Origin of the sequence: Amycolatopsis sp. 195334CR, assembly GCF_017309385.1 — a bacterium.
Lineage (GTDB): Bacteria > Actinomycetota > Actinomycetes > Mycobacteriales > Pseudonocardiaceae > Amycolatopsis.
This window is the reverse complement of sequence record NZ_JAFJMJ010000004.1, coordinates 1-56,051: the sequence shown is the minus strand read 5'-3', so window position 1 is coordinate 56,051 and position 56,051 is coordinate 1. Positions and strand designations below refer to the sequence as shown.

Annotated in this window: 54 protein-coding genes (1 of these 54 running past the window's edge); 33 read left to right on the top strand and 21 right to left on the bottom strand. The window is 71.8% G+C overall.

Annotated elements, in window-relative coordinates:
* Positions 1-812: the 3' portion of an NAD-dependent formate dehydrogenase gene (locus tag JYK18_RS44005; RefSeq protein WP_206810158.1), read on the top strand. 346 nt of this gene lie to the left of the window's left edge; the window shows 812 of its 1,158 coding nt (coding positions 347-1,158); the start codon falls outside the window, past its left edge; it ends in the stop codon at positions 810-812.
* Positions 813-925: 113 nt separating this feature from the next.
* Here the strand turns inward: JYK18_RS44005 and mmuM are convergent, their stop codons facing one another.
* The 3 genes from mmuM to JYK18_RS43990 form a co-directional block, all read right to left on the bottom strand.
* On the bottom strand, positions 926-1,810 hold the full coding sequence (gene mmuM / locus JYK18_RS44000) for a homocysteine S-methyltransferase (protein ID WP_206810776.1): 885 nt from the start codon (positions 1,808-1,810) through the stop codon (positions 926-928).
* A 26-nt stretch (positions 1,811-1,836) separates the two neighbouring features.
* Positions 1,837-2,040, bottom strand: a complete 204-nt coding sequence (locus tag JYK18_RS43995; protein ID WP_206810157.1) for a hypothetical protein — start codon at positions 2,038-2,040, stop codon at positions 1,837-1,839.
* 155 nt (positions 2,041-2,195) lie between these two features.
* Positions 2,196-3,128, bottom strand: a complete 933-nt coding sequence (locus tag JYK18_RS43990) for a LysR family transcriptional regulator (protein ID WP_206810156.1) — start codon at positions 3,126-3,128, stop codon at positions 2,196-2,198.
* 81 nt (positions 3,129-3,209) lie between these two features.
* Here JYK18_RS43990 and JYK18_RS43985 point away from each other — a divergent pair, with 81 nt between their 5' ends.
* The 3 genes from JYK18_RS43985 to JYK18_RS43975 are packed head-to-tail and all read left to right on the top strand — an operon-like array spanning position 3,210 to position 6,596.
* Positions 3,210-3,932: a succinate dehydrogenase cytochrome b subunit gene (locus tag JYK18_RS43985; protein ID WP_307796354.1), complete on the top strand. Its 723-nt coding sequence runs from the start codon at positions 3,210-3,212 to the stop codon at positions 3,930-3,932.
* 1 nt (position 3,933) lies between these two features.
* Positions 3,934-5,859, top strand: a complete 1,926-nt coding sequence (locus JYK18_RS43980; RefSeq protein ID WP_206810155.1) for a fumarate reductase/succinate dehydrogenase flavoprotein subunit — start codon at positions 3,934-3,936, stop codon at positions 5,857-5,859.
* Positions 5,856-6,596, top strand: coding sequence for a succinate dehydrogenase/fumarate reductase iron-sulfur subunit (locus JYK18_RS43975; RefSeq protein ID WP_206810153.1), 741 nt, complete (start codon positions 5,856-5,858; stop codon positions 6,594-6,596). Before JYK18_RS43980 ends, JYK18_RS43975 begins: the two co-directional genes overlap by 4 nt.
* Here the strand turns inward: JYK18_RS43975 and JYK18_RS43970 are convergent.
* On the bottom strand, positions 6,593-7,504 hold the full coding sequence (locus JYK18_RS43970) for a LysR family transcriptional regulator (protein WP_206810152.1): 912 nt from the start codon (positions 7,502-7,504) through the stop codon (positions 6,593-6,595). The two genes, JYK18_RS43975 and JYK18_RS43970, sit on opposite strands and share 4 nt — an antisense overlap.
* A 112-nt stretch (positions 7,505-7,616) precedes the next feature.
* Between JYK18_RS43970 and JYK18_RS43965 the strand changes: the two genes are divergently transcribed.
* The gene (locus tag JYK18_RS43965; protein ID WP_206810151.1) at positions 7,617-9,350 is read left to right on the top strand and encodes a pyruvate dehydrogenase; all 1,734 of its coding nucleotides are present in this window, start codon (positions 7,617-7,619) and stop codon (positions 9,348-9,350) included.
* Between the two features lie 50 nt (positions 9,351-9,400).
* On the opposite strand, the gene JYK18_RS43960 is transcribed toward JYK18_RS43965, so the two are convergent.
* Positions 9,401-9,670, bottom strand: coding sequence for a glutaredoxin domain-containing protein (locus JYK18_RS43960; RefSeq protein WP_206810150.1), 270 nt, complete (start codon positions 9,668-9,670; stop codon positions 9,401-9,403).
* A gap of 97 nt (positions 9,671-9,767) precedes the next feature.
* On the opposite strand from JYK18_RS43960, the gene JYK18_RS43955 reads away from it, so the two are divergent.
* A complete protein-coding gene (locus JYK18_RS43955) occupies positions 9,768-10,109 on the top strand; it encodes a hypothetical protein (protein WP_206810149.1) in 342 nt (113 codons plus the stop codon).
* On the opposite strand, the gene JYK18_RS43950 is transcribed toward JYK18_RS43955, so the two are convergent.
* Both JYK18_RS43950 and JYK18_RS43945 read right to left on the bottom strand, forming a co-directional pair.
* Positions 10,078-11,220, bottom strand: a complete 1,143-nt coding sequence (locus tag JYK18_RS43950) for a carboxylesterase family protein (RefSeq protein WP_307796353.1) — start codon at positions 11,218-11,220, stop codon at positions 10,078-10,080. The genes JYK18_RS43955 and JYK18_RS43950 overlap by 32 nt on opposite strands.
* On the bottom strand, positions 11,211-12,095 hold the full coding sequence (locus tag JYK18_RS43945) for an MBL fold metallo-hydrolase (protein WP_206810147.1): 885 nt from the start codon (positions 12,093-12,095) through the stop codon (positions 11,211-11,213). Before JYK18_RS43945 ends, JYK18_RS43950 begins: the two co-directional genes overlap by 10 nt.
* Positions 12,096-12,167: 72 nt before the next feature.
* Here JYK18_RS43945 and JYK18_RS47870 point away from each other — a divergent pair, with 72 nt between their 5' ends.
* Together JYK18_RS47870 and JYK18_RS43935 are read left to right on the top strand one after the other, a co-directional pair.
* Entirely contained in the window at positions 12,168-14,708 is a 2,541-nt protein-coding gene (locus tag JYK18_RS47870; protein WP_206810145.1) for an AAA family ATPase, read from the top strand.
* Positions 14,708-15,616 (top strand): phosphotransferase, encoded by a 909-nt coding sequence (locus JYK18_RS43935; protein ID WP_242584591.1) that lies wholly within the window; start codon positions 14,708-14,710, stop codon positions 15,614-15,616. Before JYK18_RS47870 ends, JYK18_RS43935 begins: the two co-directional genes overlap by 1 nt.
* Here JYK18_RS43935 and JYK18_RS43930 read toward each other — a convergent pair.
* Complete coding sequence (locus JYK18_RS43930; RefSeq protein ID WP_206810144.1) at positions 15,566-16,168, bottom strand: GNAT family N-acetyltransferase; 603 nt, start codon at positions 16,166-16,168, stop codon at positions 15,566-15,568. The genes JYK18_RS43935 and JYK18_RS43930 overlap by 51 nt on opposite strands.
* Positions 16,169-16,219: 51 nt before the next feature.
* Here JYK18_RS43930 and JYK18_RS43925 point away from each other — a divergent pair, with 51 nt between their 5' ends.
* The gene (locus JYK18_RS43925; RefSeq protein ID WP_206810143.1) at positions 16,220-16,975 is read left to right on the top strand and encodes a TetR/AcrR family transcriptional regulator C-terminal domain-containing protein; all 756 of its coding nucleotides are present in this window, start codon (positions 16,220-16,222) and stop codon (positions 16,973-16,975) included.
* Here JYK18_RS43925 and JYK18_RS43920 read toward each other — a convergent pair.
* Positions 16,941-18,500 (bottom strand): PucR family transcriptional regulator, encoded by a 1,560-nt coding sequence (locus tag JYK18_RS43920; protein ID WP_206810142.1) that lies wholly within the window; start codon positions 18,498-18,500, stop codon positions 16,941-16,943. The genes JYK18_RS43925 and JYK18_RS43920 overlap by 35 nt on opposite strands.
* Positions 18,501-18,675: 175 nt before the next feature.
* On the opposite strand from JYK18_RS43920, the gene pucL reads away from it, so the two are divergent.
* The 11 genes from pucL (at position 18,676) to JYK18_RS43865 (ending at position 30,170) form a co-directional block, all read left to right on the top strand.
* Entirely contained in the window at positions 18,676-19,527 is an 852-nt protein-coding gene (gene pucL, locus JYK18_RS43915; protein ID WP_206810141.1) for a factor-independent urate hydroxylase, read from the top strand.
* 13 nt (positions 19,528-19,540) lie between these two features.
* A complete protein-coding gene (locus tag JYK18_RS43910) occupies positions 19,541-20,425 on the top strand; it encodes a xanthine dehydrogenase family protein subunit M (protein WP_206810140.1) in 885 nt (294 codons plus the stop codon).
* Positions 20,416-20,892 carry a (2Fe-2S)-binding protein gene (locus tag JYK18_RS43905; protein WP_206810139.1) on the top strand — a complete coding sequence of 159 codons (477 nt, stop codon included), beginning with the start codon at positions 20,416-20,418 and terminating at the stop codon, positions 20,890-20,892. The genes JYK18_RS43910 and JYK18_RS43905 overlap by 10 nt, the downstream gene beginning before the upstream one ends.
* Entirely contained in the window at positions 20,889-23,201 is a 2,313-nt protein-coding gene (pucD, locus tag JYK18_RS43900) for a xanthine dehydrogenase subunit D (protein WP_206810138.1), read from the top strand. The genes JYK18_RS43905 and pucD overlap by 4 nt, the downstream gene beginning before the upstream one ends.
* 14 nt (positions 23,202-23,215) lie before the next feature.
* Positions 23,216-23,698: a nucleoside deaminase gene (locus JYK18_RS43895; RefSeq protein ID WP_206810136.1), complete on the top strand. Its 483-nt coding sequence runs from the start codon at positions 23,216-23,218 to the stop codon at positions 23,696-23,698.
* A 71-nt stretch (positions 23,699-23,769) separates the two neighbouring features.
* Positions 23,770-25,215 carry an NCS2 family permease gene (locus tag JYK18_RS43890; protein ID WP_206810134.1) on the top strand — a complete coding sequence of 482 codons (1,446 nt, stop codon included), beginning with the start codon at positions 23,770-23,772 and terminating at the stop codon, positions 25,213-25,215.
* A gap of 11 nt (positions 25,216-25,226) precedes the next feature.
* A complete protein-coding gene (locus tag JYK18_RS43885) occupies positions 25,227-25,616 on the top strand; it encodes a gamma-glutamylcyclotransferase (RefSeq protein ID WP_206810132.1) in 390 nt (129 codons plus the stop codon).
* Positions 25,613-26,449 (top strand): hydroxypyruvate isomerase family protein, encoded by an 837-nt coding sequence (locus JYK18_RS43880; RefSeq protein ID WP_206810129.1) that lies wholly within the window; start codon positions 25,613-25,615, stop codon positions 26,447-26,449. Before JYK18_RS43885 ends, JYK18_RS43880 begins: the two co-directional genes overlap by 4 nt.
* On the top strand, positions 26,442-27,326 hold the full coding sequence (locus JYK18_RS43875) for a 2-hydroxy-3-oxopropionate reductase (protein WP_206810126.1): 885 nt from the start codon (positions 26,442-26,444) through the stop codon (positions 27,324-27,326). The genes JYK18_RS43880 and JYK18_RS43875 overlap by 8 nt, the downstream gene beginning before the upstream one ends.
* 1 nt (position 27,327) lies before the next feature.
* Positions 27,328-29,025 carry a glyoxylate carboligase gene (gene gcl, locus JYK18_RS43870; RefSeq protein WP_206810124.1) on the top strand — a complete coding sequence of 566 codons (1,698 nt, stop codon included), beginning with the start codon at positions 27,328-27,330 and terminating at the stop codon, positions 29,023-29,025.
* Entirely contained in the window at positions 29,022-30,170 is a 1,149-nt protein-coding gene (locus tag JYK18_RS43865) for a glycerate kinase (RefSeq protein WP_206810123.1), read from the top strand. Before gcl ends, JYK18_RS43865 begins: the two co-directional genes overlap by 4 nt.
* Here the strand turns inward: JYK18_RS43865 and JYK18_RS43860 are convergent.
* Complete coding sequence (locus JYK18_RS43860; protein ID WP_206810122.1) at positions 30,161-31,555, bottom strand: neutral zinc metallopeptidase; 1,395 nt, start codon at positions 31,553-31,555, stop codon at positions 30,161-30,163. The genes JYK18_RS43865 and JYK18_RS43860 overlap by 10 nt on opposite strands.
* A 148-nt stretch (positions 31,556-31,703) precedes the next feature.
* Between JYK18_RS43860 and JYK18_RS43855 the strand changes: the two genes are divergently transcribed.
* Entirely contained in the window at positions 31,704-32,054 is a 351-nt protein-coding gene (locus JYK18_RS43855; RefSeq protein ID WP_206810121.1) for a DoxX family protein, read from the top strand.
* Between the two features lie 50 nt (positions 32,055-32,104).
* Entirely contained in the window at positions 32,105-32,563 is a 459-nt protein-coding gene (locus tag JYK18_RS43850; RefSeq protein WP_206810120.1) for a DUF4442 domain-containing protein, read from the top strand.
* A gap of 16 nt (positions 32,564-32,579) precedes the next feature.
* Here the strand turns inward: JYK18_RS43850 and JYK18_RS43845 are convergent, their stop codons facing one another.
* Positions 32,580-33,794, bottom strand: a complete 1,215-nt coding sequence (locus JYK18_RS43845) for a cytochrome P450 (RefSeq protein WP_206810119.1) — start codon at positions 33,792-33,794, stop codon at positions 32,580-32,582.
* Between the two features lie 32 nt (positions 33,795-33,826).
* Positions 33,827-34,498 (bottom strand): TetR/AcrR family transcriptional regulator, encoded by a 672-nt coding sequence (locus tag JYK18_RS43840; protein WP_206810118.1) that lies wholly within the window; start codon positions 34,496-34,498, stop codon positions 33,827-33,829.
* Positions 34,499-34,606: 108 nt separating this feature from the next.
* Between JYK18_RS43840 and JYK18_RS43835 the strand changes: the two genes are divergently transcribed.
* Both JYK18_RS43835 and JYK18_RS43830 read left to right on the top strand, forming a co-directional pair.
* A complete protein-coding gene (locus JYK18_RS43835) occupies positions 34,607-35,992 on the top strand; it encodes an FAD-linked oxidase C-terminal domain-containing protein (RefSeq protein WP_206810117.1) in 1,386 nt (461 codons plus the stop codon).
* Between the two features lie 100 nt (positions 35,993-36,092).
* The gene (locus JYK18_RS43830) at positions 36,093-37,061 is read left to right on the top strand and encodes an LLM class flavin-dependent oxidoreductase (protein ID WP_206810115.1); all 969 of its coding nucleotides are present in this window, start codon (positions 36,093-36,095) and stop codon (positions 37,059-37,061) included.
* A 267-nt stretch (positions 37,062-37,328) separates the two neighbouring features.
* Here the strand turns inward: JYK18_RS43830 and JYK18_RS43825 are convergent, their stop codons facing one another.
* On the bottom strand, positions 37,329-38,222 hold the full coding sequence (locus tag JYK18_RS43825) for a TIGR03619 family F420-dependent LLM class oxidoreductase (RefSeq protein ID WP_206810113.1): 894 nt from the start codon (positions 38,220-38,222) through the stop codon (positions 37,329-37,331).
* A 194-nt stretch (positions 38,223-38,416) separates the two neighbouring features.
* Here JYK18_RS43825 and JYK18_RS43820 point away from each other — a divergent pair, with 194 nt between their 5' ends.
* The 5 genes from JYK18_RS43820 (at position 38,417) to JYK18_RS43800 (ending at position 42,162) form a co-directional block, all read left to right on the top strand.
* Positions 38,417-39,361, top strand: coding sequence for an alpha/beta hydrolase (locus JYK18_RS43820; RefSeq protein WP_206810111.1), 945 nt, complete (start codon positions 38,417-38,419; stop codon positions 39,359-39,361).
* Between the two features lie 7 nt (positions 39,362-39,368).
* Entirely contained in the window at positions 39,369-40,322 is a 954-nt protein-coding gene (locus tag JYK18_RS43815; protein ID WP_206810109.1) for a helix-turn-helix domain-containing protein, read from the top strand.
* Positions 40,323-40,326: 4 nt separating this feature from the next.
* Positions 40,327-40,860 carry a GNAT family N-acetyltransferase gene (locus JYK18_RS43810; RefSeq protein ID WP_206810108.1) on the top strand — a complete coding sequence of 178 codons (534 nt, stop codon included), beginning with the start codon at positions 40,327-40,329 and terminating at the stop codon, positions 40,858-40,860.
* A gap of 250 nt (positions 40,861-41,110) precedes the next feature.
* Positions 41,111-41,626: a lytic polysaccharide monooxygenase auxiliary activity family 9 protein gene (locus JYK18_RS43805; RefSeq protein WP_206810107.1), complete on the top strand. Its 516-nt coding sequence runs from the start codon at positions 41,111-41,113 to the stop codon at positions 41,624-41,626.
* A gap of 50 nt (positions 41,627-41,676) precedes the next feature.
* On the top strand, positions 41,677-42,162 hold the full coding sequence (locus tag JYK18_RS43800) for a nucleotidyltransferase domain-containing protein (protein ID WP_206810106.1): 486 nt from the start codon (positions 41,677-41,679) through the stop codon (positions 42,160-42,162).
* Here JYK18_RS43800 and JYK18_RS43795 read toward each other — a convergent pair.
* Both JYK18_RS43795 and JYK18_RS43790 read right to left on the bottom strand, forming a co-directional pair.
* Complete coding sequence (locus tag JYK18_RS43795) at positions 42,159-43,103, bottom strand: glutathione S-transferase family protein (protein WP_206810105.1); 945 nt, start codon at positions 43,101-43,103, stop codon at positions 42,159-42,161. The two genes, JYK18_RS43800 and JYK18_RS43795, sit on opposite strands and share 4 nt — an antisense overlap.
* A gap of 375 nt (positions 43,104-43,478) precedes the next feature.
* The gene (locus JYK18_RS43790; RefSeq protein WP_206810104.1) at positions 43,479-45,170 is read right to left on the bottom strand and encodes a hypothetical protein; all 1,692 of its coding nucleotides are present in this window, start codon (positions 45,168-45,170) and stop codon (positions 43,479-43,481) included.
* A gap of 31 nt (positions 45,171-45,201) precedes the next feature.
* Between JYK18_RS43790 and JYK18_RS48370 the strand changes: the two genes are divergently transcribed.
* Both JYK18_RS48370 and JYK18_RS43780 read left to right on the top strand, forming a co-directional pair.
* Positions 45,202-46,107, top strand: coding sequence for a hypothetical protein (locus JYK18_RS48370; RefSeq protein WP_374195131.1), 906 nt, complete (start codon positions 45,202-45,204; stop codon positions 46,105-46,107).
* Between the two features lie 357 nt (positions 46,108-46,464).
* Positions 46,465-47,922 carry a benzaldehyde dehydrogenase gene (locus JYK18_RS43780; RefSeq protein ID WP_206810102.1) on the top strand — a complete coding sequence of 486 codons (1,458 nt, stop codon included), beginning with the start codon at positions 46,465-46,467 and terminating at the stop codon, positions 47,920-47,922.
* Here JYK18_RS43780 and JYK18_RS43775 read toward each other — a convergent pair.
* The 6 genes from JYK18_RS43775 to JYK18_RS43750 form a co-directional block, all read right to left on the bottom strand.
* On the bottom strand, positions 47,885-48,667 hold the full coding sequence (locus JYK18_RS43775; protein WP_206810101.1) for an IclR family transcriptional regulator: 783 nt from the start codon (positions 48,665-48,667) through the stop codon (positions 47,885-47,887). The genes JYK18_RS43780 and JYK18_RS43775 overlap by 38 nt on opposite strands.
* Positions 48,668-48,716: 49 nt before the next feature.
* Positions 48,717-50,432, bottom strand: coding sequence for a thiamine pyrophosphate-requiring protein (locus JYK18_RS43770; RefSeq protein ID WP_206810100.1), 1,716 nt, complete (start codon positions 50,430-50,432; stop codon positions 48,717-48,719).
* Positions 50,429-51,952 carry a cation acetate symporter gene (locus tag JYK18_RS43765; RefSeq protein ID WP_206810099.1) on the bottom strand — a complete coding sequence of 508 codons (1,524 nt, stop codon included), beginning with the start codon at positions 51,950-51,952 and terminating at the stop codon, positions 50,429-50,431. The genes JYK18_RS43770 and JYK18_RS43765 overlap by 4 nt, the downstream gene beginning before the upstream one ends.
* Positions 51,949-52,164, bottom strand: a complete 216-nt coding sequence (locus JYK18_RS43760) for a hypothetical protein (RefSeq protein ID WP_206810098.1) — start codon at positions 52,162-52,164, stop codon at positions 51,949-51,951. The genes JYK18_RS43765 and JYK18_RS43760 overlap by 4 nt, the downstream gene beginning before the upstream one ends.
* A 110-nt stretch (positions 52,165-52,274) precedes the next feature.
* Positions 52,275-52,640 carry a hypothetical protein gene (locus tag JYK18_RS43755; protein WP_206810097.1) on the bottom strand — a complete coding sequence of 122 codons (366 nt, stop codon included), beginning with the start codon at positions 52,638-52,640 and terminating at the stop codon, positions 52,275-52,277.
* Positions 52,637-53,692 carry a hypothetical protein gene (locus JYK18_RS43750; protein WP_206810096.1) on the bottom strand — a complete coding sequence of 352 codons (1,056 nt, stop codon included), beginning with the start codon at positions 53,690-53,692 and terminating at the stop codon, positions 52,637-52,639. Before JYK18_RS43750 ends, JYK18_RS43755 begins: the two co-directional genes overlap by 4 nt.
* Positions 53,693-53,829: 137 nt before the next feature.
* Here JYK18_RS43750 and JYK18_RS43745 point away from each other — a divergent pair, with 137 nt between their 5' ends.
* Complete coding sequence (locus JYK18_RS43745; protein ID WP_206810095.1) at positions 53,830-55,356, top strand: glycosyltransferase family 39 protein; 1,527 nt, start codon at positions 53,830-53,832, stop codon at positions 55,354-55,356.
* 84 nt (positions 55,357-55,440) lie between these two features.
* The gene (locus tag JYK18_RS43740) at positions 55,441-55,797 is read left to right on the top strand and encodes a DUF4429 domain-containing protein (RefSeq protein WP_206810094.1); all 357 of its coding nucleotides are present in this window, start codon (positions 55,441-55,443) and stop codon (positions 55,795-55,797) included.
* Positions 55,798-56,051: the final 254 nt, after the last annotated feature.

Genomic DNA, 56,051 nt, shown 5'->3' with positions numbered 1-56,051 from the left:
AGCTCGCGATCACCGCGGGCATCGGGTCCGACCACGTCGACCTGGACGCGGCCATCGAGCACGGGGTCACCGTCGCGGAAGTGACCTACTGCAACAGCATCAGCGTCGCCGAGCACGCGGTGATGATGATCCTGTCGCTGGTGCGCGACTACCTGCCCGCGCATCGGATCGCGCGGGAGGGTGGCTGGAACATCGCCGAGGCGGTGTCGCGGTCGTACGACGTCGAGGGCATGCACGTGGGCACGGTGGCCGCCGGGCGGATCGGCACCGCGATCCTGCGGCGGCTCAAGCCGTTCGACGTGCACCTGCACTACACCGACCGGCACCGGCTGCCCGCCGAGGTCGAACGCGAGCTGGGCCTGACCTTCCACGAGAGCGCGGCGGACATGGTGCCGCACTGCGACGTGGTCACCGTCAACGCGCCGCTGCACCCGGAAACCGAGGGCCTGTTCGACGACGCCCTGCTCGCCGGTATGAAGCGCGGGGCGTACCTGGTGAACACGGCGCGGGCGAAGATCGCCGATCGGGACGCCGTGGTGCGGGCGCTGGAGTCGGGGCACCTGGCCGGGTACGCGGGTGACGTGTGGTACCCGCAGCCGGCGCCGGCGGATCACCCTTGGCGCACCATGCCGCACAACGGGATGACGCCGCACATCTCGGGTTCGTCGCTGTCGGCGCAGGCGCGTTATGCGGCCGGGACGCGGGAAATCCTGGAGAACTGGTTCGACGAGCGGCCGCTGCGGGAGGAGTACCTGATCGTCGACGCCGGAAAACTGGCCGGGGTGGGTGCCCACTCGTACTCGACCCGCTGACCCGCCACGCTACCGGGACACCGCCGCCACTGGTCCTACCGGTGCGGCGCCGAGCCGATCGCCGCCGCCTGGTCCTATCGGGGCGGCGCCGACCCGACCGCCGCTGCCAGGTCCTATCGGGGCGGCCCCGACCCGATCGTCGTTGCCAGTACTCGGATCTGCGCCGGGCCCACCTGGCAGCAGCCGCCGATGAGGCGGGCGCCCTGGTCGACCCAGTCCCCCACCGGGCCGAACGCCGGGGCGCCCCGCCACGTCCTGGCGTCCGCGTCCCACTCCTGGCCGCTGTTCGGGTAGACCACCACCGGCTTGCCGGAAACCCTTGCCGCCAGGCCGATCGCCGTGCCGGTGTCGTCCGGCGAACTGCAGTTCACCCCGGTCGCGAAGATCCGGTCCACCCCGGCGGCCACGGCGAAGGCGTCCGCGAGCGGCTGCCCCGCCCTGGTCCGCGCACCGTCCACAGTGTACGAAAGCCAGGCGGGCACGTCGTACTCGCCGACGAGTTCGGCGAGTACGACGGCCTCATCCACACCCGGGATCGTCTCCACGGCCAGGAAATCCGGCTCGGCGGCCACCAGGACGTCGAGCCGTTTCCGGTGGAACGCGGTCAGTTCGGCCGCGGTCAGGCCGTACCGCCCCCGGTACTCCGCGCCGTCCGCGGTGATCGCCCCGTACGGCCCGACCGAAGCGGCCACCCGCAACCCCTCCCCCACGCGGGCCGCGGCCTCCCTGGCGAGTTCGACGCTGCGCCGCAACGCTTCCGCCGTCTTCGCCGCGCCGATCCCCGCGGCGGCGAACCCCTCGAAGCTGACCTGGTAGCTCGCCGTCGTCGCGATCCGCGCCCCGGCACGGAAATACGCTTCGTGCGCGGCGACGATCGCCTCCGGTTCGTCGAGCAGCAACCTCGCCGACCACAGCGAACCCCCGAGATCGTGCCCGGCGTCGGCCAGCTGGTTGGACAACCCGCCGTCGAGCACCACCGGCCGCGTCCTGAAGTCCATCACGCGGTCCAGGGTAGACGGCCGGGTCAGCAGGCCGCGCAGCGCAGGAACGAGCGCACCTGGAACGGCGTGTTCGAGTTCGTGCTCTGGCGCGGCAGTTCCGCCCGCTGCTGGCCCGACTCCCCGCACGGCCGCGACTGCATGGTGATGTTGACGTTGGTGTTGTTGGTCATCGAGTAGGCGTAGTTCGGCGGCCCGACCAGGTTCCAGCAGCCGTCGTCGCCGTGCACGCCGCCGCCGCGCTGGCCGTTGCAGTCGCTCTGGCTCCACCAGCAGATCCAGTTGCCGGGGCAGTCGTCTCCGGCGGGTGCCCAACGGCCCGCCGCCGGGAGAAGTTGCTGGGACGGGCGGGGACTTTCCCGGGTTTCCGCCTGCGCTGAAACCGCTAGTCCAGCTGGATGATGCGGGTCAGCGTTTCGCCGGTGGTGGCGGCGGTGGCCTGGTAGAGCAGCCGTGGCACGGCGTCGCGCAGGGCGCGGACCGCACGCGATGGTTCCACGTCACGCCGGTAGGCCAGCCGCACGGTGCGGGTCAGGCCGGGCGGGCCGAAGCGCGTGATGCGGAACCGGTCCCCGACCACCGTGCCCGGGACCACCGCCAGCCCGATCCCGGCCCGCACGAACTCGAGCACCGCGTCCATCTCCCCGCCCTCGATGGCGAAATCCGGCTCGAACCCCTCGGCGCGGCAGGCGTCCATGGTCGCCTCGCGCAGGTCGTAACCCCGGCGGAACATCACCAGCGGATGACCGCGCAGATCCCGGATCTTCATCCGCGCGCCCGTCATCGGCGCCGGCGCCTCCTTCGGCGAGATCACCACCAGCTCCTCGACGAACAACGGCACGGTCGAGAGCCGGTGGTCGTCGTGCACCCGGGAATCCACGATCATCGCCAGGTCCAGCGTGCCCTCCGACAGCGCCGCCTGCAGGTCCCGCGAACCGCCCTCCTGCAACACCAGCTCAATGCCCGGGTACTTGCCGCGAAATGTCGCCAGCAGGCGCGGTAGCACCCCGGTGCACAGGCTCGGCGTCGCCCCGAACCGCACCCGGCCGCGTCCCAGCTCGTCGAGTTCGCGCACCGCCCGGTAGGCCGTCTCGGTCTCGGCGAGGATGCGGCGGGCGAACGGCAGCAGCGTCTCGCCCGCCTCGGTGAGCGTGACGTTGCCGCGGATGCGGTGGAACAACGTCGCGCCGACGTCCCGTTCGAGCGCCTTGACCTGCTGCGACAGCGAGGGCTGCGCCACCCTCATGCGCTCGGCGGCCTGGGTGAAGTGCCGCGTCTCGGCCACCGCCACGAAGTACGCCAGCTGCTGGAACTGCATACCTCATCATAGGCATAGCCTCTCGTCACCAGAGTTAAGATCTGTTTGCCCTCTGGACCGACCCCGGCTTACCGTCGAACCGTGGTACTCGCACCCGCGAAAGCAGCGTCGAAAACGACGCGAAAAAGCCCGGCGTTACTGGACTTCTGGCGCTCCACCATCGGCAAGAAGGTGGTGATGGCGGTCACCGGGCTGCTCATGGTCGCCTTCCTGCTGGCGCACATGGTCGGCAACCTGAAGATCTTCTTCGGCCCGGCCGAGTTCGACGCCTACTCCGCCTGGCTGCGCACCATCGGCGGGCCCGTGCTGCACCACGAGTGGTACCTGTGGATCCAGCGCACCGGGTTGCTGATCGCGCTGGTCCTGCACATCACCGCGGCCGCCCAGCTCTCCCGGCGCGACCGGAAGGCGCGGCCGGTGCGTTACGTGCACAGCAGGCGCCCGCGCGCCACCTTCGCCACCCGCACGATGCGCTGGGGCGGGGTGATCATCGCCTTCTACGTCGTCTGGCACGTGCTCGACCTGACCGTCGGCGCGGTGCACCCCGGCTTCGTGCCGCACCACCCGTACCAGAACGTGGTGACGAACTTCCAGGTGTGGTGGATCAACCTCATCTACTTCGTCCCGGTGATCCTCGTCGGCCTGCACATCAACCACGGCTTCTTCAGCGCCGCGCAAACCCTCGGCGTGCACCACCCGGCGCGGCGGCGCGCGCTGAAGATCACCGGGTCGGCGCTCGCCTTCGTGATCACCGCGGGCTTCCTGCTGGTGCCGATCGCCGTGATGACCGGGATGGTGGAGTGACATGCACGAGTACGAACTCGGTGAGCCGATCGCCGACGGCAAGGCACCGGGCGGCCCGATCGAACGCCGCTGGGACGAGCGCAAGTTCACCGCGAAGCTGGTCAACCCGGCCAACCGCCGCAAGCACCGGGTGATCGTGGTCGGCACCGGGCTGGCCGGGGGTTCGGCCGGGGCCACCCTGGCCGAGCAGGGCTACCACGTGATCCAGTTCTGCTTCCAGGACTCCCCGCGCCGCGCGCACTCGGTGGCCGCGCAGGGCGGGATCAACGCCGCGAAGAACTACCGCAACGACGGCGATTCGGTGTACCGGCTGTTCTACGACACGGTCAAGGGCGGCGACTTCCGCTCCCGCGAGTCCAATGTGTACCGGCTGGCGGAGATCTCCGGGCAGATCATCGACCAGTGCGTCGCGCAGGGCGTGCCGTTCGCCCGCGAGTACGGCGGACTGCTCGACACGCGGTCCTTCGGCGGGGTCCAGGTGCAGCGCACGTTCTACGCGCGCGGGCAGACCGGACAGCAGCTGCTGCTCGGCGCGTACCAGGCGCTGTCGCGGCAGATCGACGCGGGAAACGTGGAAATGCACGCGCGCACCGAGATGCTCGACCTGATCGTGGTCGACGGCCGGGCCCGCGGCATCGTCGCGCGGGACCTGATCACCGGCGAGGTGACCAGCCACCTCGCCGACGCCGTGGTGCTCGCCACCGGCGGGTACGGCAACGTGTTCTACCTGTCCACCAACGCCAAGGGTTCCAACGCCACGGCGATCTGGCGGGCCCACAAGCGCGGCGCCTACCTGGCCAACCCGTGCTTCACCCAGATCCACCCGACCTGCATCCCGCGCTCGGGCGAGCACCAGTCGAAGCTGACGCTGATGAGCGAGTCGCTGCGCAACGACGGGCGCATCTGGGTGCCGAAGAAGGCCGGGGACGAGCGCCCGCCGAACCAGATCCCGGAGTCCGAACGCGACTACTACCTCGAACGGCTCTACCCCAGCTTCGGCAACCTGGTGCCGCGCGACATCGCCTCGCGCGCGGCGAAGAACCAGTGCGATGCCGGGTTCGGCGTCGGCCCCGGCGGGCTCGGCGTCTACCTGGACTTCGCCGACGCCATCGCGCGCCTGGGCCGCCCGGCCATCGAAGCCAAGTACGGCAACCTCTTCGACATGTACGAGCGCATCACCGCGGAGAACCCGTACGAGGTGCCGATGCGCATCTACCCGGCCATCCACTACACGATGGGCGGGCTGTGGGTCGACTACGACCTGCAGACCACCGTGCCCGGGCTGTTCGCCATCGGGGAGGCCAACTTCTCCGACCACGGCGCCAACCGCCTCGGTGCCTCCGCGCTGATGCAGGGCCTGGCCGACGGCTACTTCGTGCTGCCACCGGCGATCAACGACTACCTCGCGAGCGGCACCTTCGAACCGGTGGCGCCCGGTGAAGTGTCCGAAGTGGAGTCCGAGGTGCGCACGCGGGTGGACCGGCTGCTCGCCGTGCGGGGTGATCGCACGGTGGACTCGTTCCACCGCGAGCTGGGCATGCTGATGTGGGACCACTGCGGCATGGCCCGCAACGAAACCGGGTTGCGCAAGGCGCTCGAACGGCTTCCCGCGCTGCGCGAGGAGTTCTGGCGGCGCGTGCGCATCCCCGGCAGCGGAGCCGAGCTGAACCAGGAACTGGAGAAGGCCGGGCGCGTGGCCGACTTCCTCGAATTCGGCGAGCTGATGCTGCTCGACGCACTGGTCCGCGAAGAGTCCTGCGGCGGGCACTTCCGCGAGGAGCACCAGACGCCCGAAGGCGAGGCGCAGCGCGACGACGAGCGGTTCAGCTACGTCGCCGCCTGGCAGTACGGCGAGGAGAAGCCGGTGCTGCACAAGGAAGATCTCGAATTCGACTACGTACACCCCACCCAGCGGAGTTACACGTGAAGCTCACCGTGCGCGTCTGGCGCCAGTCCGGTCCGGCCGACGAGGGCGGCATGGTCACCTACCCGGTCGACGACGTCAGCCCGGACATGTCCTTCCTGGAAATGCTGGACGTGCTCAACGAGGAACTCATCGAGCACGGCGAGCAGCCGATCGCCTTCGACCACGACTGCCGCGAGGGCATCTGCGGTTCCTGCGGGGTGGTGATCAACGGCGAGGCACACGGCCCCGAGCGCACCACCACCTGCCAGCTGCACCTGCGGTCCTTTCGCGACGGTGACGTGATCGACGTGGAACCGTGGCGGGCCAAGGGTTTCCCGGTGGTCAAGGATCTGGTGGTGGACCGGTCGGCGTTCGACCGGATCATCGGCGCCGGCGGGTACGTCACCGCGCCCACCGGCGCCGCGCCCGAGGCGCACGCCACCCCGGTGCCGAAACCGGACGCCGACCTGGCCTTCGACAACGCCACCTGCATCGGCTGCGGGGCCTGCGTGGCGGCCTGCCCGAACGGCTCGGCGATGCTGTTCACCGCGGCGAAGGTGACGCACCTGAACGTGCTGCCACAGGGTTCGCCGGAACGCGAGCAGCGCGTCCTGGACATGGTCGAGACGATGGACGCCGAGGACTTCGGCGGCTGCACGAACGTCGGCGAGTGCGTGGCGGCGTGCCCGAAGGGCATCCCGTTCACCAGCATCGCCAACCTCAACCGCGAGTTCCTCCGCGCCTCGCGACGCCGTTAGTCCTCGGGCAAAGCGCGGGGCGCGGTCGCGAGCACGTGCCGCCGGAAGGATTCGCTGACCGGCGGCAGGTCGCGGCCGGCCAGCCAGGCGATGCCGATGTCCCGCGCGCAGACCACATCGGACACCCGCAGGTGCGGAGCCGGGTGCTCGGCCGGGGACGGCGGGAACATCGCGGTGTGCGGCAGCGGCAGCAGCGAGACGCCGAGCCCGGCCGTCACCAGCCCGCGCAGGGTCTCCACCTCGTCGCCCTCGAAGCCGACGAGCGGGCTGAACCCGGCTTCGGCGCACAGCGCCTCGGTGGTGTCGCGCAGGCCGTACCCCTTGCGCAGCAGGATGAACGGCTCCTCGGCGAGTTCCGCGAGCCGGATCTGGCGTCGCCGGGCGAACCGGTGGTTCGGCGGCACGGCCACCCGCAGGGGCTGGACCAGCAGGCGCTGCCAGGTGATCCGCGAGTCGCCGGGATCGCCGCTGGTCAGCACCAGGTCGGCGGTGCCGTCGAGCAGTTCCGCGGTCAGCCCCGCCTCACCGTGCTGGCGCAGGTCGAACCGCACGCGCGGGTGGCGCCGCCGGAACCCGCTCAGCACCGGCGGCACCAGCCAGGTGCCCAGCGTGTGCAGGAACGCCAGCGCCACCACGCCGGTGTCCGGGTCGACCAGCTCGCCGACCGCCCGCACGCCGAGTTCGTAGCTCTCCAGCACCGCGTCGGCGTGCTGCTTGAACGCGCGCCCGGCCGGGGTCAGCCGCAGCGCGCGGCCGGAGCGCTGGAACAGCTCGGCGCCCACCTCGTGCTCCAGCCGTTTCAGCGCGCGGGAAAGCGCCGGTTGGGTGACCCTCGCCCGGGTTGCCGTCTCGGTCACCGTCGCCCCTTCGGCGACCTCCCGAAACAGGCGCAGCACTCGCAGTTCCATGCGATCCATAGTCTCAGTGCATCGATCCGGTGAGGATCAGGCATTGGACACATGCCGCCGACGGGGTGAACCTGGAGGTACCGATCGACGAAGCAACGGGGAGGACCGAGGAATGGCAACAGTGGCCGAGCAGCTGGTGCGCACGCTGCGCGAAGCCGGGGTCGAGCGGATCTACGGCATCGTCGGCGACAGCCTCAACCCGATCGTGGACGCCGTCCGCCGGACCGACGGCATCGAGTGGGTCCACGTCCGGCACGAGGAGACCGCCGCCTTCGCGGCCGCCGCCGAGGCCCAGGTCACCGGCAAGCTCGCGGTCTGCGCGGGCAGCTGCGGCCCGGGCAACCTGCACCTGATCAACGGCCTGTTCGACGCCCACCGCAGCGGCGCGCCGGTGCTGGCGATCGCCTCGCACATCCCGTCCGCGCAGGTCGGCACCGGCTTCTTCCAGGAAACCCACCCCGACCGGCTGTTCGTCGAGTGCAGCCACTTCAGCGAGCTGGTCTCGCAGCCGGAGCAGATGCCTCGACTGCTGCGCATCGCCATGCAGGTGGCGGTCGGCAAGGGCGGGGTGTCCGTGCTGACCATTCCCGGCGACGTCTCCGAGCGCAAGGCGCCGGTGCCCGGGGTCGAGCGCGTGCAGTTGGTCAAGCCCTCCCCCACCATCCCGCCCACCGACCAGGTCGCCGAGCTGGCCCGGCTGCTGGACTCCGGCGAGAAGGTGATGCTGTTCGCCGGCGCGGGTGCCGCGGGCGCGCACGACGAGGTGATGGCGCTGGCCGAGCGGCTGGCCGCGCCGGTCGGGCACTCGCTCGGCGGCAAGGAGTGGATCCAGTACGACAACCCGTACGACGTCGGCATGAGCGGGCTGCTCGGCTACGGCGCCTGCTACGACGCGATGCACGCGGCCGACGTGGTGGTGCTGCTGGGCACCGACTTCCCGTACGACAACTTCCTGCCGCAGGCCCGCACCATCCAGATCGACATCGACCCGGCGCACCTCGGCCGCCGCACCCCGCTGGAGCTGGCGCTGCACGGGGACGTCAAGGAGACGATCAAGGCGGTGCTGCCGCTGCTGCGCGGGCACACCGACCGCACCTTCCTCGACCGGATGCTGCGCGAGCACGTCCGGCGGCTGGAGAAGGTGGTCGACGCCTACACCGGGCGCACCGAGCAGCACCGCCCGATCCACCCCGAGTACGCCGCCGACCTGGTCGACGAGCTGGCCGACGACGACGCGGTGTTCACCGTGGACACCGGCATGGGCAACGTCTGGGCGGCGCGGTACCTCACGCCCAACGGCAGGCGCCGGGTGATCGGCTCGTTCCGCCACGGCAGCATGGCCAACGCGCTGCCGCACGCGATCGGCGCGAAGCTGGCGCAGCCGGACCGGCAGGTGGTCTCGATCTCCGGCGACGGCGGGCTGGCCATGCTGATGGGCGACCTGCTCACCCTCTCGGCCTACGACGTCGGGGTGAAGGTGGTGCTGTTCAACAACTCCACGCTCGGCATGGTCAAGCTGGAGATGCTGGTGGACGGGCTGCCCGACTACGGCACGGACCAGGTGCCGGTGAGCTTCGCCGCGATCGCCGAGGCGTGCGGCGTCCACTCGATCCGGGTGGAGGACCCGGCGCAGATCGGCGACGCGCTGCGGAAGTCGTTCGACCACGACGGCCCGTCGCTGGTCGAGCTGGTCACCGACCCGAACGCGCTGTCCATCCCGCCGAAGATCACCGGCGAGATGGTCCGGGGGTTCGCGCTGGCGGCCAGCAAGACGGTGCTCAACGGCGGGGTCGGCAAGATGATCGACATGGCGCGCAGCAACCTGCGCAACGCGCCGCGTCCCTAGCCCGCACCCGGGTCACGGAGGTGGCTTCCGGGGCAGCCCCGGAAGCCGGGCTAGGAGGCGAGCAGTTCCGGGGCGTGCTCGCGGACGGCGGCTTCGATCTGCTCGAACGTCGGGTTGATCATGAAGTGCCCGCCGACGAACACCGTGGGCACGATCTCGTTGCCGTCCGCGACCGACCGCACGCGGGCCGCCGCTTCGGCGTCCTCCCAGATGTTGAACTCGCGCACCGGGAGGTCGCTGCGGCGCAGCCTGGGCATCAGGTCCATGCAGAACGGGCAGCCGGGCCGCCAGTACAGGTCGACGGCGGAGATGGGGTCCATTGCGTGCTCCTCCTCGGTTCACCGTCCACCGTACCCACCGCGGCCGCGGCCCTCGCTCGAGTCCCGATCACGGCGTGCGGTCACTAGGCTTTCCCGGATGAGGAAACTGCGAAGAACCGCGCTGATCTTCCCGTTGCTCGCCGCCTTCGGCTTCGCCACCCCGGCGCAGGCCGAACAACCCGAACTGCTCTGCAGCAGCATGATCTACAACGGCTGCTTCTGGCCGCAGGCCGGCTTCAGCGGTCCCTGGTACCGCACCACCATCTACTCCACCGGCTGCTGGCACCTGCCGCCGTCGCGCTCCTACGAGATCTCCGCGCCCCATCCGGTGACCCTCTACGCCGGCACCGACTGCACCGGCCAGAGCCACCAGATGAGCGGCTGGGGCTGGCACCCGGACATCGGGTTCAGCGCCCAGAGCTACCACTACCAGCAGTGAACCGTCGTTCCCCGGTCCAGCCGGGGTCCCCGGTCCCGGCGAACCGGACCCACGCGCCGTGCAGTTCGGCGGCCAGGCCGTCCGGCACCGAGGGCCCGAGCAGCCCGCCCGGGGTGCGTAGTTCCGGCAGGTCCACCCGGTCGAACACGAACGGCAGTTCGGCGGTGTGGCAGGCACCGAACGGGCCGCCCCGCCAGTCGAACTCGTAGGTGAACGCCTTGTCGTAGCGCTCGACCAGGCGTCGCGTGCCCTCGCTGAACATCCGGTCGATCGCCGCGCTGTACTCGGGCAGCTGGTACAGGCGCGACTCCTCGGAGTTCGTGCCCGCCAGCAGGTCGACCGGATGCGGCGGCGGGATCTCGTCCAGCACCACCCCGAGCGGCGTCAGCCGCGCACCACCGGGCACCCGGCCGAGTTCGGCGACCAGCCGGTCGTCAGGGATCTCGGCGAAGGCCTCGGCCGTGGCGGCGATCCCCAGCCGCCCGGCCAGTGCGCGGGTGGTCTCGGCCGCCTGCTCGCCGGTCGCCGGGCTGAGCCCGCCGCTCTGGCTGATCGCCCGCCGGAACAGGCCACCGGCCTCGGGCGTGACCAGCAGCGCGCTGACGATCATCGCGCCCGCCGACTGCCCGAACACGGTCACCTGGTCCGGGTCACCGCCGTACTCGCCGATGTGCGCCCGCACCCACCGCAGCGCGGCGACCACGTCGAGCAGGCCGCGGTTGCGCGGCGCCCCGGGCAGGTCCAGCCAGCCGGGCGCGCCGAGCCGGTAGTTCAGCGTCACCAGCACCACGCCGTCACGGGCGAACGAGGTGCCGTCGTAGAGCGGTGCCTGCCCGGTGCCGGAGACGAACCCGCCGCCGTGCACGAAGACCATCACCGGCGCGCTGCCGGTGGTCGACGGGGTGGTCACGTTGACCGTCAGGTAGTCCTCACCGCGCACCCAGCCGGGGCCGATCACCGGGCTCAGGTCCACCGGGAAGCGGCGGTCCGGCGCGGGCGCCGACGGACCGTGCTCGCGCGGCACCCCGTCGACCGGCACCGGCGCGGCGAACCGGGCGGCCCCCACCGGCGGGGCCGCGTACGAGATGTTCCGGAAGACCTTCACCGCCACGCCACCCACTCCTTCACCGCGAACTTGCCGCCGTCACGGCGCACTTCCGCCGCACCGGCGCCGGGGAAGTGCGCGGGCACGAGCAGCGCGTTGTGGTCCGCGGCCCATTCCAGCACCCGGCGGCGGCTGACCCCCGCCTGCTTCTCGTCCTCGTCGAAGCACGGCCCGCAGTCGGGCTCGGCGATCTGCAGCGGGCTGTGCAGCAGGTCGCCCGCGAACACCGCCTCATCCCGCAGGTGCACCACGGCCGAACCGGGCGTGTGCCCCGGCATCAGCTGGAGGCGGAGGTTGGCGTCGACGTCGTAGTGCTCGCCCTCCCAGAGCACGGTCTGCCCGGCGCGGTGCACCGGGGCGACGCTGTCCTCGAACACGTTCTGCATGCGGCGTCCCGAGCGCGTGCGGTGGTTGTTCTCCGGGTTCCAGTAGTCGAAGTCGGGGCGGGCGATCACGTACTCGGCGTTGGGGAAGGTCGGCCGCCATTCGCGGTCGACCAGCCGGGTGTTCCAGCCGACGTGGTCGCCGTGCACGTGCGTGCAGATCACCACGTCCACCTCCTCCGGCCGGACGACCGAGGACAGGTCGACGAGGAAGTTCGTGTCGAGGTGGGCGAAGAACGGCATGTACGGGCGTTCGCGGCCGTTGCCGATGCCGGTGTCGATCAGGATGGTGCGGCCCTCGCTGCGGAGCAGCCAGGTCTGGATCATCGTGCGGACCTCGTCGGCGGCGGGGTCGAGGAACTCGGGCGCCAGCCAGTGCTCGTGCTCGCGCCACTTCTCGACCGGCACGTCGGGGAAGACGAACTGGCGGGGCAGGCCCTTGGCCGACAGCTCGACCACGCGGGTGATCTCGACCTCGCCGATGGTGGTGGTGTGCATGTCCCCAGCCTGGCCAGCGGGTGCGCCCGGCGGTATCGGTCACCTGACTGCAGTCGGCGATACAGTCGGCTCATGGTGAGGGACCGCGAACGCGAGGCGGTGCTCGGGCTGACCGGCGGCGTGCTGATCGTGGCCGGTGAACCGGGCGCGGGCAAGAGCACGCTGCTGGAGGCGGCCGCGGCGGCGCACCGGGGCAGGCTGCTCCGGATGACCGGTTCGGCGAGCGAGTCGAACCTGCCCTTCGCCGGACTGCACCAGTTGCTGCGCCCGGTCCGGGCGGAACTGGAGGAACTGCCGGAGCGGCAGCGCGCGGCCCTGCTCGGCGCGATCGGGCTGGCCGGGACCGGGAGCCCGGACCGGCTGCTGGTCGGGGTCGCGCTGCTCACCCTGCTGTCCGAACTCGCGCAGCGCTCGCCGGTGCTGGTGGTCGCCGATGACCTGCAGTGGCTCGACGCCGGTTCGCTCGACGCGCTCGCGTTCGCCGCGCGGCGCATCGACGACGAGCCGCTGGCCGTGCTCGGCGGGACCAGGGACGCGGCCGGGTACGGCGGATTCCCGTTGCTGGCACTCGGCCCGCTGTCGGTCAGGGAAGCCGGCGAACTGCTGGACCAGCAGCCGGATCCGCCGTCCGGCAAGCGGCGGCTGCGGGTGCTCGACCAGGCCGCCGGAAATCCGCTGGCCCTGGTCGAACTGGCCAGGGCGGGCGACTCCGACGAGGACGTGCTGCCGTTGACCGAGCGGCTGGAACGGGTGTTCGCCGCCGATCTGGCCGGGCTGCCCGAGCCGACGCGCGAGGCGCTGCTGCTGGTCGCCGCCGACGACCTCGCGGCGGTCGAACTGGCCGAGGAGCTCGCTCCCGCCGAGCGCGCCGGGCTGCTCCGCCTCAGCGATGGCGTGCGCTTCCGGCACCCGCTCGTGCGGTCGGCGATCTACCACGGCGCGCCGCTGGCCGCGCGGCGCCGGGCGCACCGGCGGCTGGCCGGGATGCTCGCCACGGAACCCGATCGCCGGGCCTGGCACCTCGCCGCCGCGGCCGAGGCACCGGACGAGGAAATCGCCGCCGCACTGGAGGATTCCGCCGCCCGGGCCCGTGAACGCGGTGGTTACGCGGCGGCGGCGACCGCGCTGGAACGCGCCGCCGAGCTGAGCCCGGACCGGCACGACCGCGCGCGCCGCCTGGTGACCGCGGCGGGCGTGGCGGTCAACACCGGGCAGCCGCAGTGGGTCGAGCAGCTGGCGGCGAAGGCGAGCGCGAGCACCGACGACCCGGCGCTGGTGGCGCAGGCGTCGCTGCGGGTCGGGCAGGTGCTGACGCTGAGCGCCGAGCACGACACCGCGATCTCGCTGCTGCTCAGCGCGGCGGACGACCCGGACCTGGCCCCGATCGCCATGGCTTCGGCGTCGGTGGCGGGTTTCTACTCCGGCGACGAGGAACACCGGCTCGCCGTGCGGGCGCGGGTCGTCGACGATCCCTGGACGCTCGCCCTGCTGGAGCCGACGGTCCGGCGGGCCGAGCTGGCGGCGGCGATCCCGGAGCTGGTCTCGCGCGCCGGGGGCGATCCGGGGCGGCTGGTCTCGCTGGGCGCGATGGCGTGGCTGCTCGACGAGGTGGGCCAGGCCGTGCGGATCTTCGATGACGCGCTGCACCGGTGGCGGATGAGCGGTTCGCTGCCGACGGGGCTCGGGTGCTCGGCCGGCTGGGCGTACCTGGAGAACGGGCAGTGGGCGCAGGCGCGGCTGGCGGCGGCGAGCGCGAGTTCCGCCGGTACCGGGCTCCCCCACCTGGACGCGGCGGTGCGTTCGCTCGAAGCCGCCGCGCTGGCGTTGTCCGGCGAAACCGCGCGAGCCCGCGAGGTGGCGGGTACCGGTTTGTCCTTTGTGGACCCGTCGCGCAGCAGGGCGGTGGCCGTGCGCATCCGGTGGGCGCTCGGCATGGCGGCGGTGGCCGACGGGGATCACGTGACCGCGTACGAGCAGTTCCGGCTGCTGTTCACCCCGGCGGGCGACCCCGTGCACTACTCGTGTTCCTACGCCGGGCTGGCGGAACTGGCGGCGGCCGCGGTCCGCACCGGGCACGAAGCCGAGGCCGCGTTGGTGGTCGAGCGGTGCGCGAAGCACCTGGACGGGGAACGCTCGCCGCGGATGAACGCCTTGCTCCACCGGGCTTTCGCGCTGCTGGACCCCGACTCGGCCGCGGCGCACTTCGAGGCCGCGCTGGCGGATCCGGCCGGCGAGCAGTGGCCGTTCGAACGGGCGCAGATCCTGCTGGACTACGCGGAATGGCTGCGGCGTCGTCGTCGCATCACCGATGCCCGCCCGCGCCTGCTGGCGGCGATGGAGATCTTCCGCCGCCTGGGTGCCCGGCCGTGGATCGCCCGCACCGAAGGCGAACTGCGGGCCGCCGGGGTCGACGCCGCCACCTCGCCGGACGCGCTGAGTTCGCTTACCCCGCAACAACAACAGATCATCCGCCTGGCGGCGCGGGGACTGAGCAACCGCGAAATCGGGGAACGGCTGTTCCTGTCGCCGCGGACGGTGGGGTCGCACCTGTACCGGAGTTTCCCGAAACTCGGCGTGACGGCACGTGCCCAGTTGCGCGACCTGGTGAGCTGATGCCCACGCGTACCGTCGATCCCGGCCGCCTGGCCCGGTGGTGCGTGGAGCAGCTGGGCAGCCCGCCGGCGGAGGAGTTGTTCAGCTCGGGGTTCCTGTCCGCCGTCATCGGGCTGCGGCTGGCCGACGGCCGTGAGGTCGTGGTCAAGGTTCGCCCGGCCTCGCCTCGGTTGGCGGCATGCGTGGAGGTGCAGCGCCGCCTGCACGAGGCCGGTTATCCGTGTCCGCGGCCGCTTACCGGAGTCGCGCCGCTGGGTGACGGTGTGGCCACCGCGGAGGCTTACCTGCCTGGCGGCGCGGCGCTCCCGAGTGCGGAGCACGCGGCCGTGGGCTTCGCCGAGGCGTTCGCGTGGCTGATCCGGCTGGCGCCACGGCCGGACGAAGTGTCCACTCTCGACCCGCCACTGTCGTGGGCCGACTGGACCCACGGCGGGCTGTGGCCGTCCCCGGAGGACCTCGACCTCAACGACGTGTCCGGCGCGGAGTGGATCGACGATGCCGGGCGCCGTGCCCGCGACCGGTTGCGGACCGGTGAATCCGCAGCAGTGATCGGCCACTGCGACTGGCTCGCCGGCAACCTGCGCTGGAACGGCGACACGCTGCTGGTGGTGCACGACTGGGACAGCATCACCGCCGACAGCGAAGCCGTCCTGGTCGGTTTCGCCGCCGCGCTGTATTCGACCGTGGACGCCGACGAGCTGGCCACGGTCGAGGACACCGAGCGCTTCCTCGACGCGTACTGCCGCGCGCGTGGCCGGGAGTTCAGCACCGCCGAACTCCAGCACGCGTGGGCGGCGGGCGTCTGGACCAGGGCCTACGACGCCAAGTACCAGCACGCGGCCGGCCTGCCCCTCACCTCACTGTCGGAGCCCGAAGCCAGGGAACGCCTCCGCCGGGCCGACGCCTGATCCGGCCGGAGACCGCCACATCGGCTGGAGTTCGGGGCCGTTGTCCGGCAAGGGGATGGGCGGGCCGTGGTCGGTGAAACCGTGGCGCAGGTAGAGCTGCCGGTTCCGCGGGGTCGACGCCTCCAGGTAGATCGGCAGCCCGCCGGCGCGCTGGATGCCGTACCGCAGCAGGGCCGTTCCCGCGCCCGAGCCGCGGCGGTCCGGCAGGGCGGCCATCGACGAGAGGTACACGTGCGGTTCGCGCGGGTGCCGGGCGGCCGTCGCGGCCAGGACCGTGGCCAGGCGGTCGTCCCCGTCGGGCTCGGGAACCGGTCCCTCCCAAGGGAACCAGATCGACGCGGCGACGAACGCACCATCGAAGGCGACGACCAGCCGCCCGGCTTCGACGGCCTCGCGCAGCGAAGTCGAGAACAGCTCCAGCGTGCGCTCCCGCCGCAACACCGGATCCGGGACGACCCACGCCGAGACGGCTTCATCGGCGAACGCGGTCACGCAAGGCCCCAGCACCGCGTCGAATTCCGACGGTTCGGCGGGGCGGACGATCAGTGTCATGCCGTCCACGCTCTCGCGCCAGGCACCCCCGGTGAAGTAGTTTCGACGCACATGGACGTGAGTCGAAACGCGTGCCTCGAATGCGGCCGGGAAACCGGCGAACCCGCTCGCACCGGACGCCCGCGGCGCTACTGCTCCCGCTCCTGCCAGTCCCGCGCCTACCGGCGTCGCCGCGACCACGGGCGGCAGGCAAACCCGCGCCGGACCACGTCGAAAACCGGTGAACTGGTCGACAAAGCCATCGCACTCGCCGACGCCGAGGGCATCGGCGCGGTCACCCTGCGCGCCATCGCGGGCACCTCGCTGGTCGAAGCGCAGCGCGCGTTCGGCAGCCGCGACAAGCTCGTCGCGACGATGGTCCAGCGCCTGCTCACTCCCCCGCCGCGAGGCACCCTCACCGAACTCGCCGAGGCCGAATGGGCTGCCTACCGCGCGCACCCCTGGCTGGTCAGCGTGCTCGCGAGCACCCGCCCGCCCCTGGTCCCCGCCGTGCTGGACACCGCGGGGGCGATGATCGACGCCTTCCTCGCGCTCGGGTTCGACCCGCCGACCGCGCTCAGCCGGTACCTGGCGCTGAGCGCCTACGTGCAGGGCATGGCCCTGCTGCTCCTCTCCGAACACCAGGAAGCCCGTACCGGCCAGACCTACCGCACGTGGTGGGCCGCCGAAGCCCGCCGCCTTCCCCGGTGGACCACCGAACTGGGCGGACCACCCGAAACCGCCGACCCCGGTAGCTGGTTCCGCGACGGCCTCGACCGCGTGCTCGACGGCCTCACTCGCCCGCCTGCAACCCCCACTCCCGGGTGAAGCAGCCCGCCAGGTACAGATCGACCCGATCGGCGAACCGGCCGAGATCGCGGCCGGTCAGCTCGGAGATCCGGCTGACCCGGTACCGCAGCGTGTTCACGTGCAGGTGCAGCTCGGCCGCGGTCTGCGTCCACGAACCGGAGTTCTCCAGGAAGATCTTCAGCGTGTGCACCAGATCGGAGCCGTGCGCCTCGTCGTAGGACAGCAGCGGGCCGAGCACCTTCGCGCCGAACGAGCGGCGCAGTTCCTCCGGCACGGCGGCGAGCAGCAGCAGGTGGGAGGCGACCTCGTCCCCGGCGACCACCGAAGCGCGGCCGGGGCCCAGCTCGGCGAGCTTGCGGGCGTGCCGGGCCTCGGTGATGGTGGGCCGCAACGCCTGCGCGTCGGGCGCGCGGCTCATGCCGACGGCCAGCCGCGCTGAGCCGAGCGCGGGCTCCACCAGCAGCACGGCCTCGCGGATCCGCTCGGCCAGCCCGTCGGCGGGTTCGGCCACCGCCAGCAGGCCGAAGGTCTCGTTCTCCACCGTGCCGACCAGCGCCGGGCCGTCGAACGGGGCGAGCACCTCGTCCAGGATGACCGGCGCCAGGCCGGGTCCGCCGCCCTGCACCCCGGCCGAGAGCACCAGCACCTGCTCCCCGCCGGAGAACCCGGCCGCGGCCAGCCGCGAGGTCAGTTCCGGCTGCGTGGCGCCCTCGGAGAGCACCTTGCGCAGCAACGGTTCGGCCAGCCGGTTCTCGATCCGTTTCGCATCGTCCAACCTGGACCGTTCGAGCCCGGCCAGCGCGGCGAACTCGGCGGCGACCTCGCGCTGGGCGGGTTCCCAGCGCGCGTGGTCCCCGGCGACCACGACGAACCAGCTGGCCATCCGGTGGCCCGCCTTGTTCGCCGAGGCCAGCAGCGTGAACCCGTCGGCGACGCGCGGCAGCCGCTCCCCCATCAGGTACCGGCGGGCGAACTGCGCGCGCTTCGCCGCGTCGAGCCCGGCCGGGTCGTCGCTCGTACCGGCGATCACCCGGCCGGTCGCGCTCAGCACCCAGCAGTCCGCGCCCAGTTCCGCCGCCCCCGCCTCGACCAGCGCGGGCAGGCCGCCGCCCGCGGTCACCGCGGCGAGCAGGCGGCGGTGCCCGGCCAGCCCGCCCGGCCCGGCCCGCTCGGCGGCCAGGCCGAGGATCACGCGCTCGCTGACCGTGGCGAACGAGACCGACACCGGCACCTCGAACAGCGGCAGGCCGGCCCCCCGGCACGACTCGATCATGTAGTCCGGCACCGGGCCGGGCGCCTCGGCCGTCCCGGCGCCGAGCGCCACCACCCCGGCCTGGACCAGCGTGGCGACGAAGGCGTCCGCGTCGGCGGGCGCCGGCAGCCACCGCATCCCGCAGAGCACCAGCTCACCGCCGGTCAGGTACCGCGTGGGATCGCTCAGCGTCGAGGTGAACACGCGTTCGAACTCGCGCTCGCGCGCGTCCGGGCCGAAGAGCAGGGTCAGCCCCAGCTCCGGCGTGTCCAGCAGGGCTCCGAGTCGCACCCGCACCTCCCGTTCCGTCGGCCTCCCAGTACCGCATACCGCGACGTGGAGGGCCTTTGGAGGTAACCACAAAAACGGCGCCGGGGTGAACGGCGGGTTTCGGTGGATCAGCCGTGGTCGCTCCGCCGGGCCCGGCTGTGTACTGCTTCACAACGCAGCAGGAAGGAACAGGGTTATGGCGATCGTGCTCGGCGAGAACCAGTACGGCAAGGCGGAGAACCGCGTGGTCCGGATCGACCGCGACGGCGGGCGGCACGAGATCACCGATCTGAACGTGAGCGTCTCGCTGTCCGGCGACATGACCGACACGCACCTGACCGGGGCCAACGACAAGGTGCTCGCCACCGACACGCAGAAGAACACCGTGTTCGCCTTCGCCAGGGAGGGCATCGGCGAGATCGAGGACTACGGCCTGCGCCTGGCCAGGCGGTTCGTCGACACGCAGCCGTCGATCCACGCCGCGAAGGTGCGCATCGAGAGCTACCCCTGGGCGCGGCTGGAGGTCGGCGGCCGGCCGTCGCACCACTCGTTCGCGCGCTCCGGCGGGGGCACGCGCACCGCGCTGATCACCTACGACGGCGAGCGCGCCGAGGTCACCGGCGGGCTGACCGACCTCACCGTGCTCAACTCGACCGACTCGGAGTTCTGGGGCTTCCCGCGCGACGAGTACACCACGCTGGCCGAGGTCAAGGACCGCATCCTGGCCACCGCGGTCTCCGCGACCTGGCGGTTCGGCACGGTCGACGGGGTCGACTGGGGCAAGGCGTTCGACACCGCCCGCGCGAGCCTGCTCGACGCGTTCGGCGGAACCTACAGCTACTCGCTCCAGCAGACGCTCTACGCGATGGGCACCCGGGTGCTGGAGAACGTGCCGGAGATCGCCGAGATCAGCCTGTCCCTGCCGAACAAGCACCACTTCCTCAGCGACCTGTCGGCCTTCGGCCTGGACAACCCCGGTGAGGTGTTCTTCGCCGCGGACCGCCCGTACGGCCTGATCGAGGGCACCGTGCGGCGGGACGATTCCTGAAGGGACGGACACAATGGACTTCCTGCGACCGTCGACGCTCGCCGAAGCACTGGCGGCGAAGGCCGCGCACCCCGAGGCCGTGCCGCTGGCCGGGGGCACCGACGTGATGGTCGAGCTGAACTTCGACCACCGGCGCCCGGCCGCGCTGCTCGACCTCGGCCGGGTGGCCGAGCTGCACGAGCACGCGGTGGTGGACGGCCGCGTCCGGATCGGCGCGAGCGTGCCCTACACCCGGATCATCGCCGAACTCGGCGACCGGCTGCCCGGGCTGGCGATGGCCTCGCGCACGGTCGGCTCACCGCAGATCCGCAACCGCGGCAGCGTGGGCGGCAACCTGGGCGCGGCCTCACCGGCCGGTGACGCGCACCCGGCGCTGCTGGCCGCGGACGCCGAGGTGGAGGTCGCCTCGGTGCGCGGCACGCGCCTGGTGCCGGTGAAGGATTTCTACACCGGGGTGAAGCGCAACGTGCTCGCCGAGGACGAGCTGATCACCGCGGTGCACCTGCGCCCGGCGACCGGGCCGCAGCAGTTCAGCAAGATCGGCAGCCGCAACGCGATGGTGATCGCGGTGTGCGCGTTCGGCCTGGCGCTGCACCCCGAGAGCGGCCGGGTCGGCACCGGCGTCGGCTCGGCGGCGCCGACCCCGCGCCGGGCGGTCGACGCCGAGGAGTTCCTGGCCGGTGAGCTGGCCGACCGGAACCACTGGACCTCGCCGCGCGCGCTGGAGGACTCGGTGAAGCGCCGCTTCGGCGAACTGGTGGCCGCCGCCGCGTCACCGATCGACGACGTGCGCGGCAGCGCCGCCTACCGCAAGCACGCACTGGCCGTGATGGCGCGGCGGACGCTGGACTGGGCGTGGCAGGACTACCGCGAAGGGAGCTGGCAGGCATGCGCGTGAACGTCACGGTCAACGGGGAGCACCGGCGGGCCGACCACGTCTGGGAGGGCGAGAGCCTGCTCTACCTGCTGCGTGAGCGCCTGGGCCTGCCCGGTGCCAAGAATGCTTGCGAGCAGGGCGAATGCGGTTCGTGCACGGTCTACCTCGACGGGGTCCCGGCGTGTGCCTGCCTGGTCGCGGCCGGGCAGGCCGAGGGCCGCGAGGTGCGCACCGTCGAAGGGCTCGCCGACGGTGACGAACTCGACCCCGTTCAGGAGTCCTTTGTGGAGCGTGGTGCGGTGCAGTGCGGGTTCTGCACCCCGGGCCTGCTCGTCGCCGCGCACGACCTGATCGAGCGCAACCACCAGCCCAGCGACGCCGAGATCCGCGAGGCGCTGGCCGGGAACCTGTGCCGCTGCACCGGTTACGAGAAGATCCTGGACGCCGTCCGGCTGGCCGCCGCGCGGAAGGTGGAGGCAGCGCAGTGAGCACACCGATCCCCACCCGCTCTCCGCAGGAACTCGACGACACGATCACCGGCGGCATCGGGGAAAGCCCGCTGCGCCCGGACGGCGTGCTCAAGGTGCGGGGCGAGTTCGCCTACTCCTCGGACCTGTGGCACGAGGACATGCTGTGGGGCGCGACCCTGCGCAGCCCGCACCCGCACGCGCTGATCACCGGGATCGACACCGCCGCCGCGCTCGCCGTGCCGGGCGTGCACGCGGTGCTCACCCACGAGGACGTGCCCGGCGAGAACGTCTACGGCCTCAAGTACCAGGACACCCCGGCGCTGGCCGCCGACCGGGTGCGCTACCAGGGCGAGCCGGTGGCGATCCTGGCCGCCGACCACCCCGAGATCGCCCGGCAGGCGCTCAAGGAGATCGTGGTCCACTACGCGGTGCTGGAGCCGATCACCGATCCCGAGCGGGCCGCGCACGACACCACGCTGCCGAAGCTGCACCCGGACGGGAACCTGGTGCGCTACCAGCGGATCGTGCGCGGGGACCCGGACGCCGAAGCCGACGTGGTGGTGTCCGGGGTGTACGAGATCGGCATGCAGGACCAGGCCTTCCTCGGGCCGGAGTCCGGGCTGGCGATCCCCGCCGAGGACGGTGGGGTCGACCTGTACCTGGCCACCCAGTGGCTGCACGTGGACCAGCGGCAGACGGCGAAGGCGCTGGGATTGCCGCTGGAGAAGGTGCGGCTGACCCTGTCCGGGGTGGGTGGCGCGTTCGGCGGGCGCGAGGACCTGTCCATGCAGATCCACTCGTGCCTGCTCGCGTTGCGCACCGGCAGGCCGGTGAAGATGGTCTACAACCGCGAGGAGTCGTTCTTCGGCCACGTGCACCGGCACCCGGCGAAGATGTACTACGAGCACGGCGCGACGAAGGACGGCGACCTGGTCTACGTCCGCGCCCGGATGTACTTCGACGGTGGTGCCTACGCCTCGAAGACACCGGTGGTGGTCGGCAACGGGACCACGCTGAGCGTCGGGCCGTACAACGTGCCCAACGCGAAGATCGAGGGCTGGGGCGTCTACAGCAACAACCCGACGTGCGGCGCGATGCGCGGGCTCGGCGCGGTGCAGCCGACCTACGCCTACGAGTCCCAAATGGACAAACTGGCGGCGGCGCTCGGCATGGATCCGGCGGACCTGCGCATCCGCAACGCGATGAGCGAGGGCTCGGCGAACGTCACCGGGCAGGTGATCGACTTCCCCGCCCCGGTCGCCGAGCTCGTGCAGCGGGTCAAGGACATGCCGCTGCCACCGGAGAACCGGACGTCCCCGGTGGACATCCGCGAACTGCCGGGCGGGGCGTCGAACACCACGCACGGCGAAGGCGTGGTCCGCGGCATCGGGTACGGCGTGACGATCAAGAACATCTCCTACGCCGAAGGGCTCGACGACTACTCGACCGCCAGGGTGCGCCTGGAACTGCTCGGCGGCGAACCGGTCGCCATGGTGCACACCGCGGCGGCGGAGGTCGGCCAGGGGCTGGTCACGCTGCAGCAGCAGATCGCGCGCACGGAACTCGGTGTGCCGCGCGTGACCGTGCCCCCGGCGGACACCGGCGTCGGCGACGCCGGCTCCAGTTCGGCGTCGCGGCAGACCTACATCACCGGCGGTGCGGTGCGCAACGCGTGCCGGGCCGTGGCCGACCGGGTTTTCGCCCGCGCGGCAAGGCAACTTGGACGATCGCCCGAAGGAATGGCCCTGTCCGGCGGAAAGCTCGTGGCTTCCGACGGTGAAGTGCTGGCGGGGCTGGCGGATATCCTCGGAGACGAGGCGATCGAGGAAACGCGGGAGTACCACCACCGCCCGACCTACCCGCTCGACCCGGAAACCGGGCAGGGCGACGCGCACGTCCAGTACGGCTTCTCCGCCCACCGCGCGGTGGTCGACGTGGACACCGAACTGGGGCTGGTCAAGGTCGTGCAGCTCGACTGCGCGCAGGACGTCGGCAAGGCGATGAACCCCGACGCGGTGATCGCCCAGATCCAGGGCGGTTCGGCGCAGGGACTGGGGCTGGCCGTGATGGAGGAGATCCAGGTCCGCGACGGGAAGGTGCGCAACCCGTCGTTCACCGACTACCTCATCCCGACCGTGCTGGACATGCCGCCGATGCGCATCGACGTACTGGAACGCGCCGACCCGCACGCGCCCTACGGCGTGCGCGGGGTCGGTGAACCACCGACCATCTCGGCCACCCCGGCCATCGCGAACGCCATTCGCGCGGCCACCGGGCTGGAACTGCCCCGCGTGCCGATCCGGCCCGAGCACATCACCGGAACCTGAAGACCTGGAGAACCATGACCACCATCGAAACCGCCGAAGCCGCCTGGCTCACCGAATGCGTGCGGCTGGCCGCGAAGAACGTCAAGGAAGGCGGCGGCCCGTTCGGCGCGCTGGTCGTGCGCGACGGCGAGATCGTCGCGACCGGGGTCAACCGGGTCACCCCCGACCTCGACCCGACCGCGCACGCCGAGGTGGTCGCGATCCGCGCGGCCTGCCGCGCGCTGGGCACCTTCAAGCTCGACGGCTGCGTGCTGGTGTCGTCCTGCGAACCGTGCCCGATGTGCCTGGCCTCGTCGCTGTGGGCGCGGGTGGACCGCGTGGTCTACGCGGCCGACCGGCACGACGCGGCGAAGGCCGGGTTCGACGACCTCGCCTTCTACGACCTGTTCTCCACCCCTCGCGACGCCTGGTCCGTACCCGTGGCCCAGGTGTCCGTAGAGGACGGTTTCACCCCGTTCGCGACCTGGCTCGACCAGCCGGACCGCGTCGACTACTGAGCGCACGAACGCTGACCGGAGCACCACAACCACGTCCCCGAAACCCACCGGCAAGGGAGAGGACGCCCCCAATGACGCTGGCACGTCCCGATGACCGGGTTCACGAAGACGAGCCCGAACCCCCACGCAAGTCCCCGCTCGACCGGTTCTTCCGGATCTCGGACCGGCGCAGCACCGTCGGCCGCGAGGTGCGCGGCGGCATCACCACCTTCGTCGCGATGGCCTACATCGTGCTGCTCAACCCGCTCATCCTGGGCGCGTCGGCGGACATCACCGGCACCAAGCTGAGCACCGCCCAGCTGACCACCGCCACCGCGCTCTCGGCGGCGGTGATGACCGTGCTGATGGGCGTGGTCGGCAACGCGCCGCTGGCGCTGGCCGCCGGGCTCGGCATCAACGGCATCGTGGCCTTCCAGATGGCGCCCTCGATGACCTGGGCGCAGGCGTTCGGCCTGGTGGTGCTGGAGGGCCTGTGCATCGTGCTGATGGCCGCCAGCGGGATCCGCGAGCGGATCCTCAACGCCATCCCGATGCCGCTGAAAACCGCGATCACCGTCGGCATCGGGCTCTACATCGCGCTCGTCGGCCTGGTCAGCGCCGGGTTCGTCACCCGCGTCCCGGACGCGGCGGGCACCACGGTCCCGGTGCAGCTCGGCGTGGACGGGCACCTCGACGGCTGGCCGATCGCGGTGTTCTGCTTCGGCCTGCTGCTGATGACGGTGCTGGTAGCGCGCAAGGTACCCGGCGCGGTGCTGATCAGCATCGGGGTGGCCACGGTGGCCGCGGTCGTGCTGCACGACGGGTTCGGCCTCGGCGAGTGGGGCCGCACCGAGCCGACGCTGCCGACGGACTTCTTCGCCGCGCCCGACTTCGGGCTGCTCGGCGAGGTGGACCTGTTCGGCGGGTTCGTCTCGGCCGGCGCGCTGACCGCGACCATCTTCCTGTTCACCCTGGTGCTGTCCGGCTTCTTCGACGCGATGGGCACGATCACCAGCGTTTCGCAGGAGGCCGGGCTGTCCAAGGACGGCAAGGTGCCCGGCATGGGCCGCATCCTGCTGGTCGACGGGGCGGGCGCGGTCGCGGGCGGGGTCACCGGCTCCTCGCCGAACACGGTGTTCATGGAGTCGGCGGCGGGTGTCGGCGAGGGCGCGCGGACCGGGCTGGCGAGCGTGGTCACCGGGGCGCTGTTCGCGCTCACCCTGCTGTTCACCCCGCTGGCCGGGGTGGTCCCGGCGCAGGCGGCGGCCCCGGCGCTGGTGGTCATCGGCGGCATGATGATGGCCCAGGTCCGCCACATCCCGTGGACCGAGGCGGACTACACGATCCCGGTGTTCCTCACCGCGGCGCTGATCCCGTTCACCTACTCGATCACCAACGGCGTTGGCGCGGGCCTGATCGCGTTCGTGCTGGTCAAGACCTGCAAGGGCAAATGGCGCGAGGCCGGCTGGCTGCTCACCCTGCTGGCGCTGGTCTTCGCCGTCTACTTCGGCATCAACGGCGTGAAAGCACTCTTCTAAGGAGGACGGCTGTGGTCCTGATGTTCCTCAACGGCGGCGCGATGCGCGGCGAACCGCTGCACCACCTGCTCGGCGGGGCACCGCTGGTCACCGCGACCACCACGGCACCCAAGTACCGCTTCTACTCGGTCGGCGACCAGTGCCCGGCGCTGTTCCCGGTCTCCCACGGCGGCGCGGCGGTCGCGGGCGAGGTCTACGAAATCGGCCTCGACGCGTTGCGCGACCACGTGCTGCCGTCCGAACCCCACGAACTGGAGCTCGGCGTCGTCGAACTGGCCGACGGCAGTTCGGCGTTCGCGATGCTGTTGCGCCGCCCGTACACCTCCCACGTCCAACTCCGCGACATCACCGAGATCGGGGACTGGCGGGCCTACCGCCGGACCCGGGAAAGGGCAGCATGACCGTCTCCGTGCCGGAAGGCCTCCGGCTCGACGTGAACCTCTCCATCCTCTTCACCGAACTCCCCCTGCTCGACCGCCCGGCCGCGGCGAAGGCGGCGGGGTTCGACGCGGTCGAGTTCTGGTGGCCGTTCGAAACCTCGACGCCCGGCGACGCGGAGGTCACGCGGTTCGTCCGCGCGATCCGTGACGCCGGGGTCCGCTTGGCGGGCTTGAACTTCGCCGCGGGCGACATGCCCGCCGGGGACCGCGGGCTCGTCTCGCTGCCGCGGCGGTCCGGGGAGTTCCGCGAGAGCCTGCCGATCGCGATCGGCATCGCGCAGGAACTCGGCTGCCGGGCGTTCAACGCCCTGTACGGCAACCGGATCGACGGCACCGACCCGGCCGAGCAGGACGAGATCGGCGCGGAGAACCTGGCGATCGCCGCCCGCGCGGCCGGGGACATCGGCGCGGTGGTGCTCCTCGAGCCGGTGAGCGGGGTCGCGGCCTACCCGCTGCGCACCGCCGCCGACGCCCTCGCCGTGCTCGACCGGGTGCAGCGCGAGGACCACGGCTGGAACCTGCGGCTGCTGGCCGATCTCTACCACCTGACCGTCAACGGCGACGACCTCGACGCGGTCATCGCCACGCACACCGGCCGGATCGGCCACGTGCAGATCGCCGACGCGCCCGGCCGCAACGAGCCGGGCACGGGATCGGTCGACCTCGCCGGGCACCTCGGCAAGCTCGCCGCGAACGGCTACTCGGGCTACGTGGGCCTGGAGTACCAGCCGTCCGGTGCCAGCGCCGACAGCTTCGGCTGGCTTTCCCAGACGACGAAGGAACTCCATGACTGACCTCGCATTCATCGGCCTCGGCATCATGGGCGCGCCGATGGCCCGCAACCTGGTGCGCGCCGGGTTCACCGTGACCGGCTACGACCTCGAAGCGAAGGCCGTCGCCCGGCTCGCCGAAGACGGCGGCAAGGCGGCCGGTTCGGTCGCCGACGCCATCGATGGCGCGGACGTGGTGATCACCATGCTGCCCGCCGATCCACACGTCGAAGCGGTCGTGCTCGGCGAGGGCGGGGTGTTCGAGACGATCAAGCCCGGCACCCTGTTCATCGACTTCAGCACGATCAAGCCGGAGACCTCGCAGAAGGTGGCCGAAGCGGGCGCCCGCAAGGAGGTCCGCGTGCTCGACGCGCCGGTCTCCGGTGGTGAGGCGGGCGCGGTCAACGCCGTGCTGTCCATCATGGCCGGTGGCACGCAAGCCGATTTCGACGCGGCGAAGCCGGTTTTCGACGCGGTCGGCAAGGTGGCCGCGCTGGTCGGGCCGAACGGCGCGGGCCAGGTGGTCAAGGCGGCCAACCAGCTCGTGGTCGGCGGCACCTACGCGCTGGTGGCCGAGGCGATCGTGCTGCTGGAAGCGTCCGGTGTGGACGCTCGGGCCGGGCTCGACGTGCTGGCCGGTGGGCTGGCCGCGAGCCGGATCCTGGAGCTCAAGCGGGAGTCCATGCTGGCGCGGGACTTCCGGCCCGGCTTCCGGATCGACCTGCACCACAAGGACATGGGCATCGTGCTCGACGCGGCGCGGCAGGCCGAGGTCTCCCTGCCGTTCGGCGGCCAGGTCGCCGCGCTGGTGCAGGCCGCCCGCGCGCAGGGGCTCGGCGATTCCGACCATTCCGCGCTGCTCACCGTGGTCGAGCGGCTGTCCGGCCGAGGAGGGAACTGAGATGGCGCGCATGCCCGCGATGGAAGCGGTGGTCGAGGTGCTCAAGTCCGAAGGCGTGGACGTCGCCTTCGGGTGTCCCGGTGCGGCGATCCTCCCGTTGTACAAGGCGATGGAGGTCCGCGGCGGGATCGAGCACCTGACCGTGCGCCACGAGGAGGGCGCCACGCACATGGCCGACGGTTGGGCCCGCACCAACGGCCGCGTCGGCGTGGCCATCGGCACCTCCGGCCCGGCAGGCACGAACATGATCACCGGCCTGTACACCGCGATGGCCGACTCGATCCCGATCCTCTGCGTCACCGGTCAGGCGGCCTCGTCGAAACTGCACCAGGAAGCCTTCCAGGCGGTCGACATCGTGGACATCGCCAAGCCGGTGACGAAGTGGGCGGTGCAGATCAAGGAGGCCGCCACCGCGCCGTGGATCTTCCGGGAGGCCTTCCGGATCGCCCGCTCGGGCCGTCCGGGTCCGGTGCTGATCGACATCCCGGTGGACATCGCGCAGCAGGAGATCGAGTACGACGCCTCGATCGACGCGCCCCTGCCGGTGGAAGCCGTGCACCCGTACCAGCCGCGGGTGGAGCGCGCGCTGGACCTGTTGCTGGCGGCGGAAAAACCGCTGCTGCTCGCCGGTGGCGGGGTGATCATCGCCGAGGCGGCCGCCGAACTGCGGGAGCTGGCCGAGTACCTGAACATCCCGGTGCAGGTCACGCTGATGGGCAAGGGCGCGATCGACGAGGACCACCCGCTGTTCGCCGGCATCACCGGGGTGCAGACCTCGCAGCGCTACGGCAACGCGTCCTTCCTGGAGTCCGACACCGTGCTCGCGGTGGGCGCGCGCTTCGGCGACCGCCACACCGGCACGCTCGACGTCTACCGCGGTGAGCGCAAGTTCATCCACGTCGACATCGAGCCGACGCAGCTGGGCAAGGTGTTCCCGCCGGAGCTCGGTGTGGTCTCCGACGCCAAGCTGTTCCTGCAAGCGTTGCTGCGCACGGCGAAGGCCCGCGACGCGGCACGCCCGGCGGGTGGCTGGGTCTCGCGCATCGCCGAGCTGAAGTCCACTTTGGTCCGGCGCGAGGACTTCGAGACCACGCCGATCAAGGCACCCAGGGTGTACAAGGAGATCAACGAGATCTTCGACGAGGACACCTACTTCGTCACCGCGATCGGGCTCTACCAGATCTGGGGCGGGCAGCACCAGAAGGCGTACAAGCCGCGCCGGTACCAGATCTGCGGGCAGGCCGGGCCGCTCGGCTGGGAGATCCCGGCCGCGATCGGGGTGAAGAAGGCGGCGCCGGAGGCCGAGGTGGTCGGCATCGTCGGCGACTACGGGTTCCAGTACCTGGTCGAGGAACTGGCGGTGGCCGCGCAGTACCACGTGCCGTTCGTGCTGATCATGATCAACAACGAGTACCTTGGCCTGATCCGGCAGGCGTCCATCCCGTACCGGATGAACTACCAGGTGGACATCCACTACGACGAGTACGGCACGGACAACGTCAAGGTGATGGAGGCCTACGGCTGCGCCGGGCGCCGCGTGACCGAGCCCGGTGACATCCGGGACACCATCGAATGGGCGCGCAAGGAAGCGGTCGCCACCTCGCGGCCGGTGCTGGTGGAGATCATGATCGAACGGGAGGCGAACACGCCGCACGGCCCGGCGATCGACGCGGTGAAGGAGTTCGAGCCGCTGCCATGAGCGAAGTGCCCGTCGCGGCGGACAGTCCCGCCCGCCGCCCGCCCTCAGCGGTGCTCGTCGCGCCGGACAAGTTCAAGGGCTCGCTGTCCGCGGCCGAGGTGGCTGCCGCGGTGGCCGCCGGGATCGCCGAGGTGCGACCGGAGGTCCCGGTGCGGTCGCTGCCGGTCGCGGACGGCGGGGACGGCACCGTCGAAGCGGTGGTGTCGGCCGGTTTCCGCCGTCTGCGCACGGTGGTGACCGGCCCCGCCGGAGAGCCGGTGTCCGCCTCGCTCGCGATCCGCGGTGACACGGCGGTGGTCGAGCTGGCGGAGGCGTCCGGGCTGCACCGGCTGCCCGGTCCCCCGCTGCCGCTGACCGCGACCAGCTCCGGGACCGGGGAGCTGGTCGCGGCGGCGATCCGGGCCGGCCGCCGCCGGGTGGTGCTCGGCGTCGGCGGCAGCGCGTGCACCGACGGCGGCGCGGGCATGCTGACCGCACTGGGCGCGCGCCTGCTCGACGCGCATGGCCGGGACCTGCCGCCCGGCGGAGCCGCCCTGCTGGACCTGGACCGGCTCGACCTGTCCGGCCTGGACCCTCGTCTGTCCGAAGTGGAATTCGAACTGGCCACCGACGTCGACAACCCGCTACTCGGCGAACGGGGTGCGGCGGCGGTCTACGGGCCGCAGAAGGGCGCGTCACCGGAGCAGGTCGAGTTGCTGGACCGCGCGTTGCACCGGTGGGCGTCGTTCGTCGGCACCGAACACGTGGACGCGCCGGGAGCCGGCGCGGCGGGCGGGGTCGGGTTCGCCGCGCTTTCCCTGCTGGGCGCGAAAACCCGGCCGGGGATCGAGGTGGTGCTGGAGTTGCTGGACTTCCCCGCCGCCCTCCGCGACGCCCGGCTGGTCATCACCGGCGAGGGTTCGCTCGACACGCAGACGCTGCACGGCAAGGCGCCGTCCGGGGTGGCGCGGGCGGCCGGGGACGTGCCGGTGATCGCGGTGGCCGGGCGCTGCCTGCTCTCCCCGCCGGAGCTGGAGGCGGCGGGCTTCCGGGCCGCGTACGCGCTCGCCGACGTCGAACCGGACCCGACCCGGTCGATGGCGGAAGCGGCCCGGCTGCTGCGGCGGCGGGCCGCGCAACTGGCCCGCGACCACCTTCAGGGATAGGTCGAGGAGCAGACGGCGGGTTCGGGGGCGGCGAACCCGTCGCGGAAGGCGGCCACCCGCGCGAACCCGGCGGGCAGCGCTTCCCCGCGGGCGTCGGCGGCGATGAGGCTGTCCGGCGCGAGCATCTCGGCCACCGCCTCGTCGAGGTCACCGGGTGACAGGCGCAACGCGGTGTCCGTCCCGGCGGTCAGCGTGGCGGCCCAGAACCCGGTCAGGCAGGCGGTCCGCTGTGCCGCGGCGGGGCCTTCGAGCGTGTGCCCGGCCTCCTGCTGCACGGACAGCGTGTACCGGGAGGCCACCTCGGCGAAGGCCGCGAAATCGCCGAGCCCGCCGGGACGGCCGCGCTGCGGTGGCGTGCCGATCCGCACCAGCTCCGGCAGGTTCAGCCCGATCTGGTTGGACGCCGAACAGTACGCGGCCGGGCTGCCGGTCGCCTCGCACAGCGTCGGCCCGGTGGTCAGCGCCGGTGCCGACCGCGTTCCGGCGAAGGCCTCGCGCAGGCTCGCGGTGAGGTCCGCCTGCGCCTGCTTGCTGTCCAGCCGCAGGTTCGGCTCGTCCCCACCGCCCGCCGCCGAACCCCGTTGGGTGCTGCGGGCTTCGACCTCGCCGGTGTCGATCCGCGCGCACCGCTGGGGCCCGTCGGTGAAGCCGAACTGGAACGCGGAGACCCGGTCGAAGGCGTTGCCGTGCGCACCCTCGTTCTCGAAGGTCACCTCGGCGGAGTCGCGGATCAGGAACAGCGTGGACAGCGCCTGGTTGAGCCCTTCGCCGGTGGTGATCCGGAAGGCGGGCGAGTTGCCCTCGGCCACCCAGCGGAAGTAGGCACCGGTGTAGCAGTCGGCCTGCTGCTCCTTGACGATCGTCGGGGTCTGCTCGCCGACGCCGAGCCGGAACTGCACGGCGTGGCCGAGTTCGTGGGCCAGCACGGTCAGCACCGCGGCCGGGCCGAACTGGTCCTTGAGCTCGGGCAGCAGTTCGCCGCGATCCCAGGCGACGACGTCCGGTACGGCACCGCAGTAGAAGGCGTTCACCAGGCCCTCGGTCTCGGTACCGCAGACGACGCCGCCGGGTTCGCCGGAATCGTAGGAAACGAGCCGGATGACCGGTACGTACTCCTGGCCGAAGGTCTCCGGCAGCTTCGCCGCCCAGTAGCGCTCGACGTCGGCGACCGCGGCGATGGCGAGCGCGTCGATCTCCCCGCCGTCGCTGCCCTCGGCGGTCAGGTTCACCGGCGGCGCACCGGGTTTCGGGCCGCTCGGGCCGTCGGTGACGCCCAGCCCGGCGACCGCGGCCGGGTCCTGCCACAGCGGCCTGCCGTCGATCGGCACCGCGCAGCCGGCGAGCAGGACCAGCAGCAGGACGAAGGCGATTCCGCCACGGGGCACCGGGTCCACCTCCTCGTGCGGGTGTCTGCCCAGCACACGGCTCCCCGCCGGAGGCGGTTCGACTTGTGACCCGGATCACTAGTAGTTCGGATAGTCCGCCCGCGCTACCGTGGTCTCGCCCCGAGCAACCCTCCCCGTGGAGCGTGCCGTGTCGACCGTCGTGGTTGTGCTTTCGATCCTGCTGGCCGCCGTGTTCCTGGGCTCCGGCCTGGCGAAACTGGCGAACGTCGACGCGATGAAGAAGTCGGCGGAACAGCTCGGTTACTCGCAGGGCCTGAGCCGGATCATCGGTGCGCTCGAAGTCGCCGCGGCGGCGGGCCTGATCGTCGGCCTGTTCTGGACGCCGCTGGGCCTGGCCGCGGCGATCGGCCTGACCGTGCTGATGATCGGCGCCGTGTACTACCACGTGCGCGCGAAGGACGCCCCCGCGCACATCGTGCCCCCGGCCGTGCTCACCCTCCTGTCCGCCGCGACGGCCGTGTTGATCGCCATCGCTTGAGTTCACCCGCCGTTCGCCGCGGGGCAAGCAAGCGCGCGTAGGAAGAGCGCGTGGACCTCACCGCGCTGGCACGCCGCCTGCTGGAGCCGATCCCGGCCAACAAGACGCTCGGCCTGCGGGTGCTCCGCGCCGCCGACGGGGCCGCGGAGGTCACCGCCGGGCCCGCGCCCGGTTTCGCCAACGTCATCGGCAGCATGCATTCGAGCGGGCTGGTCGCCTTGCTCGACGCCGCCGGGCTCGCCGCGGTGATCGCCGCCGCTCGCGACGAAGCCGAATTCGACGGCGTGGTGCCGCTCGGCTTCGCCGCGGAGGTGCGGTTCCTCGCGCCCGCACGGGGAAAGCTGGTGGCCGGCTGCGCGCTGGGCGAGTCGGCCACCGAGCTGGTGCGCACCCTGTTCGACGGCACCGCCGCCAAGATCCGCCTCGCCACCACCGCCGAGATCACCGACGAGCAGGGCACCGCGGTGTGCTCCGGCGAGTTCCGGTGGAGCGTGCGGCGGCAGTCCTGAAGTAGGACTCCTTGATTCAGGAGTTCTTGAGCAGCAGCGGGAGCCGGCGCACCCCGGTCATCGTCGGCGCGGTGAGGAACTCCGGGGCCCGGTCCGGGTCCGTGCGCAGGTCCGGGAACCGGTCGAGCAGGATGTTCAGCGCCACCCGGCCCTCCAGCCGGGCCAGCGGCGCGCCGAGGCAGAAGTGGATGCCGCGGCCGAAGGCGATCTGCGAGTTGGGTTCCCGCGTCACGTCGAACACGCCCGGGTCGGCGAAGTGCGCCGGATCCCGGTTCGCCGCGGCCAGCCACACCAGCACCATCTGATCGGCTTCGATGACCGTGCCGCCGATCTCCGCGTCGGCGTTGGTGACCCGCGCGGTGGTGGCGAACGGGCTGAGGAAGCGCAGGGACTCCTCGATCGCGCTCGGCACCAGGTCGCGGTTGGTCCGCACCCTGGCCATCTGGTCCGGGTACTCGTCCAGGCAGAGCACCGTGTTGCCGAGCAGCATGGTGGTGGTGATGTGCCCGGCGATCAGCAGCACGTTGGCGAAGTTGACCACCTCGCGGTCGGTGAGGCGGACCCCGTCCACTTCGGCTTCGACCAGTTTGCCCAGCAGGTCCCCGCGTGGCTTCCGCCGCCGCTCGGCGGCGTGCTCGCCCAGGTAGTCGACCAGGTGGCCGAGCTGCTCCATGGCGGGTTCCATCGCCTTGTCCCTGGCTTCGCGCGAGTCGTTCAGGGAGAACTGGCCGGACTGCGCCAGCATCTTGTCCACCCATTCCTTGAACAGGTCCCGGTCCTCGGCGGGCACCCCGAGCAGTTCGGCGATCACGATCACCGGCAGCGGGTAGGCCAGGCCGGACACCAGGTCGATCCGGTCGCCCTCGGCCTCGGCCTGGTCGAGCAGTTCGTGGGTCAGCTCGGCGATCCGCGGTTCCAGGTCGGCGATCACCTTCGGCGTGAACGCGTGGCTGACCAGCTTCCGCAGCTTCTGGTGCAGCGGCGGGTCCATCGAGATGATGCTGCCCTCGGTGAACTCCTTGCGCTCCGGCAGCAGCCGCGTGGTGTCCGACGAGTAGGTCGCCGGATCGCTGAGCACGTGCACCACGTCGCGGTAGCCGTAGACGTTCCACACGCCCTTCGCCGGGTCGTAGGCCACCGACCGCTCCGGCAGCCGCCCCCGCAACCAGAACTGCTCGGGGTTGATCCCCCACCGGTCCGCGAGCAGCGTCGGATCTTTGGTCCCGGTCATGACGAATCCCCTTCTGTGGTGGTGAGGTTCTCTCAGCCCGTGCCCGGATCGCTCGAGTAGATCGACTTCCGGTAGTTCTCGGTGAGTTCGGCCATCAGCTCGACGAACTCGGCGGCGGCCGGTTCGAGGCGGCCCGGTTCGGCGCATTCGAAGGCGTGCCGGATGGTGTGGGACAACATCTCCGACTTCTGGGTGAGGCTCAGCCGGGCGCCGGTCACCGGGTCCAGCGAGTCGTAGAAGTAGAAACCGGTGATCGTGGCCTGCAGCGCGTACTGCACGCTCGGCAGGTCGCCGCGCAGCAGGCCGTAGCGCACGAGCACCTCGAAGCCCCGCTCGTTGGCGAGCTGCTTGTAGCTGCGCAGGTTGCCCTCGGTCAGCTGGCCGAGCAGGTCGGTGTCCCCGGTGACCAGCGCGGCGACCAGCGGCCGCCGACTGGTCAGCTCGAACACCCTCGGGAAGATCCGGTGCGGCGCGATCCCGGCCGGGTCGGCCCGCAACTCGGCCAGCACCTCGTCGAACAGCGCGATCGACTCGCGCATCAGCAGCGCCTCGAACAGCTCGTGCTTGGCCCGCCAGTGCAGGTAGACCGTGCCCTTGCCGATGCCCGCCTTCTCCGCGATGTCGCCGATGGTCAGCTTCCGGTAGCCGTGCCTCAGCAGCAGCGCACCCGCCGCGTCCAGAATGCGATCTGCCCGTCCTCGCACGTCAACCCCTAGGTTTTGACCAGATTTCGAATCTGGTCATCCGGTCACACGGCCACGGTAGCGCCGCCGGAACGCGGTCGGCAAGGAATTGACCCCTTTTGCCGGACAATGGGAAGACCCGCACTTCCAGGAGGTCCCGTGCACCCGCTCGTCCAGCTCCTGCCCGGTTCGGCGATCGACGACCCCGACGTGCTCGCCGCCTACCGCCACGACCGGGCGTCGTTCTGCCCCAGCGGGGACCCGGCCGTGCTGGTGCGGGCGCGCAACACCGAGGAGGTCTCGGTGGCGCTGCGCTGGGCGCACGAGCACGGCGTCCCGGTGGTGCCGCAGGGCGCGCGGACCGGGCTGTCCGGCGCGGCGAACGCGCTCGACGGCTGTGTGCTGCTGTGCCTGGAGAAGATGGACGAGATCGTCGAAATCGACGTGCCCGAGCAGCTCGCCGTGGTGCGGCCGGGGGTGCTCAACGGCAGGCTCGCCGCCGCGGTCGCCGAACGCGGGCTCTACTACCCGCCCGATCCCGGTTCGATGGAAATCTCCACGATCGGCGGAAACGTGGCCACCAACGCCGGTGGCATGTGCTGCGTGAAGTACGGCGTCACCGGCGATTTCGTGCGGGGGCTCGAAGTGGTGCTCGCCGACGGCCGGGTGATGCGGACCGGGCGCCGCACCGCGAAGGGCGTGGCCGGGTACGACCTGACGAGCCTGTTCGTCGGTTCCGAGGGCACGCTGGGCGTGATCACCGAGATCACCCTGGCGCTGCGGCCCGCCGCGCGCCGCCCGCTCACCGCCGTCGCGTTCTTCCCGTCCCCCGCCGACGCGTGCCGCGCGGTCGCCGCCTACCTCGGGGAGGGGCACCGGCCGTCGGTGCTGGAGTTCATGGACGCCTCGACCGTCGACGCGGTGTCCGCGTTGGTGGACCTGGGTTTCCCGCCGGAGGTGGGCGGCGTGCTGATCGCCCAGTCCGACGCGGGGGCCGCGGCCGCGGACGAACTCGCCGCGTTCGAACGGGCCGCGCTCGACTGCAAGGCCGACGAGGTGGTGGTCGCCGAAGACCCGGCCGAGGGCGAGCTGCTGATGCAGGCGCGGCGGCTGGTCGGCCCGGCGCACGAAGCACTCGGCACCAGCCTCGTCGACGACGTGTGCGTTCCGCGCGGGCGGCTGGCGGAACTGGTCGACGGGCTGGACGCGATCGCGGCCGCGCACGGGGTGCGGATCACCTGCGCGGGGCACGCCGGGGACGGGAACATGCACCCCTCGGTCATCTTCGACGACCGGGACCCGGCGCAGGTCGACGCCGCGCAGGCCGCGTTCGCCGCGGTGATGGACCTCGGCCTGCGGCTGGGCGGCACGATCACCGGCGAGCACGGAGTCGGTGTGCTCAAACGGGATTGGCTCGAACGCGAACTCGGGGACGCGGCACTGTGGACACACCGGCAGCTGAAGGCGAGCCTCGACCCCCGCGGGATCCTGAACCCTGGCCGCGTTTTCCGCTGAATGCTATGAGTGGGGCATTACTAGCGTTGATTGCAAGTAATGCCCCACTCATAGCATTCGCCGGGGCTGATTGTCGGTGGGTGCCGCTAGGGTCACCGGCATGAATCGTGTGGGTGTGATGGTGCCGTGCCGCCTGCCCGCGGCGCGGCTGGTCAGCTTGGCGAGGCAGGCGGAGGAGGCCGGGCTCGACGAGGTGTGGGTGGTCGAGGACTGCTTCTTCACCGGCGGGGTGGCGGTCGCGGCCTCGGTGCTGGCCGCGACCGAGCGGATCACCGTCGGCATCGGCGTGCTGCCGACGGTCGCGCGCAATCCGGCGATCGCGGCGATGGAACTGGCGACGCTGGCCGGGTTGCACCCGGGCAGGCTGATCGCCGGGTTCGGGCACGGGGTGCCGTCGTGGATGCGGCAGATCGGCGCGTACCCGCCCTCGCCGCTGGCCGCGCTCCGGGAAACGCTGACCACCGTGCGCGCGCTGCTCGCCGGTGAGCGGGTTTCGGTGCAGGGCAAGCACGTCCGGCTCGACGACGTGCGGTTGGAGTTCCCGCCGGAGGTGGTGCCGCCGTTGTTCAGCGGGGTGCGCGGGCCGCGTTCGCTGGCCGTGTCCGGGGCGGCGGCGGACGGCACCATCCTGGCCGAGCCGTCCAGCCCGGAGTACGTGCGCGCGGCGCTGGCGAGCATCACCGAGGGCGCCGGGGAGCCGGGTGCGCCGGAGCGGCATTCGATCGTGGCGTACAACTTCTTCGCCATGGACGAGGACCCCGCGCGGGCGCGGGCCCAGGTGCGGCCGTCGGTGGTGGGGTGCCTGCAGGAGTCGACGGCGCCGCACATCCGGCCGCTGCCGTTCGCCGGGGATCTGCTGTCCCTGATCGAGCAGGGCGCGGACCTCTCGGCCGAACTGGCGCCGGAGTGGGTGGACCGGCTCAGCATCTCCGGCGACCTGACGCGGTGCGTGGAGCAGGTGCGCGCCCTGCACGGGGCGGGCGCGGAGTCGGTGGTGCTGATCCCGGTGGGAGAGGAGGAACAGGCGGTGGCCGCCGCAGGCGAAGTCGCCGCCGCGGTCCGACGCTGACCGGGCCCCTGCCGCCGCGACCCGGCTGACCGGACTCCCGCCGCCGCGGCCCGGCTGACCGAGCGAGGCCACCGCCGCCGCGGCCCGGCACTGACCCGGCGCGGTCGGCGCTGCGGCCCGGCACTGACCCGGCGCGGTCGGCGCTGCGGCCCGGCACTGTCCGGGCCCGCCGCTGCCGCCGGACACTGCCGGGACTCCACCGCGGGAAGTGCGGCGCTGATCGAGCCCCCGCCGCGGGGAGTCCTTGCCCGCGGCGGGAAACCGGCGTCAGCCCTTGGCGGTCAGCTCCAGCAGGCGACCGGTGAGGTCCAGGTGTTCCTCCACGCTCCGGCTCAGGTAGGTCAGGTCCACGAAGGTGTGGTCCGGCTCCACCACCGCGACGACCTTGGCCACCGATTCGGCGATGAGCCCGACATCCGTACCGGCCTCGACGTTCACCCGCAGCGCCACGCCCAGCGCACCCGGGTCGCGCCCGGCCTTTTCGGCGTCCGCCCGGATCTTGGCCAGGGCCGAGGTGATCACATCGGCCGGGAACTGCTCGGGCACCGACCAGACCGGCAGCCAGCCGTCCGCGCGCTCGGCGACCCGCCGCTGCGAGCGCTCCCCGAACCCGGCCAGGTGCACCGGCGGCTTGCGCACCGGCTTGAGGTCGACGTAGGTCTCCGGGACCGTGTACCCGACCCCCTCGTGCGCCACGACATCTTTCGTCCACCAGGCGTCGAGCAGATCGAGCAGGTCGTCGAGGCGCTTGCCGCGCTCGGCCATCGGCACGCCGACGGCGGCGTACTCGTCGGGCGACCAGCCGATGCCGAGGCCGGGCAGCAGCCTGCCGTTGCTGGCCACGTCGATCGCGGTCAGCTGGCGCGCCAGGTTGACGGGCTGGTACTGCGTGGCGTTGATGGTGCTGGAGCCGAGGATCGCCTTCTCGGTCACCGCCGCCGCGACCGCCAGCGCGACGAATGGGTCCTGCGCGACCCGGAACTCGTCGGGCATCGTCTCGTAACCGGGGTAGGACACCTCGGGCGCCACCGGCGACAGCAGCCGGTCCCCCACCCAGAGGCCCGCCGCCCCCGCCTCCTCGGCCGCGCGGGCGTAGCGCGCGATCCCGCCCGGCGAAGCCGCCGCTTTGCCGAAAACCGGAAGACTGAAGCCAAGTCGCATGAAGACTCCTCTGCAGCACGAGCGGGCCCGAACCGGCCCTGCTGCCACTACTACCCAGATTTAGTTGCGCGTTCAAGTATCCCAGGTCAGCCCCTCCCGCTCCCCACCCGCCCGCCAACTGGCGGGACATTCCCGCCGCGTGGCTGGGCGGGCACGGCCGAAGATGGCGCCAGGACCGAACCGAGGGAGAGCCGATGACCACCACCACCCCGCCGCCGTTCGACGCCGAGCTCGCCGCCGCGCTGGAGGTGCTGAAGGAGCAGATGCCGAGCCGGTTCGCCGAGCTCGACATCCATGCCCGCCGCACCGAGTACACCGAGCTCGAACTCTCCGACGAGGACCTGCGGCACGGCGGCGACTTCGAGTTCGAGGAACTCACCGTCCCGGGACCGGCGGGCGAGCTCCGGCTGCTGGTCGGCCGCCCCTCCGGCCCGGCGACCGGCACGCTCTATTACATCCACGGCGGCGGCATGATCCTCGGCAGCCACCGCTCCCCCGACCTGGCCTACGCGCTGGACTGGGCCGCCGAACTCGGGCTCGCCGTGGTTTCGGTCGACTACCGGCTCGCCCCGGAGCACCCGCACCCCGCGCCGGTCGAGGACTGCTACGCCGGTCTGGTGTGGACGGCCGAGCAGTTCGACGGCCCGCTGGTGCTCGCCGGGGTGAGCGCGGGCGGCGGGCTGGCCGCGGCGACCGCGCTGCTCGCCCGCGACCGCGGCGGCCCGGCGCTGACCGCGCAGATGCTGCTGTGCCCGATGCTGGACGACCGCAACGACACCGCCTCCGCCCACCAGATGACCGGCCTCGGCATCTGGGACCGCAACGCGAACGAACTCGGCTGGACCGCGCTGCTCGGCGACCGGCGCGGCACGCCCGAGGTCTCCCCCTACGCCGCGCCCGCCCGCGCCGAGGACCTCTCCGGCCTGCCCCCGGCGTTCATCGACGTCGGCTCGGCGGAGACCTTCCGCGACGAGGCGGTCGCCTACGCGACCCGGCTGTGGCAGGCGGGCGGGCAGGCCGAATTGCACGTCTGGCCCGGCGGGTTCCACGGCTTCGACGGCCTCGCCCCGCAGGCGGCCATCTCGGCGGCGGCCCGGGCGCCGCGACTGCCGTGGCTGCGGCGCGTGCTCGGCGCATGATGGTGGGATGAAGGATCTCGTCGGCAGGCTGTCCGCCCTCGATCCGGACGCCGGCGCGGCGCTCAAGGTGATCGCCTACTTCGATCGCCTGGTCGACTCGCACGCCGGGCTGGAGCCGATCGTGCGGGGCGCGGCGGTGCTGTCCGGCCGGGTGGCGCGGCTGACCGTGCCGGACCGGCGCGTGCTGATCCGCGTCGATCCCGACGGCCACCGCCTCGGTGACGGGCCGCCGCCGGACGCCGGCTGGCCGCGGGCCGGGCTCCGGTCCGGCGGCGCGCTCTGCCTGGAACGCTCCGGGCCCGCCGGTCCGATCGACGCGATGGTGCTCGAACGGGCGGTGGCCGCCGTGCACGGCGTACTCGACCGGACCGGCGAACGGGAGCCGCGGGAAGTCGTTCTCGATGCGGCTGCCCCGGTCGAAACGAGGTTGCGTGCCGCCCGGCGGCTCGGGCTGGGCGAGACCGCGCGAGCCGTCGCGCTCGACGGCGGCCGTGCCCGGGTTCAGGCCGCCGGAACGCCGCTGACCAGCGAAGAACGGCAGGGCATCGGACCGGTGGTTCCGGTGCCGGAGCTGCCCGCATCGCTGGCGGCGGCCAAGACCGCGCTCCGCTTCGCCGCCACCGAGCCCGACCCCGGCCCGCGCGTGGTGCACGCCGACGAACTGGGCGGCCTCGCCGTGCTGGCCACGGCCGTCGGCCACGACACCGAACCGGCTCCGGACGTGGTGGCGCTCGACCGCGCGCTGGCCGGGGCGCACTGGGTGCTGCCGACGCTGGTCGCGGTGGCGGACAGTCCTAGCCTGCGCACGGCGGCGACCACGCTGGTGGTACACCATTCCACGTTGCAGGAGCGGCTCGCGCACAGCGAGGCGCTGCTCGGCTGGCCGGTCCGCGACCCGCGCGGACGCCTGCGCCTGCAGCTGGCGATCGCGCTGTGGCGCCTGCACCGGAACCCGGAGTGAACCCTTGACCGACCTGCTCGTCACCCACACCGCCGACCTCGGCCACCCGGACCTCACCGCTGCCCGCGCGTTGCTCGATGAGGTCTTCGAGGGCGACTTCTCCGACGAGGACTGGGATCACTCACTCGGCGGTGTGCACGTCCTGCTGCGAGAGGGTAGGGAGCTGATCGGCCACGGTTCGATTGTGCAGCGGCGGCTCACCCACGAGGGCCGCGCGCTGCGCACCGGGTACGTCGAGGGCGTCGCCGTCCGCGCCGACCGCCGTCGCCGGGGGCACGCGGGCAGGATCATGGCCGAACTGGAGCGCGTCGCCCGGTCCGCCTATGAACTCGGCGCGCTCAGCGCGAGTGACGAGGGCGCCGCGTTCTACGCCGCCCGCGGCTGGCAGCGCTGGCAGGGCCCGACCTCGGTGTTCGCGCCCGAAGGCGTGCGGCGCACCGAGGAGGACGACGACTCGGTGTTCGTACTCCCCGGCACCGCCCGGCTCGACCGCACCGGCGCGCTGATCTGCGACTGGCGCAACGGGGACGCCTGGTAGTCGTCGTCCACAGTGGACTGAATTCGTCCGTCACCGGACCGTTCCCCGGCGGCCAAACCCGTCCTGTGTAGCCGGGTCCGCCCGTCGGCACAACCTACTTGCGTCGGCAAGTCACCAACCCGGACAAGATTTTGACATCTCTTGACCATGCCAACCACCGGGCGTATGGTCTAGACCACATTGGCAAGCGGAAACCCGCTTCAGCAAGGCCAGATCCCTTCCCCACCAACGGTTCCCTTAAGGAGCTGAGATGACCGCCAAGAGGAAACTGCTCGCCGCCGCGCTGGGTGCCGCCGTCGCACCGATCGCGCTGGTCGCCATCCCGGCCGGTACGGCCAGCGCCCACGGTTACGTGAACGCCCCCGCCAGCCGCCAGGCGCAGTGCGCGCAGGGTGTGGTCGAGTGCGGTGCGATCAAGTACGAACCGCAGAGCGTCGAGGGCCCCAAGGGCCTGCGCGAGTGCAACGGCGGCGTGCCGCAGTTCGCCGAGCTCAACGACAACAGCAAGCCGTGGCAGGCCGCGCAGGTCGGCCGGACGGTGGACTTCACCTGGACGTTCACCGCGCGGCACAAGACCTCGAACTACGAGTACTACGTGGGCGGGCAGAAGATCGCCGACATCGACGGCGGTGGCCAGCAGCCGCCCGCCACGGTCACCCACCAGGTGAACATGCCGAACAGCGGCCGCCAGACGGTGCTGGCCATCTGGAACGTCGCCGACACCACGAACGCCTTCTACGCCTGCATCGACCTGCAGGTCAGCTGAGCCCGGCGGGGGCGGTCCCGACCGGGCCGCCCCCGCTAGACTCGCCGATCGTGGACGCCCGGCTCGTACTGCACCTGATCCGGCGGTTCGAGCGCGCGGGCGTGCCGGTGTGGATCGCCGGCGGCTGGGGCATCGACGCGCTGGTCGGCAGGCAGACGCGGCCGCACGCCGACCTCGACCTGATCCACGACCAGGCCCGCGAGCCCGCCGGATTGGCCCTGCTGGCCGAGGAGGGCTTCACCGAAACCCTGGACCTGCGGCCGGTGCGCTTCGTGCTCCACGGCCCGGCCGAGCTGGACATGCACCCCGTCCGGTTCGCCGCGGACGGCTCGGCCGTCCAGTCCGCCGACAACGACGGCGCCACGTTCGACTACCCCGCCGACTGCTTCGTGACCGGCCGGATCGAGGGCGTCGAGGTGCCGTGCCTTTCGGTCGAGCAGCAAGTGCGGTTCCACCAAGGTTACCAGCCGCGGGAGCGCGACCTGCACGACATGGCCCAGCTGCGGGCCGAATTCGGTGTCACCACGGCGTTCTAGCTCGGCGGCGTGCCGTCCCCGAACGGGCGTCCGCCCAGCGCCTCGCGGCCGTGCGGGGTGGTCCAGCCGGACAGGTCCGGCCCGGCGGGCACGATCCCGCTAGGATTGATGTTGTCGTGCACGACGTAGTAGTGCCGCTTGATGTGGTCGAAGTCGACGGTGTCGCCGAAGCCGGGGGTCTGGAACAGGTCGCGCGTGTAGGCCCACAGCACCGGCATCTCGGTGAGCTTGAGCAGGTTGCACTTGAAGTGCCCGTGGTAGACCGCGTCGAAGCGGACCAGGGTGCAGAACAGCCGGACGTCGGCCTCGGTGATCGTGTCGCCGACCAGGTAGCGGCGGCTTTCCAGGCGCTGGGAGAGTTCGTCGAGGCGGTCGAAGAGCCGGTTGAACCGGCGGTCGTAGGCGGCCTGGTCGCGGGTGAAGCCGATCGCGTAGACGCCGTTGTTGATGTCGCGGAAGACGACGTCGTTGACCGCGTCGATCTCGTCGCGCAGCTTCTCGGGGTACAGCTCGGGCGCGCCCTCGCGGTGGTGGGCGGTCCACTCGGTGGAGAAGTCGAGGGTGATCTGCGGGTAGTCGTTGGAGACCAGCTTGCCGCTGGGCACGTCGACCAGTGCGGGCACGCTGACGCCGCCGTCGTAGTCGGGCTCGGCGGCGTGGTAGGCCTCGGACAGGAAGCGGATGCCGAGCACCGGGTCGCGGTCGCCGGGGTCGAGGGTGAAGCGCCAGCTGCGCTCGTCCTGGATGGGGTCGACCACGGCCAGCGAGATCGCGTCCTCCAGTCCGAGCAGCCGCCGCACGATGATCGCGCGGCTGGCCCACGGGCACGCGCGGCTCGCGACCAGCCGGTACCGCCCGGCCTCCACCGGCCAGGGCGACGAGCCGTCGGCCAGCGCGCGGCCGCGGAAGTGGTTGGGGGCCCGCTTGAACTCCTCCGCCATGTGCCCAGCCTAGTACCACGACGGCGGTTCGGCCCGGGATCCACAATGGACGGCCTTCACGCACAGGTGAATCCCCGGTGAGGTGGGCGCCGACCGCGTGATGATCTTGCGGGATCGGGGCGATTCGCCGTTCTCACCGCTTCGGCGGCCATCCTGTTCGGCGGTGCCGCCGGCACCGCGTCCGCTGTCGACTGGGTTTTCATCGGCAGCTACCCCACCGAGGGCGAATGCCTGGTGGCGGCAGACAACTGGGCCAGCAGCGACGTGCGAACCCGGTGCCAGTACACCCAGTCGGACGGCTGGTACCTCTTCGCCTACTCGATTCCCGGCTGATCCGCGGTGGCTGGGCCGGCCTGCCGGCCCAGCCACTTCCCGTCAGGCCGCCGCGCTCTGCTTCTTCAGCGCGGCTTGGTACTGGGGGTTGTTGTTCTTCTTTTTCTTTTCGGCCTTGCCGGTGGGCGTCGGGGTCGGCATCGTGGTCACCTTGGGCGTCGGTGAGGCCGTCGGCGAGGCGACCGGCTTGGGCGTCGGGGTCGCCTTGGGCCCCTTCGTGCCTAGTTGCTCGCGGTCCCGCTTGTCGAGCTGCTCCTGCTTGGCGATGTGGCGCTGGCGCTCGGTCTGAACCTTCTTCACCGCCTTGTCACCGTTCTTCCCGAACTGCTCGCGATCCCGCCTGTCCAACTCCTCCTGCTTGGCGATGTGGCGCTGGCGCTCGGTCTGAACCTTCTTCACCGCCTTATCACCGTTCTTCCCGAACTGCTCACGATCCCGCCTGTCCAACTCCTCCTGCTTCGCGATGTGACGCTGCCGCTCCGACTTCACCACCGGCCTCGACTCGGCCTTCTTGTCCGCGATCTGCGCGTCGCGGTTCCGGGCCCGCTTCGCCTCCGCGCGCAAGACGCGGGTCCGGTCGGTCGTGCAAGTGTTCTCCCCGTTGCACTGCTTGTACGCCTGCTGGTACGCGGGATCGGCGTTGGACCTGGCCGCCCGGTCCTTCGCCAGCTTGAGCTGGGCGTCCAGCTTCTTCTGGAACTCGATCAGCGACGGCGCGGTGTCCATCGCGGCACCGTGGCTGAACCCGGTCTTCTGGAACGGCCGGATGAGCTGCCCGAACGGATTGTCCTTCGTGTAGCCGTTGTAGTAGTCGACGATGCTCTTGCGCAGCTTCGGATCCTCGACCGCCTTCGCCAGCACCTTCTGGTGTTCCGCGCTCAGGTAGTCCTGGTACTTCTGCCCGGCCAGCTCACCGAGGACCGCCAGCGCCGCGGCCCCGCCACCGCCCCGGCCGATCCGGGTGTTGAGCTTCGGGGTGACCGCGCTGGTGCCCGGCGTCTTGCCGGTGGTGCTCGGCCCGCCCTTCGGCGGTTTGGTCGGTTTGACCGCCTGGGGCGTGTCGTCGCCGTCGTCGCCGTTCTTGGCGCGCTTCTTCGCCTCGTCCTGCTCGGTGATGTACTCGCTGACCCGCTTGGCCACCGTGTGCCGGTCGACGGCGCGGACGTGTTCCTTCTCCGCCTTTTCCGTCGCCGTTTGGGTTTTCTTGTACTTCTTCTCGTATTCGGCGGTGTCCACGCCGGATTCCCTGGCCTTCCGGAGGTCCTTCCGGGCGCGTTTCTCTTCGGCCTTGGCCTTGACCAGGTCCTCGTAGGCCTGGTCCGGGGTCTTGAGCTTGCGCTTGAGGTAGCACTCGGAAACGCATTCGGCGGCGAGCTTCAGCTGGGCCGGGATGCTGGTCGGGAGCGAGCCCGAGGCGGCGATCTTCTCGGCCAGGCACTTGCCGACGCAGCCCGGGAAGTACTTGGTGACCGCGTCGAGCAGTTGGCTGGCGCGGACCCCCGAGGAGATCGACCCCTTCTGCGCCAGCTTGCGCAGCTCGTTCAGCTTCTGGCGGATGCTGCGGTCGTCGTCGGCCCCGGAGGTCGCACTCGGCGGCGCCGCGGCGGCGACGCCGGGGTTTGCCGTGGACACCCCACCCAAGGCCACCGCGGCGGCCGCCACCAGCACCGGCGCCTGGAACCCCAAGCGGCGCAGGCGGCCGCGGGCTTCGTCGAGCTTGGCTTGGTCGCTCATCTAGCTGATCTCCCCCGATGAAGAGCCCTCGATGAGGCCGGGCTCGCTGTCGATCAGAATGGTCGGCTCCGCGGCGATGTCGGCCTCGACTTCCGGCTCGGGCTCGGTCGCGGCCTTCGGCTCCGGCTTGGGCTCGGCCTTCGGCTCGGGCTTCGGCTCGGGCTTCGGCTCGATTGCGGCCTTCGGCTCCGGGTCGGCTTTCGGCTCCGGCTTGGGGTCGGCCTTGGCTTCGGGCTCGGGCTTCGGCTCCTCGGCCAGCACGGGGGCGGCTTCGGCGATCTCGAAGCTCTCGACCAGCGCCGGGCTCGCTTCGGCGATCTGGGGCTCCGGTGCCGACATCACCTCCTGGAAGGCGGCCGTCTCGACCTGCGGCGCCGATTCGATGGCCATCGGCTCGGCCAGGAGCGCGCCCGACTCGGTGGTCATCGGCGCTTGCAGGACGGTCGCCGCCTCGGCAGGAGCGGGCTCGGCTGCCGCCGCGACCGGCTCGGCCAGTGCCGAGACCGGCTCGGCCAGCGTGGTCACCGGCTCGGCCAGGGCGGTCACCGGCTCGGCCAGGGCGGTCACCGGCTCGGCCAGGGCGGTCACCGGGTCCGCGAGCGCCGCGACCGGGTCGGCCAAGGCAGTTACTGGCTCGGCCAGGGTGGCCGCCGGTTCGGCGAGAGCGGCCACGACCGGGGCAGCGAGGTTCCCGACCGGCTCCGTCAGGGACACGAGCGGGTCGCTCGGCAGGGACAGCGGGAGCTCCCAGTCCCGCACCGGAGCGATCCGATCCGGCGGCACCGGCACGGGCACCGGGTGCGGATCCGGCGACAGCGGCAAAGACAGCGCCGGATCCGGCGAAGGCAACAGCTCCGGCGGCAAGGACAGCGACGGATCCGGCACGGGGACCTCCAACTCAGGAGACCCCGCCTCCGCCGAAGCCCCCGGCAGGTAACCCTCCTCCGCCAGGTAGTCGTCCAGCAGGGCCCTGAACTCCGCGCTGGCGAGCGGCCGCTCGTCCTCGGCCAGCGCGGTGATCGCGGCCGCCCCCACCGCGCCCACGCTCAGCCCGCCGGCGAAACCCGCCCAGATCCAGATCTTCGGCAGCCGGCGCCGCCGCAGCCTCGTCATCTGACGTCGTGGCATCGTTTTCCTTCCTCGATCAGCGAGTCCGGCCCACAACGAACCAGCACACCCACGCCCCAGACCAGGGAAAACCGTGTCCGGGACAGACCGGGACAGGCGAACAGCGCGTTCCGGCCACCGGAAGGCGCACCTCCCCACCGGCCCCCGGAGGGCGGATCATGTCGCCGTGGCACTACTCGACGAAGCACAGTGGCAAGGCCGGGTCTTCACCGGCGACTGGGAGTCCACCGGCGCCGACGCCCCGGTGACCGAACCGGCGACCGGCGCCGAACTCGGCAGGCACGGCCTCGCGGACCCGGCGGCCATCGCCCGGTCCGCCGAGCGGGCCGCCCGCGCGCAACGCGACTGGGCCGCCCGCCCCTTCCAGGAGCGCGCCGCCGTGCTGCGCCGCGCCGGGCAGCTCTGGGAGGACCACGCCGACGAGCTCCGCGACTGGCTCGTCCGCGAGGCGGGCAGCATCCCCGGCAAGGCCGACTTCGAACTCCACGTCGCGGCCCAGGAATGCTACGAAGCGGCGACCCTCCCCTCCTGCCCCCTCGGCGAACTACTCCCCAGCGAAGCACCGCGGACGAGCATGGTCCGCCGCGTCCCCGCGGGCGTCGTCGGCGTGATCGCCCCCTTCAACGCGCCGCTGATCCTGTCCATCCGCTCGGTCGCCCCCGCGCTGGCCCTCGGCAACGCCGTGGTGCTCAAACCCGACCCGCGCACCGCCGTCTGCGGTGGCTTCGCGCTCGCCGCGGTGTTCGAAGCGGCCGGGCTGCCCGCCGGCGTGCTGCACGTCCTGCCCGGTGACGCCACGGCCGGCGCGGCACTGGTCGAGGACCCGCACGTCCGCGTCATCTCGTTCACCGGCTCCACCGCCGCCGGCCGCGCGGTCGGCGAACTGGCCGGCCGCCACCTCAAGCGCGCCCACCTCGAACTCGGCGGCAACTCCGCGCTGCTGGTGCTCGGCGACGCCGACCTCGACCAGTGCCTCAGCGCCGCAGCCTGGGGCTCGTTCTTCCACCAGGGCCAGATCTGCATGACCACCGGCCGCCACCTGGTGCACGAGTCGATCTACGACGAGTACGTGGCGCGCCTGGCCGAGAAGGCCGACGGCCTCCCGGTCGGCAACCCGGCCACCGAGCAGGTCGCGCTCGGCCCGATCATCGACGGCGCCCAGCGCGACAAGATCCACCACCTGGTCACCTCCAGTGTGGACAGTGGCGCGCGGCTGGCCGCCGGTGGCACCTACCAGGACCTGTTCTACCGGCCGACGGTGCTCGCCGACGCCGGGCCGCGGGTGCCCGCCTACGCGCAGGAGGTGTTCGGCCCGGTCGCGCCGGTCACCCGGTTCGGCAGCGACGACGAGGCCGTCGCGCTCGCCACCGACAGCGAGTACGGGCTCTCCCTCGGCATCGTCACCCCGGACGTGGCGAAGGGACTGGCGCTGGCCGACCGCATCCCGACCGGCATCGCGCACATCAACGACCAGACGGTCAACGACGAGGCCCACGCCCCGTTCGGCGGCGTGCTCGCCTCCGGCACCGGCTCCCGCTTCGGCGGCGCGGCGGCGAACATCGAGGCGTTCACCGAAACCCGCTGGGTCACCCTGCGCGGGGACGTGGCGGGGTATCCCTTCTGAGCGCGGCCGAAACCGCGCCCGCGGCGGCCTGGACCGCGGTTCCGCACCGGTCCAGGTCGAGCCGCCGGGTGTGCCCGGTGATCGAGACCGCGGCCACCACCTCACCGTGCGCGCCGAGCACCGGCGCGGCCACCGCGGTGACCCCCGGCTCGGCCTCCTCCAGGTTGATGCCGAGCCCGCGTTCCCTGGTGCGCTCCAGATCCTTGTGCAGCAGGCCGGGCAGCACGATGGTGCGCGGGGTCAGCCGCGCGAGCCCGGCGTCGACCGCGCGGCGGAACCGGTCGCGGCCGCCCCAGGCGAGGAAGACCTTGCCGGTGGCGGTGCAGTGCGCGGGCATCCGGCCGCCCACCCTGGACCGGATGACCATCGACTCGCTGCCGCTGAGCTTCTCCACGAACAGCGTGCACAGGTCGTCCGGCACGGCGAGGTGCACGTTCTCCCGGCTCGACCGCTGGAGTCCCTCGAGGAACGGCAGCGCCGCCTCGCGCAGCATCCGGTAGCGCGGCACCATCTGGCCGAGGCGGAACAACTTCGCGGCGAGCCGGTAGCCGCCGTGCCCGGTCCGCTCCAGCGCGCCCCAGTCGACCAGCTCGCCGAGCAGCCGGTGCGCGGTCGGTTTGGGCAGGCCGCTGCGAGCGGCGAGCTCACCCAGGCTCAGCTCCGGCTCGCCGGGGGTGAACGCGTCGAGCAGGGACAGGCCTCGCGCCAGCACCGACTTCGGTGCCGGTGCGGATTCACCGCTCATCCGGGTGATGTTGCTCGGTGCACCTCTTGCGGGCAAGGGGTCGTCCCACTCATTGGGACGACGGGAGCTGGACCGGCGGCAGATGCACGCTCAGCACCGCCGACCGGCCGTCCGCCACCGCCGCCAGTGCCTCGGCCAGCGCCTCCTTCAGCTCGTCCGGCTGCCGGACCGTGCGGCCCCACGCGCCACCGGCGGCGGTGGCGATGCCGGGCAGGTCGGCCTCCGGTTCGAAGCTGACGTTGAAGTCGTCGCGCTCGGCCGCCGTGCCCTCGGGGTGCACGCCGAGCGTGGACAGCTTCGGCGACTTCCAGCCCCGGTTGTCCAGCACCACGGTCAGCGTCGGCGTGCCGTACCGCCGCGCCACCCACTGCGCCGACGACGGCACGCCGAACAGGTAACTGCCGTCGCCGACGACCGAGACGACCAGGCGGTCCGGTTCGGCCAGTTTCGCGCCGATCGCCGCGCCCCCGTGCCAGCCGAGCGAACCGCCGCCCGAGCCGATCAGCGAACCGGGCCGGTTGCGGCGCAGGTGCCTGCCGACGGCCTGGTAGCTGGAGATCGCCTCGGTCAGCACCAGCGCGTCCTCGTCGATGGCGTCACGCAGGCACGCCAGCAGGTACTCGGGCGTGATCGTGTCGCCGTCCGGGACTTCCATCGCCGCGTACTCCTCGGTGCGACGCCGGTGCTCGGCGGTGACGCGCGCCAGGCGCCCGTCGTCGGGACGACGCGGAACGCGGTCCACCAACTGGACCAGCGCCGTGCGCGGATCGGCGCGGGCGAAGCATTCCGCGGGCACGTGCCACAACGGCATCTGCTCCTTGAGCGGGTCGACGTCGACCACGAAGATGCGGGCATCCTCGCGCGGCCGGTTGCTGACCGGGATCCACGGCACGTCACTGCCGAGCACGAGCACCACGTCGGCTTCGGCGAGCACCGGGTCGGGTTCGGTGGTGTTCCACTGGAAACCGAGGTGCAGCGGGTGCCCGGCGGGGAAGTTCACCCGCATCGGCACCGATTCGAGCACCGGCATCGCCAGCCGCTCGCACAGGTCCACCAGCACCGGCACGGCACCGGGGTCACGGCCGAGGTAGGAGGTGACCACGATCGGGTTTTCCGCGTGCGCCAACGCTTCCGCGAGCCGGTCGACGACCTGCGGGGCCAGCGCGGCGGGTGCGATCGGCACGGTGTGCGGCGGGTCTTGGCGCGGCACCTCGGCCTCCATCACCTCACGCGCGCCGACCAGGTACACCGGCCCGCCGGGATCGCTGTGCGCGATCTGCAACGCCCGGCCCACCAGCGTCTTGACGTTGTGCCCGGTGCGGATCTCGTTGTCGTACTTGGTGTACCCGCGGACGATGCCGCGCTGGTCGTGCACGTCCTGGATCCACTGGATGAACTCGTTGCGGCTGCCGAGCAGCTCGCCCTCCTGGGTGAACGGCGACGCCCCGGCGAACACGAGCACCGGCACCCGGCCCTTCGCCGCGTTGTGCAGCATGCCGCCGATGTTCTGGGTGCCGCAGTCCACGTGCACCAGCACCGCCTGCGCCCGCCCGGTGACCTGCGCGTAGCCCTGCGCGGCGGAGAACGCGACGCTCTCATGTGGACAGATGATCAGTTCGGGCAGGGTGTCCGCCCGCCCTTCCGCCCTGGCCCGCGCGTAGGCCTCGACGATGCCGGGGTGGTCACTGCCGAGGTTCGCGAAGACGTACTCCACTCCCCCTTCGCGCAGGGCTTCCAGGAAGGCCCGGCTGGTGGTGTGGGTCATGCGGTCACCTCCGTCCGTCGGCGGCCGGGGAACGCACGCGCGGCGAGTTCGTCGTACGGCGTGCCCCGCGCGGCCGCGTTCCCGCGTCCGGCGAGGCTTCCCAGCCAGGCGGCGAGGAAACCGGCCGGCACCGAGACCAGTGCCGGGATGGACAACGGGAACAGGTGGTCCGCGCCCATCACGTCCGGCCCGACCAGGACCAGCCCGACCGAGACGACCAGGCCGCCGAGCAGCCCGCAGGTGGCGCCGACGCGGTTGAACCCGCGCCAGTAGATCGTCAGCAGCAGCACGGGCATCGTGGTGCTCGCCGCGATCGCGAACGCCACGTTGCCGAGGAACGCCACGTTCATCGTGCGGGCGCCCAGCGCGAGCACGATGGCCACCACCGACACCGCGAGCCCGGCCAGCCTGCCGACCAGCAACTGCTGCCGAGGCGTGGCCTGCCCGCGTTTGAGCACCGTGCTGTAGAGGTCGTGCGCGACCGCGCCGGAAGAGGCGATGGCCAGCCCGGCGAGCACGGCGAGAATGGTCGCCATCACCACGCCCACCACGATGGCGAACATCAGATTCCCGCCGACCATTTCCGCCAGCCTCGGCGCGGCGAGATTGCCCGCCTTGTTGTCGGCGATGATGCGGTCCCGGCCGACCTCGTTCAGCGCGGCATAACCGAACACCGGCAGGGCCAGGAAGAACAACGCGAATATCCACATCGCCACCTGCGCGGAATTGCGGGCGGCCTTCGCGTCGCGCACGGTCAGGAATCGCACCATCACGTGCGGCAGGCCCATGATGCCCAACGCCATGCCGAGGCTCATGGAAATGTTGTTCAGCCCGGTCGCGGTGCTGTCGTGCGACGGCAGGATGATGTCGTCGCCGTGGTTCGCGCGGGCCTCGATCATCGCGCCGAGCGGGTTCCCGCCGGTGCGCGCGGCGATCAGCACCAGCAGGCCGAGCACGGTGACGATCAGCAGGATCGCCTTGAACACCTGGATGTAGGTGGTGCCGACCATGCCGCCGAGCATGGTGTAGAGCGTCATCAGCAGCCCGATCACCACCACCGCGAGCGGGAACTCCACGCCGAGCAGCAGTTGCGCGAGCACCCCGGCGCCGACGAACTGGATCACCATGTAGACGGTGCTCAGGATCAGCGACGCCACCGCGAGCACCGCGCGCAGCAGGCGCCCGTCGAACCGCGCGGCGACCGCGTCGGCCAGGGTGAACCGGCCCAGGTTGCGCAGCGGTTCGGCGATCACCAGCAGTACCAGCAGGTAGGCGATCGGGATGCCGAGCGCGAGGTAGAAACCGTTGAACCCGGTCAGCGCGACGGCGCCGGTGATGCCGAGGAACGACGCCGCGGAGAGCTGGTCACCGGCCAGCGCCAGGCCGTTCTGCCAGCCGCTGACCCGGCCGCCGGCGATGTAGTGGTCGTCGGTGCTCTTGTTGCGCCGCGCCGCGTAACTGGTCAGGCCGAGGGTGACCGCGACGATCGCGGCGACCACCAGCACCGCGAGCACGTTCATGAATCGTCCCCGCGCTCGAAGCGGTCGGCCCACCGGCCGTAGGCGAACGCGGCGCCGAGCGGGAACACGATGGCGAAGGCACCGGCCACATATCCGGCCCCGATCGGGCCGACCCAGCCGTCGAAAATCGGGGTGAAGGTGGTCAGCACGGGCACCGCGAGAAACACCGCGAGCGCGCTCAGCCCCCCGGCGAGCGCGATTCTTTTGCGCACCGCCAATTCGGTATTCCGCACGGGCCACCCTTCTCTCGAAGACCGGCCGATAATCACGCCGCGGGCACGGCCGCGGCAACCACCGCGTTCCGTTCCCCGGAATCGGGAATTCAGGTGGTGAACAACCAGAGGTGCACCACGGGCCGGTCCGGGTCACCGCGGTCGACCAGCACCTCCCTGGTCACCTTCGCCGGGCGGGCCCGGCCGGCGGGCAGCGCGTCCTGCGCCGAGGCGATGTCCGTGCCGCGGTCCGGGTCGAAGCCGGGCACCGGCGGGAGGAACACCTGCCTGCCCGGCTCGAGTTCTCTGGTGAAGCCGGATCCGGCCAGCAAACTGTCCACTGTGTCCGGTTCCACCGCGACGGCGACGGCGTAGAGCTGGTCGATGCCGCGCTCGTCGAGCACACCGAGCACCTCGGCGCCCGGCGGCAGCACGATGCCGCCGAAGTCCAGCGCGGTCACGGCGGGGGTGCTCATCGGCGGAGGTCCAATCGGGTGCCGTCACGGTTGTCGGGGCTCTGCGGCAGCACCACCTGCGTTCCCGCGCCCGGCACCGTGCCCGAGTAGTGCCGCGGGTCGGTGGAGCCGGAGATGTTGTACTCCTGCGCCAGCCCGGACCGGTGCAGTTCGGCCAGTGACGCGTCGGTGACCGTCATCGGGCCGATCTGGGTGGACTTGCCGCCGTCCCAGTTGTAGCGGTCGAACACGTGCGCGCGGTAGTCCATCTCGATCGTCGGGGCGCCGCCGGGCACCGCGGGCGGGTGCACGGTCGCCACCCCGCTGACCGAGTACTGCACCCCGCCCATCGCGTAGTACCAGTTCTTGCTCTCGGCCGGGCCGAGGTAGTGGCCGTGCCAGCCGGAGTCGAAGGTGACCGGGGTGCCGTAGTTGCCGGTGCGCGCGGCGTCGGCGGCGAGCTGGCGCATCTGCTCGGTGACCGTGCGGTCCACCACGCCGCGGAACGAGGGCACGTCGCGGGCGATCTGGTCGGCGTCCACGGTGACCGGGGTGCCGCTGTTGTCGAGGAAGTGCTTGAGGTGGCTGCTGGCGTTGGTCCAGCCGATGCCGTCGGCCACGTCCGCGCCGGCGTAGGCGGCCTGCCAGGTGGCCTGGTCCGCCAGCGAGGGCTGCTGCGAGGCGTGGGCCCCGGCGCCCGGGTCGGTGGCGGGCTGCGGGCCCGGTCCCGGCAGCGTGGTGCCGCTGCCGCCCTGGGTGCCGCCGTGCCCGGTGCCGCCGCCGTAGCCGCGGGCGGTGTCCTGGTCGGCGGCGGTGTAGCCGTCGGCCGAGAGGCGGACGTACTCGCTGATCTGGCCGATCAGCTCGACGAACCGGCCGAGCGCGCCGGTGAGCTGCTGCTGCAGTGAGGCGTTGGCGCTGCCCACCGCGCTGCCGATGCCGGCGAACGAGGCGATGTCGATGGCCAGCGCACCGACCTCGCGGGCCGAGGTCGCCGCCGTGGAGTTCAGGTCCTCCATCGACCGGACCACCGATCTCGCGGCGTCCGGCTCCACCCGGAACGCACCTGTCATCTTCGGCCTCCTCGTCCGCGATTACCCCACCGGAAGCCTTCCTCGCGCGCGAGGCCCGCCAGACGGCCGAATTACCCACTGGTGAGCGGGCATTCCGGCCAGTACGGTCAGCAGGTCGACGACCGTGGGGGATCTCGATGAACCGCACGACGGGGGTGAGCGGCGCACCGACCGGACACGCGCGCGGTCCCGCGCTGCTCATCGCCGCCGGGACGGTGGTGCTGCACGCCGTCTGCGCCACGGCGTACGGCTACCACCGCGACGAGTTCTACTTCCTGGCCGAGTCGAAACGGCTCGACTGGGCGTTCGCCAGCGAGCCGCCGTTCACCCCGCTGCTGGGCCGCCTGTCCACCACGCTGTTCGGCGATTCCCTGCTCGGGCTGCGGTTGTGGCCCGCGCTCGCCGGGGCGGCCGTCGTGCTGCTCACCACGCTCATCGCGCGCGACCTCGGCGGGGGCAGGCGGGCGCAGGTGATCGCCGGGCTGGCGATGGGCACGGCCACGGTGTCGCTGTCGATGTTCCACCTCTTCGGCCCCAGCGCCTTCGACCAGCTCGCCTGGGCGGGCTGCCTCTGGCTCCTGCTGCGGCTGGTGCGGGGCGCGGACCCGCGCTGGTGGCTGGGTTTCGGCCTGGTCGCCGGGCTCGGTTTCCAGAACAAGCAGACGCTGGCGCTGCTCGGCCTCGCGCTGCCGGTCGCGCTGCTGCTGACCCCGGCGCAGCGGCGGCACGCGGCGACGCCGTGGCCGTGGCTCGGGGCGCTGCTCGCACTGGCGATCGCGGCGCCGGTGCTGGTGTGGCAGGCCGCGCACGACTGGCCGATGCTCGCGGTCTCGGCGTCCATCCGTGCGGACGAGGGCGGCCTGGCGGGCGCGGCGTTGTTCCTGCCGATGCAGGTCGTGACGATGAACCCGCTGCTCGCGCCGGTGTGGGTCGCCGGGCTGTGGTGGTTGTTCCGCACCGTGGAGTTCCGGCTGTTCGGCTGGTTGTCCGTGGTGCTGCTGGTGCTGCTGATGGGCGTCGGCGGGAAGTACTACTACCTGGCGCCGATGTACGTGGTCCTTGTTCGCGGCGGGCGGGGTGGCCGCGGAGCGCTGGTCCCGGCGGCGGGCGCTGGTGCCGGTCGCGGTCGGCGTGGCGGGGCTGGTCGCGGTGCCGATGGCGCTGCCGGTCCTGCCCGTGTCCGCGCACCGGGACCTGCCGATCACCGACCTCAACCCGGTGCTCGCGGAGACCATCGGCTGGCCCGCGTTCGTCCAGCAGGTCGCCGCGGTCCGCGACACGACGGCGCCCGGTGCGGTGGTGTTGACGTCGAACTACGGCCAGGCGGGCGCGATCGAACTGCTCGGCGGGCCGTACGGCCTGGGGCAACCGGTCAGCGGCCACAACAACTACTGGCTCTGGGGGCCGCCCGCCGACTCCGCGCCCGTTCTCGCCGTCGGTTTCGGCGACGGCCGCGCCCTCGAAGCGAGGTTCGGTTCGGTGGCCCGCGCGGGCACCATCGACAACGGCGTGGGCGTGGAGAACGAGGAGCAGGGCACTCCACTCTGGATCTGCCGGGACCCGGTCAAGCCGTGGGCGGAGCTGTGGCTGGGGTTCCAGCACTACGAAGCCTGACGCCGATGCACCACGACCGTCAGGAACGCTGGCGGTTTTTCCTTACCTGACACCGGAATGGTAGGTCACCGTGCCTTGACTTCCCTGGTCGCGGCCTTAGGCTCGGTGCTTTCCGGGACGAGGAGGGGCTTCTCGTGCACGCACAGGTGGAAAGCCGGCGCCGCTCGCTCCAGTTCGACGGGCGCACCGTGACGATCAGCATCGCGATCAAGGATTCCTGGAACTTCCCCGGCGACCAGCACACCCGGTTCCCGGTGGGCAAGATCAGCGGGATCAGCCACCAGCCGTCCACGACGTGGCGGCCGGGCCGGGTGGACTTCAGCGTCGAGGGCGGCTCCACCGAGATCGTCCGGAACGTGCCCATGTTCGCCGACAAGCTCGGCCCGTACTCCTTCCGCTACTCCACCGGCCAGTCCGAGGCGGTCGCCGAGCTGGTCGAGGCCATCCGGCAGGCGAGCCGGCTGATCTCGCGAACGGCGAGAACGGCCTGACCCGGCCGAGCTGGACCGACTGAGCCGGACCGCCCCGGACTGAGCCGGACCGAGGCCGGGCTGACCCGGGCAGAGCCGGACCGATGCCAGACTGACCCGGCTGACCCGGCTGACCCGGGCTGAGCCGGACCGATGCCGGACTGAGCCGGACCGAGGCCGGGCTGACCCGGGCAGAGCCGGACCGATGCTAGACTGACCCGGCTGACCCGGCTGACCCGGCTGACCCGGCTGACCCGGCTGACCCGGCTGACCCG

Bases quoted from the DNA above. Each gene is read 5' to 3' on its own strand.
- JYK18_RS43750 (WP_206810096.1), bottom strand. From the start codon at position 53,692: ATGACAGGTGCGTTCCGGGTGGAGCCGGACGCCGCGAGATCGGTGGTC.
- JYK18_RS43965 (WP_206810151.1), top strand. From the start codon at position 7,617: ATGGCAACAGTGGCCGAGCAGCTGGTGCGCACGCTGCGCGAAGCCGGG.
- JYK18_RS43980 (WP_206810155.1), top strand. From the start codon at position 3,934: ATGCACGAGTACGAACTCGGTGAGCCGATCGCCGACGGCAAGGCACCG.
- JYK18_RS43875 (WP_206810126.1), top strand. From the start codon at position 26,442: ATGACTGACCTCGCATTCATCGGCCTCGGCATCATGGGCGCGCCGATG.
- JYK18_RS43905 (WP_206810139.1), top strand. From the start codon at position 20,416: ATGCGCGTGAACGTCACGGTCAACGGGGAGCACCGGCGGGCCGACCAC.
- JYK18_RS43845 (WP_206810119.1), bottom strand. From the start codon at position 33,794: ATGACCGGGACCAAAGATCCGACGCTGCTCGCGGACCGGTGGGGGATC.
- JYK18_RS43910 (WP_206810140.1), top strand. From the start codon at position 19,541: ATGGACTTCCTGCGACCGTCGACGCTCGCCGAAGCACTGGCGGCGAAG.
- JYK18_RS48370 (WP_374195131.1), top strand. From the start codon at position 45,202: ATGAGGCCGGGCTCGCTGTCGATCAGAATGGTCGGCTCCGCGGCGATG.
- JYK18_RS43990 (WP_206810156.1), bottom strand. From the start codon at position 3,128: ATGCAGTTCCAGCAGCTGGCGTACTTCGTGGCGGTGGCCGAGACGCGG.
- JYK18_RS43770 (WP_206810100.1), bottom strand. From the start codon at position 50,432: ATGACCCACACCACCAGCCGGGCCTTCCTGGAAGCCCTGCGCGAAGGG.
- JYK18_RS43765 (WP_206810099.1), bottom strand. From the start codon at position 51,952: ATGAACGTGCTCGCGGTGCTGGTGGTCGCCGCGATCGTCGCGGTCACC.
- JYK18_RS43935 (WP_242584591.1), top strand. From the start codon at position 14,708: ATGCCCACGCGTACCGTCGATCCCGGCCGCCTGGCCCGGTGGTGCGTG.
- JYK18_RS43820 (WP_206810111.1), top strand. From the start codon at position 38,417: ATGACCACCACCACCCCGCCGCCGTTCGACGCCGAGCTCGCCGCCGCG.
- JYK18_RS47870 (WP_206810145.1), top strand. From the start codon at position 12,168: ATGGTGAGGGACCGCGAACGCGAGGCGGTGCTCGGGCTGACCGGCGGC.
- JYK18_RS43805 (WP_206810107.1), top strand. From the start codon at position 41,111: ATGACCGCCAAGAGGAAACTGCTCGCCGCCGCGCTGGGTGCCGCCGTC.
- JYK18_RS43755 (WP_206810097.1), bottom strand. From the start codon at position 52,640: ATGAGCACCCCCGCCGTGACCGCGCTGGACTTCGGCGGCATCGTGCTG.
- mmuM (WP_206810776.1), bottom strand. From the start codon at position 1,810: ATGGACTTCAGGACGCGGCCGGTGGTGCTCGACGGCGGGTTGTCCAAC.
- JYK18_RS43835 (WP_206810117.1), top strand. From the start codon at position 34,607: ATGGGAAGACCCGCACTTCCAGGAGGTCCCGTGCACCCGCTCGTCCAG.
- JYK18_RS43945 (WP_206810147.1), bottom strand. From the start codon at position 12,095: ATGCACACCACCACCATCGGCGAGGTCGAGATCACCCGCGTGGTCGAG.
- JYK18_RS43815 (WP_206810109.1), top strand. From the start codon at position 39,369: ATGAAGGATCTCGTCGGCAGGCTGTCCGCCCTCGATCCGGACGCCGGC.
- gcl (WP_206810124.1), top strand. From the start codon at position 27,328: ATGGCGCGCATGCCCGCGATGGAAGCGGTGGTCGAGGTGCTCAAGTCC.
- JYK18_RS43895 (WP_206810136.1), top strand. From the start codon at position 23,216: ATGACCACCATCGAAACCGCCGAAGCCGCCTGGCTCACCGAATGCGTG.
- JYK18_RS43960 (WP_206810150.1), bottom strand. From the start codon at position 9,670: ATGGACCCCATCTCCGCCGTCGACCTGTACTGGCGGCCCGGCTGCCCG.
- JYK18_RS43925 (WP_206810143.1), top strand. From the start codon at position 16,220: ATGGACGTGAGTCGAAACGCGTGCCTCGAATGCGGCCGGGAAACCGGC.
- JYK18_RS43865 (WP_206810123.1), top strand. From the start codon at position 29,022: ATGAGCGAAGTGCCCGTCGCGGCGGACAGTCCCGCCCGCCGCCCGCCC.
- JYK18_RS43795 (WP_206810105.1), bottom strand. From the start codon at position 43,103: ATGGCGGAGGAGTTCAAGCGGGCCCCCAACCACTTCCGCGGCCGCGCG.
- JYK18_RS43790 (WP_206810104.1), bottom strand. From the start codon at position 45,170: ATGAGCGACCAAGCCAAGCTCGACGAAGCCCGCGGCCGCCTGCGCCGC.
- JYK18_RS43955 (WP_206810149.1), top strand. From the start codon at position 9,768: ATGAGGAAACTGCGAAGAACCGCGCTGATCTTCCCGTTGCTCGCCGCC.
- JYK18_RS43970 (WP_206810152.1), bottom strand. From the start codon at position 7,504: ATGGAACTGCGAGTGCTGCGCCTGTTTCGGGAGGTCGCCGAAGGGGCG.
- JYK18_RS43890 (WP_206810134.1), top strand. From the start codon at position 23,770: ATGACGCTGGCACGTCCCGATGACCGGGTTCACGAAGACGAGCCCGAA.
- JYK18_RS43745 (WP_206810095.1), top strand. From the start codon at position 53,830: ATGAACCGCACGACGGGGGTGAGCGGCGCACCGACCGGACACGCGCGC.
- JYK18_RS43830 (WP_206810115.1), top strand. From the start codon at position 36,093: ATGAATCGTGTGGGTGTGATGGTGCCGTGCCGCCTGCCCGCGGCGCGG.
- JYK18_RS43930 (WP_206810144.1), bottom strand. From the start codon at position 16,168: ATGACACTGATCGTCCGCCCCGCCGAACCGTCGGAATTCGACGCGGTG.
- pucL (WP_206810141.1), top strand. From the start codon at position 18,676: ATGGCGATCGTGCTCGGCGAGAACCAGTACGGCAAGGCGGAGAACCGC.
- JYK18_RS43825 (WP_206810113.1), bottom strand. From the start codon at position 38,222: ATGCGACTTGGCTTCAGTCTTCCGGTTTTCGGCAAAGCGGCGGCTTCG.
- JYK18_RS43880 (WP_206810129.1), top strand. From the start codon at position 25,613: ATGACCGTCTCCGTGCCGGAAGGCCTCCGGCTCGACGTGAACCTCTCC.
- JYK18_RS43775 (WP_206810101.1), bottom strand. From the start codon at position 48,667: ATGAGCGGTGAATCCGCACCGGCACCGAAGTCGGTGCTGGCGCGAGGC.